Annotated in this window: 51 protein-coding genes and 3 tRNA genes (2 of these 54 cut by a window edge); 25 read left to right on the top strand and 29 right to left on the bottom strand. The window is 65.8% G+C overall.

What is annotated here, in order from left to right:
* Together pal and C8K14_RS05385 are read left to right on the top strand one after the other, a co-directional pair.
* Window positions 1–112 carry the 3' portion of a peptidoglycan-associated lipoprotein Pal gene (pal, locus tag C8K14_RS05390; RefSeq protein WP_054130901.1) on the top strand. The gene continues 410 nt to the left of window position 1, outside the view, so 112 of the gene's 522 nt are visible here — the last part of the coding sequence; the start codon falls outside the window, past its left edge; the stop codon is at window positions 110–112.
* Between the two features lie 121 nt (window positions 113–233).
* Window positions 234–776: a J domain-containing protein gene (locus C8K14_RS05385; RefSeq protein WP_107715944.1), complete on the top strand. Its 543-nt coding sequence runs from the start codon at window positions 234–236 to the stop codon at window positions 774–776.
* A gap of 26 nt (window positions 777–802) precedes the next feature.
* Here C8K14_RS05385 and C8K14_RS23110 read toward each other — a convergent pair whose 3' ends face one another.
* The gene (locus C8K14_RS23110; protein WP_255420050.1) at window positions 803–931 is read right to left on the bottom strand and encodes a hypothetical protein; all 129 of its coding nucleotides are present in this window, start codon (window positions 929–931) and stop codon (window positions 803–805) included.
* A 181-nt stretch (window positions 932–1,112) separates the two neighbouring features.
* Between C8K14_RS23110 and C8K14_RS05380 the strand changes: the two genes are divergently transcribed.
* From C8K14_RS05380 to C8K14_RS05370, 3 genes are all read left to right on the top strand, one after another.
* Window positions 1,113–2,294 carry an acyl-CoA dehydrogenase gene (locus tag C8K14_RS05380; protein WP_107715943.1) on the top strand — a complete coding sequence of 394 codons (1,182 nt, stop codon included), beginning with the start codon at window positions 1,113–1,115 and terminating at the stop codon, window positions 2,292–2,294.
* A complete protein-coding gene (locus C8K14_RS05375; RefSeq protein WP_107715942.1) occupies window positions 2,291–3,484 on the top strand; it encodes a CaiB/BaiF CoA-transferase family protein in 1,194 nt (397 codons plus the stop codon). Before C8K14_RS05380 ends, C8K14_RS05375 begins: the two co-directional genes overlap by 4 nt.
* A 71-nt stretch (window positions 3,485–3,555) precedes the next feature.
* The gene (locus C8K14_RS05370; protein ID WP_133726764.1) at window positions 3,556–3,960 is read left to right on the top strand and encodes a hypothetical protein; all 405 of its coding nucleotides are present in this window, start codon (window positions 3,556–3,558) and stop codon (window positions 3,958–3,960) included.
* Here the strand turns inward: C8K14_RS05370 and C8K14_RS05365 are convergent.
* Window positions 3,952–4,926, bottom strand: a complete 975-nt coding sequence (locus tag C8K14_RS05365) for a glutaminase (RefSeq protein WP_054130659.1) — start codon at window positions 4,924–4,926, stop codon at window positions 3,952–3,954. The genes C8K14_RS05370 and C8K14_RS05365 overlap by 9 nt on opposite strands.
* A gap of 98 nt (window positions 4,927–5,024) precedes the next feature.
* On the opposite strand from C8K14_RS05365, the gene C8K14_RS05360 reads away from it, so the two are divergent.
* From C8K14_RS05360 to C8K14_RS05310, 11 genes are all read left to right on the top strand, one after another.
* Window positions 5,025–5,879, top strand: a complete 855-nt coding sequence (locus tag C8K14_RS05360; RefSeq protein WP_107715940.1) for a rhodanese-related sulfurtransferase — start codon at window positions 5,025–5,027, stop codon at window positions 5,877–5,879.
* Between the two features lie 81 nt (window positions 5,880–5,960).
* Complete coding sequence (locus C8K14_RS05355; RefSeq protein ID WP_107715939.1) at window positions 5,961–6,770, top strand: IclR family transcriptional regulator; 810 nt, start codon at window positions 5,961–5,963, stop codon at window positions 6,768–6,770.
* A gap of 105 nt (window positions 6,771–6,875) precedes the next feature.
* Window positions 6,876–7,880, top strand: a complete 1,005-nt coding sequence (locus C8K14_RS05350) for an aldo/keto reductase (RefSeq protein WP_107715938.1) — start codon at window positions 6,876–6,878, stop codon at window positions 7,878–7,880.
* Window positions 7,877–8,701, top strand: a complete 825-nt coding sequence (locus C8K14_RS05345; RefSeq protein WP_107715937.1) for an amidohydrolase — start codon at window positions 7,877–7,879, stop codon at window positions 8,699–8,701. Before C8K14_RS05350 ends, C8K14_RS05345 begins: the two co-directional genes overlap by 4 nt.
* Complete coding sequence (locus tag C8K14_RS05340) at window positions 8,682–9,008, top strand: UxaA family hydrolase (RefSeq protein ID WP_054130655.1); 327 nt, start codon at window positions 8,682–8,684, stop codon at window positions 9,006–9,008. Before C8K14_RS05345 ends, C8K14_RS05340 begins: the two co-directional genes overlap by 20 nt.
* Window positions 9,008–10,234: a UxaA family hydrolase gene (locus C8K14_RS05335; RefSeq protein WP_107715936.1), complete on the top strand. Its 1,227-nt coding sequence runs from the start codon at window positions 9,008–9,010 to the stop codon at window positions 10,232–10,234. Before C8K14_RS05340 ends, C8K14_RS05335 begins: the two co-directional genes overlap by 1 nt.
* On the top strand, window positions 10,231–10,974 hold the full coding sequence (locus C8K14_RS05330) for an SDR family oxidoreductase (RefSeq protein ID WP_054130653.1): 744 nt from the start codon (window positions 10,231–10,233) through the stop codon (window positions 10,972–10,974). The genes C8K14_RS05335 and C8K14_RS05330 overlap by 4 nt, the downstream gene beginning before the upstream one ends.
* A 60-nt stretch (window positions 10,975–11,034) precedes the next feature.
* Window positions 11,035–12,360 (top strand): L-fucose:H+ symporter permease, encoded by a 1,326-nt coding sequence (fucP, locus tag C8K14_RS05325; RefSeq protein ID WP_107715935.1) that lies wholly within the window; start codon window positions 11,035–11,037, stop codon window positions 12,358–12,360.
* 1 nt (window position 12,361) lies between these two features.
* Window positions 12,362–12,709, top strand: a complete 348-nt coding sequence (locus tag C8K14_RS05320) for an L-rhamnose mutarotase (RefSeq protein ID WP_107715934.1) — start codon at window positions 12,362–12,364, stop codon at window positions 12,707–12,709.
* On the top strand, window positions 12,706–13,551 hold the full coding sequence (locus C8K14_RS05315; protein ID WP_107715933.1) for a fumarylacetoacetate hydrolase family protein: 846 nt from the start codon (window positions 12,706–12,708) through the stop codon (window positions 13,549–13,551). The genes C8K14_RS05320 and C8K14_RS05315 overlap by 4 nt, the downstream gene beginning before the upstream one ends.
* Before the next feature lie 176 nt (window positions 13,552–13,727).
* Window positions 13,728–14,465, top strand: coding sequence for a GntR family transcriptional regulator (locus tag C8K14_RS05310; protein WP_028657496.1), 738 nt, complete (start codon window positions 13,728–13,730; stop codon window positions 14,463–14,465).
* Between the two features lie 88 nt (window positions 14,466–14,553).
* Here the strand turns inward: C8K14_RS05310 and C8K14_RS05305 are convergent, their stop codons facing one another.
* The 6 genes from C8K14_RS05305 to C8K14_RS05280 form a co-directional block, all read right to left on the bottom strand.
* The gene (locus C8K14_RS05305; RefSeq protein WP_107715932.1) at window positions 14,554–17,262 is read right to left on the bottom strand and encodes a TonB-dependent receptor; all 2,709 of its coding nucleotides are present in this window, start codon (window positions 17,260–17,262) and stop codon (window positions 14,554–14,556) included.
* Window positions 17,263–17,722: 460 nt separating this feature from the next.
* A tRNA-Pro gene (locus C8K14_RS05300) sits at window positions 17,723–17,799 on the bottom strand.
* Between the two features lie 61 nt (window positions 17,800–17,860).
* Complete coding sequence (locus tag C8K14_RS05295) at window positions 17,861–18,670, bottom strand: GNAT family N-acetyltransferase (RefSeq protein ID WP_231627522.1); 810 nt, start codon at window positions 18,668–18,670, stop codon at window positions 17,861–17,863.
* Window positions 18,671–18,822: 152 nt separating this feature from the next.
* Window positions 18,823–18,898 (bottom strand) — tRNA-Ile (locus C8K14_RS05290).
* Window positions 18,899–18,974: 76 nt separating this feature from the next.
* Entirely contained in the window at window positions 18,975–19,961 is a 987-nt protein-coding gene (locus C8K14_RS05285) for a polysaccharide deacetylase family protein (RefSeq protein ID WP_107716021.1), read from the bottom strand.
* A gap of 56 nt (window positions 19,962–20,017) precedes the next feature.
* Window positions 20,018–21,877: a histidine kinase dimerization/phospho-acceptor domain-containing protein gene (locus C8K14_RS05280; protein WP_158271868.1), complete on the bottom strand. Its 1,860-nt coding sequence runs from the start codon at window positions 21,875–21,877 to the stop codon at window positions 20,018–20,020.
* Between the two features lie 345 nt (window positions 21,878–22,222).
* Here C8K14_RS05280 and C8K14_RS05275 point away from each other — a divergent pair, with 345 nt between their 5' ends.
* On the top strand, window positions 22,223–22,690 hold the full coding sequence (locus C8K14_RS05275; protein WP_054130649.1) for an Lrp/AsnC family transcriptional regulator: 468 nt from the start codon (window positions 22,223–22,225) through the stop codon (window positions 22,688–22,690).
* 82 nt (window positions 22,691–22,772) lie between these two features.
* Here C8K14_RS05275 and C8K14_RS05270 read toward each other — a convergent pair whose 3' ends face one another.
* Complete coding sequence (locus C8K14_RS05270; RefSeq protein WP_022677957.1) at window positions 22,773–23,075, bottom strand: chorismate mutase; 303 nt, start codon at window positions 23,073–23,075, stop codon at window positions 22,773–22,775.
* A 104-nt stretch (window positions 23,076–23,179) separates the two neighbouring features.
* Here C8K14_RS05270 and C8K14_RS05265 point away from each other — a divergent pair, with 104 nt between their 5' ends.
* The gene (locus tag C8K14_RS05265) at window positions 23,180–24,193 is read left to right on the top strand and encodes a polyprenyl synthetase family protein (protein WP_022677958.1); all 1,014 of its coding nucleotides are present in this window, start codon (window positions 23,180–23,182) and stop codon (window positions 24,191–24,193) included.
* Window positions 24,194–24,226: 33 nt separating this feature from the next.
* Here the strand turns inward: C8K14_RS05265 and C8K14_RS05260 are convergent, their stop codons facing one another.
* Complete coding sequence (locus C8K14_RS05260; RefSeq protein WP_107715930.1) at window positions 24,227–24,415, bottom strand: hypothetical protein; 189 nt, start codon at window positions 24,413–24,415, stop codon at window positions 24,227–24,229.
* Window positions 24,416–24,562: 147 nt separating this feature from the next.
* Here C8K14_RS05260 and C8K14_RS05255 point away from each other — a divergent pair, with 147 nt between their 5' ends.
* A complete protein-coding gene (locus tag C8K14_RS05255) occupies window positions 24,563–24,943 on the top strand; it encodes a glutaredoxin (RefSeq protein ID WP_107715929.1) in 381 nt (126 codons plus the stop codon).
* 71 nt (window positions 24,944–25,014) lie between these two features.
* Window positions 25,015–27,561 (top strand): ATP-dependent helicase HrpB, encoded by a 2,547-nt coding sequence (gene hrpB / locus C8K14_RS05250; protein WP_107715928.1) that lies wholly within the window; start codon window positions 25,015–25,017, stop codon window positions 27,559–27,561.
* 6 nt (window positions 27,562–27,567) lie between these two features.
* Here hrpB and C8K14_RS05245 read toward each other — a convergent pair whose 3' ends face one another.
* The 14 genes from C8K14_RS05245 to C8K14_RS05185 form a co-directional block, all read right to left on the bottom strand.
* On the bottom strand, window positions 27,568–29,319 hold the full coding sequence (locus tag C8K14_RS05245) for a cation:proton antiporter (protein WP_022675475.1): 1,752 nt from the start codon (window positions 29,317–29,319) through the stop codon (window positions 27,568–27,570).
* Between the two features lie 94 nt (window positions 29,320–29,413).
* A complete protein-coding gene (locus tag C8K14_RS05240; protein ID WP_107715927.1) occupies window positions 29,414–30,250 on the bottom strand; it encodes a helix-turn-helix transcriptional regulator in 837 nt (278 codons plus the stop codon).
* 353 nt (window positions 30,251–30,603) lie between these two features.
* The gene (locus C8K14_RS05235) at window positions 30,604–31,182 is read right to left on the bottom strand and encodes a hypothetical protein (protein WP_108338586.1); all 579 of its coding nucleotides are present in this window, start codon (window positions 31,180–31,182) and stop codon (window positions 30,604–30,606) included.
* 320 nt (window positions 31,183–31,502) lie between these two features.
* On the bottom strand, window positions 31,503–32,795 hold the full coding sequence (locus C8K14_RS05230; RefSeq protein ID WP_107715925.1) for a hypothetical protein: 1,293 nt from the start codon (window positions 32,793–32,795) through the stop codon (window positions 31,503–31,505).
* 104 nt (window positions 32,796–32,899) lie between these two features.
* Entirely contained in the window at window positions 32,900–35,371 is a 2,472-nt protein-coding gene (locus tag C8K14_RS05225) for an N-6 DNA methylase (protein WP_107715924.1), read from the bottom strand.
* A 9-nt stretch (window positions 35,372–35,380) separates the two neighbouring features.
* Complete coding sequence (locus C8K14_RS05220; protein WP_133726763.1) at window positions 35,381–35,680, bottom strand: hypothetical protein; 300 nt, start codon at window positions 35,678–35,680, stop codon at window positions 35,381–35,383.
* Between the two features lie 147 nt (window positions 35,681–35,827).
* Window positions 35,828–37,579, bottom strand: a complete 1,752-nt coding sequence (locus C8K14_RS05215; protein WP_158271867.1) for a DUF927 domain-containing protein — start codon at window positions 37,577–37,579, stop codon at window positions 35,828–35,830.
* On the bottom strand, window positions 37,563–38,537 hold the full coding sequence (locus C8K14_RS05210) for a toprim domain-containing protein (protein ID WP_107715921.1): 975 nt from the start codon (window positions 38,535–38,537) through the stop codon (window positions 37,563–37,565). Before C8K14_RS05210 ends, C8K14_RS05215 begins: the two co-directional genes overlap by 17 nt.
* Window positions 38,530–38,667 carry a hypothetical protein gene (locus C8K14_RS22570; protein WP_158271866.1) on the bottom strand — a complete coding sequence of 46 codons (138 nt, stop codon included), beginning with the start codon at window positions 38,665–38,667 and terminating at the stop codon, window positions 38,530–38,532. Before C8K14_RS22570 ends, C8K14_RS05210 begins: the two co-directional genes overlap by 8 nt.
* A gap of 3 nt (window positions 38,668–38,670) precedes the next feature.
* Window positions 38,671–38,874 carry a helix-turn-helix domain-containing protein gene (locus tag C8K14_RS05205; RefSeq protein WP_107715920.1) on the bottom strand — a complete coding sequence of 68 codons (204 nt, stop codon included), beginning with the start codon at window positions 38,872–38,874 and terminating at the stop codon, window positions 38,671–38,673.
* A 731-nt stretch (window positions 38,875–39,605) separates the two neighbouring features.
* Complete coding sequence (locus tag C8K14_RS05200) at window positions 39,606–40,766, bottom strand: site-specific integrase (RefSeq protein WP_369974036.1); 1,161 nt, start codon at window positions 40,764–40,766, stop codon at window positions 39,606–39,608.
* 230 nt (window positions 40,767–40,996) lie between these two features.
* Window positions 40,997–41,072, bottom strand: a tRNA-Thr gene (locus tag C8K14_RS05195).
* Window positions 41,073–41,099: 27 nt separating this feature from the next.
* Entirely contained in the window at window positions 41,100–41,966 is an 867-nt protein-coding gene (locus C8K14_RS05190) for a hypothetical protein (protein ID WP_107715919.1), read from the bottom strand.
* Window positions 41,963–43,303, bottom strand: a complete 1,341-nt coding sequence (locus C8K14_RS05185; protein ID WP_107715918.1) for a replication-associated recombination protein A — start codon at window positions 43,301–43,303, stop codon at window positions 41,963–41,965. The genes C8K14_RS05190 and C8K14_RS05185 overlap by 4 nt, the downstream gene beginning before the upstream one ends.
* A 112-nt stretch (window positions 43,304–43,415) precedes the next feature.
* On the opposite strand from C8K14_RS05185, the gene C8K14_RS05180 reads away from it, so the two are divergent.
* Together C8K14_RS05180 and C8K14_RS05175 are read left to right on the top strand one after the other, a co-directional pair.
* Window positions 43,416–44,135 (top strand): PadR family transcriptional regulator, encoded by a 720-nt coding sequence (locus C8K14_RS05180; protein WP_107715917.1) that lies wholly within the window; start codon window positions 43,416–43,418, stop codon window positions 44,133–44,135.
* Between the two features lie 126 nt (window positions 44,136–44,261).
* Window positions 44,262–45,887: a hypothetical protein gene (locus C8K14_RS05175; RefSeq protein WP_133726761.1), complete on the top strand. Its 1,626-nt coding sequence runs from the start codon at window positions 44,262–44,264 to the stop codon at window positions 45,885–45,887.
* A gap of 16 nt (window positions 45,888–45,903) precedes the next feature.
* Here C8K14_RS05175 and C8K14_RS05170 read toward each other — a convergent pair whose 3' ends face one another.
* The 3 genes from C8K14_RS05170 to typA form a co-directional block, all read right to left on the bottom strand.
* Window positions 45,904–47,070, bottom strand: coding sequence for a glycosyltransferase family 1 protein (locus tag C8K14_RS05170; RefSeq protein WP_107715915.1), 1,167 nt, complete (start codon window positions 47,068–47,070; stop codon window positions 45,904–45,906).
* Between the two features lie 200 nt (window positions 47,071–47,270).
* Window positions 47,271–47,645, bottom strand: coding sequence for a hypothetical protein (locus tag C8K14_RS05165; RefSeq protein WP_022677909.1), 375 nt, complete (start codon window positions 47,643–47,645; stop codon window positions 47,271–47,273).
* A 195-nt stretch (window positions 47,646–47,840) separates the two neighbouring features.
* Entirely contained in the window at window positions 47,841–49,682 is a 1,842-nt protein-coding gene (typA, locus tag C8K14_RS05160; RefSeq protein WP_022677908.1) for a translational GTPase TypA, read from the bottom strand.
* Between the two features lie 349 nt (window positions 49,683–50,031).
* Between typA and C8K14_RS05155 the strand changes: the two genes are divergently transcribed.
* From C8K14_RS05155 to C8K14_RS05145, 3 genes are all read left to right on the top strand, one after another.
* Window positions 50,032–52,704 (top strand): TonB-dependent receptor, encoded by a 2,673-nt coding sequence (locus C8K14_RS05155; RefSeq protein ID WP_107715914.1) that lies wholly within the window; start codon window positions 50,032–50,034, stop codon window positions 52,702–52,704.
* Window positions 52,705–52,822: 118 nt separating this feature from the next.
* Complete coding sequence (locus tag C8K14_RS05150; RefSeq protein ID WP_054130640.1) at window positions 52,823–53,248, top strand: DUF805 domain-containing protein; 426 nt, start codon at window positions 52,823–52,825, stop codon at window positions 53,246–53,248.
* Between the two features lie 20 nt (window positions 53,249–53,268).
* Window positions 53,269–53,685, top strand: a complete 417-nt coding sequence (locus C8K14_RS05145) for a DUF805 domain-containing protein (protein ID WP_022677905.1) — start codon at window positions 53,269–53,271, stop codon at window positions 53,683–53,685.
* On the opposite strand, the gene C8K14_RS05140 is transcribed toward C8K14_RS05145, so the two are convergent.
* Both C8K14_RS05140 and C8K14_RS05135 read right to left on the bottom strand, forming a co-directional pair.
* The gene (locus C8K14_RS05140) at window positions 53,686–56,259 is read right to left on the bottom strand and encodes an ABC transporter permease (protein WP_107715913.1); all 2,574 of its coding nucleotides are present in this window, start codon (window positions 56,257–56,259) and stop codon (window positions 53,686–53,688) included.
* Window positions 56,256–56,929: the 3' portion of an ABC transporter ATP-binding protein gene (locus tag C8K14_RS05135; protein WP_107715912.1), read on the bottom strand. The gene runs 16 nt beyond the window's last position; only the last 674 of its 690 coding nucleotides appear in the window; its start codon lies beyond the right edge, outside the window; its stop codon occupies window positions 56,256–56,258. Before C8K14_RS05135 ends, C8K14_RS05140 begins: the two co-directional genes overlap by 4 nt.

Raw genomic sequence — 56,929 nt, 5'->3', positions numbered from 1 at the left:
TGCCAGCCGCATCAGCACGGTCAGCTATGGCAAGGAACGCCCGATCGCCCTCGGCTCTGACGAAGCCGCCTGGGCACAGAACCGCCGCGCGGTGACTGTCACCGTACAGTAAGGGACAGCTTGCGCCGGGGGGCCGCCGGTGGTTAAGAGCGAATCCGTCTTAGAGGGGGCGCCTTGTGCGGCAATGGCCGTGCATGGCGCCCCATCCGCGTCAGGAGAAAGTGGCAAGGCCGATGGCACGGCAAGGGCGATCAAGCGACTGGGGTTTTCCCCGCTGGCGCGGCTATGGCAGCGCGCGCGAGGCCGTGAACGTGCGCCTGTGCGATCGCGCCGGCTGCAACGAGCCCGGCAATTGCCCCGCGCCCAAATCTCCCAACAGCCCTGATCGCTGGTATTTCTGCGAAAAGCATGCCGCCGAATATAATGCCGGCTGGGACTATTTCGCGGGGCTCGACAAGGAAGAAGCCGCCGCGCGCGAGCAGGCCGAGCGCCGCACCAACGAAGGCTATAGCGATTCGTCGTGGAAGGCCTGGGCCGGCCCTGGCGATGGCAGCCGCAGCCGCGACGAACTGCGCGCGCTGGAAGCCTTGGGCCTTGATCCCGATGCCGCGTTCGAAAACGTGCGCAAGGCCTGGCGCACCCGCGCCAAGGAAGTGCACCCCGACGTGCGCCCTGGCGACGCGAAAGCTGCCGAGGAATTCCAGAAGCTGCAACTGGCCTACGAAGTGCTGCGCGCCGCCGAAGAGCGCCGCACGTGGAAGGGGTCGGGGATCTAGCCTGCCTTGGGGCGCAGGATACGGCCTCAGTTTTCGATTCTGCGGCCTTCGCGTGCCGTGCGCCGGCCCTCGGTAATGCCATAGGCGATGCCGCCAAGGCAGAGACAGGCCAGAAAGCCAAGGGCAAAGAACGTGGCGGGGTTGGGTCCAATCACGCCAGCCTTGGCAAGGGCTACACCAAGTGGCCCCAACGCCGCTGCTAATGCCAACCAGGCCGTCTTATTGTTGCGCATGTTCTGTCTCCAAGGTGGCATCATGCTTGCGCGTCGGGAATAGTGTAAAGTGCTTTGACGCGATCGGCCAGCCCTGCCAATCCTGAGGGCAAGGAGAGCGCGCATGGCCAAGGTTCGTTTCGATTGGGAAGATGCCCTGGGGCTGGACAGCCAGTTGACCACAGATGAGCGGATGGTGCGCGATGCCGCGCGCGCGTTTGCCCAGGACCGGCTGCAGCCGCGCGTGATCGATGCATTCGCCACCGAAACTACCGATCCAGAGATCTTTGCCGAAATGGGCGCGCAGGGCCTGTTGGGCGTGACGCTGCCCGAACGGTTTGGCGGGGCGGGAGCCTCGTATGTCGCCTATGGCCTGGCCGCGCGCGAGGTGGAGCGGGTCGATTCCGGCTATCGTTCGATGATGAGCGTGCAGTCGAGCCTGGTCATCCACCCGATCAATGCCTATGGCTCTGACGCACAAAGGGAAAAATATCTGCCTCGGCTGGCCAGCGGCGCGGCCATCGGCTGTTTTGGCCTGACCGAGCCCGATGCCGGATCAGACCCGGCCGGCATGCGCACCCGTGCGCAGAAGGTCGATGGCGGTTATCTGCTGAGCGGCACCAAGACGTGGATTTCAAACGCGCCGATTGCCGATGTCTTCGTGATCTGGGCCAAGAGCGATGCCCACGGTGGCGCCATTCGCGGTTTCGTGCTGGAAAAGGGCATGCCCGGCCTTTCGGCGCCCAAGATCGGCGGCAAGCTGTCGCTGCGCGCCTCGGTCACCGGGCAAGTGGTGATGGACCAGGTCTTGGTGCCCGAAGAGGCGTTGCTGCCGGGGGTGGAGGGGCTGAAAGGCCCGTTCGGCTGCCTCAACCGCGCGCGCTATGGCATTGCCTGGGGGGCGATGGGCGCGGCCGAGTTCTGCTTTGCCGCCGCGCGGCAATATGGGCTGGACCGGCACCAGTTCGGCCGCCCGCTGGCCGCCACGCAGCTCTATCAGAAAAAGCTGGCCGACATGCTCACCGAAATCACCCTGGGTGTTCAGGCCGTGCTGCGGCTGGGCCGCTTGCTTGATGAAGACGGCGCTGCGCCCGAAGTGATCTCGATCCTCAAGCGTAACAACGTGGGCAAGGCGCTCGATATCGCCCGCATGGCGCGCGACATGCACGGCGGCAATGGCATTTCCGGGGAATATCAGGTGATCCGCCACATGGTGAACCTGGAAACGGTGAACACCTATGAAGGCACGCACGATGTGCATGCGCTGATCCTGGGCCGGGCGATTACCGGGATCGCGGCGTTTTGACCGGCACGGCCGCTGCGGCGCCGCCGCTCGCCGACCTGCGCGTGATCGAATTCGCGCGCGTGCTGGCCGGGCCCTGGGCGGGGCAGATCCTGGCGGACCTGGGGGCAGAGGTGATCAAGGTGGAAAGCGCGGGCGGCGATGATACCCGCGCCTGGGGGCCGCCGTTCATCGCCAATCCCGATGGCAGCCAAGATGCAGCCTATTTCCACGCCACCAACCGCGGCAAGCGTTCGCTGGTGCTGGACCTTGCCACCGCGGCGGGGCAGGCGCAGGCCCGCGCGCTGGTGGCCGATGCCGATGTGGTGATCGAGAATTTCAAGCTGGGCGGCATGGCGCGGTTCGGGCTGGATTATGCCAGCCTGGCCGCGCACAATCCGGGGCTGGTCTATTGCGCGATCACCGGGTTTGGCCAGGACGGGCCCTATGCCGCGCGCGCCGGCTATGATTTCATCGTCCAGGGCATGAGCGGGATCATGGACCTGACCGGCGCGCCCGATGGCCCGCCGCAAAAGATCGGCGTGGCCTTTGCCGATATCATGACCGGCCTTTATGCCGTGATCGCCATCCAGGCCGCGCTGGCAGAGCGCGCGCGATCCGGGCGCGGGCAGATGATCGACATGGCGCTGATGGACGTGATGACTGGGGTTCTGGCCAACCAGGCGATGAATTATCTGGCCTCGGGCGTGGCGCCGGTGCGCATGGGCAATGCCCATCCCAACATCGTGCCCTATGCGGTCTTTCCGGCCGCCGATGGCTGGCTGATCCTGGCGGTGGGCAACGATGGGCAGTTTGCCCGCCTTTGCGCGGTGCTGGGCCTAGCCATGCAGCCGGGCTGGGCCAACAACCCTGGCCGGCTGGCCGATCGGCCTGCGCTCACCGCCGCGATCGAGGCGGCGACAGTCACGTGGGCGCGCGATGATCTGCTGGCCGCCCTGGAGCGCGAAGGCGTGCCGGCCGGGCCGATCAACACCGTGGCGCAGGCCTTTGCCGATCCGCAGGTGCGCCATCGCGGGCTGGAACTGGCCATGCCGCGGGGCGAGGGCGATGTGGTACCCGGCGTTGCCCTGCCGATCCGCTTTTCCCGCTCTGCATTGGCCACCCCGCACCCGTCACCGCAGTTGGGCGAGATGAACCGCAACCATCTGCCGGGCGGTGCGCCCGTGCGGCAAAGCGCCGGGCCAAGTGATTGACAGCCGGTGCTATTACCGCCGATTCTGCGGCGCACAGGGATAGCGCGGGGGCGCAAGAGCATGGGGTTGCGATGACGCGATATGGAATGGGTGCGGCGCTGGCTTTGGCGCTGCTGGCATGCCCGGCACTGGCACAGGCCAAGGGGCTGGGGGTTGAGGCCACTGGCGGCAAGGCCGATGGGCAATGGGGCGCCGAACTGGGCGCCAGCTATAGCATGGGCTTTGGTCCGTTTACCGTGCGGCCGGTGGTGGGGGCATTCATTCCCACCGAAGACGGCGCCAGCACCTCGATCTATGCCAAGGGTGAGGCCACCTTCACCATTCCGGCCGTGGCCGAACTGGGGCTGGGCGCGCGCCTGGCGCATGAAAAGGTGCGGGCCTATGCCTTGGCGGCCTTTCCGATCCTGCCCAAGTTCAAGCTGACCCTGCAGGGTGGCGAGCACTATGGCGCGGCGGGCTTGCGGTTTTCATTCTGAAGCGCTGCCCTGGCTCTGGCTTTGATCCTGGCCAAGGCCGGGTTCGAAGACCGACCAGCCGGTGTGCTGCACCAGCCGCTCCAGCGCCAGGGTGCCGGCCAGCGAATTGCCCCGCGCGTTGAGACCGGGCGACCAGACGGCAATGCTCGCCACCCCCGGCGCGATCGCCAGGATGCCGCCGCCCACGCCGGATTTGCCGGGCAATCCGGTGCGGAATGCGAATTCGCCCGATCCGTCATAGTGCCCGCAGGTAAGCATCAGGGCGTTGATGCGCCGCGCGCGCTGGGGTGACACCACGCTGCGCCCGGTATCGGGATTGCGGCCCCGCGCCATGAGATAGCGCCCGGCCATGGCCAGTTGGCGGCAGTTCATCGCCAGGGCGCACTGGTGGAAATAGAGGCCCAGCACCTTTTCCACCGGGTGGTGGATATTGCCGAACGCGCGCATGTAATTCGCCAGGGCCATGTTGCGATAGCCGGTTTCCTGCTCGCCGCGCGCTACCTCTTCATCCACCACGATGCTGTCATCGCCGGCGAGCGCGCGCACGAAGCGCAGCATCTCGCCGATTGCCTCACGCGGTTCATAGCGGCCGAGCAGGATATCGCTGACGACAATGGCCCCGGCATTGATGAACGGGTTGCGCGGGATGCCGTGCTCGCTTTCGAGCTGGACGATCGAGTTGAACGCGCTGCCCGAAGGCTCGCGCCCCACCCGTTGCCACAGCGCATCGCCCACCGCGCCCAGCGCCATGGTCAGGGCGAAGACCTTGGAAATACTCTGGATCGAAAAGGCTTCCTGCGCGTCGCCGGCCATGTGGCAGGTGCCATCGGCCATGACCACGGCGATGCCAAAGCGATCGGCCGGAACCGTCGCCAGCGCCGGGATATAGTCGGCCACCGTGCCCTTTTCGGGGTGGTTGCGCATTTCGGCGGCAATCTCGTGCACGATGGCGCCCAGGTCGGGCATGGCAATCTCCCTTTGGCAGCCTCCCTTTCACACCAGGCGGGGCCAGGGCAAGTGCGGGATAGCCAGCGCCCTGCTTAAGGGTTTATGGGGGCGTCGCCATGGACCCGATCACTGTTGCCGCGCTCTATCAGTTTGCCCCCTTTGCCGATCCGGCCGCCCTGCGCGCGCCGCTGCTGCAACTGTGCGCGGAACACGGCGTGAAAGGCACGCTGCTGCTGGCGGGCGAGGGGGTCAACGGCACGATCGCCGGCAGCGCGGCGGGGATCGCCGCCGTGGTGGCGCATGTGCGCAGCCTGCCGCACTGCGCCGGGCTCGACGTGAAGTATTCCACCGCCGCGACGATGCCGTTTGCCCGCATGAAAGTGCGCCTCAAGCGCGAGATCGTGACCATGGGCGTCGATGGGATCGATCCTTTGGCCAGCGTTGGCACCTATATCGATCCGCACGACTGGAACGCGCTGATCAGCGATCCCGACACCATCGTGATCGACACACGCAACGATTACGAAGTGGCCGTGGGCACCTTTGCCGGGGCAATCGATCCGCAAACGCGCAGTTTTCGCGAGTTTCCGGCCTGGTTTCGCCGTCAGCGCGACGCCTTGCTGGGTGAAGGGCGCCAGCCGCGCGTGGCGATGTTCTGCACCGGCGGCATCCGCTGCGAGAAATCGACCGCCTTTCTCAAGGGCGAAGGGGTGGATGCGGTCTATCACCTGAAGGGCGGCATCCTCAATTACCTGGAACAGATGCCCGAGACAGAAAGCCTGTGGCAGGGCGAATGCTTCGTGTTCGACGAGCGCGTGGCGATCGGCCATGGCCTCAAGCCGGGCAGCCATGTGCTGTGCGGGCCGTGCGGCCGGCCGGTGGATGCGGCGGGCCAGCAATCGCCACTTTATCGTGCGGGCGTGTCGTGCCCGGCATGCCATGGCGAAGGCAGCGGCGACGCCGACGCCTGAGTGTGGCTGCGCCCCTTGCCGAGCCGTGCCGCCAGGCGATAGCATCGCATGATACCGCAACAGGGCTGAGGATCTTTCCAGTTGAATGACATTCCGGACATGCCGCAGGGCGACGATGAAGGCCGTGGCACCGGCAACCGCTATCGCGCGCCGGCGCTGGAAAAGGGGCTCGACGTGATCGAGTTGCTGGTCAATTCCGGCCGGGCGATGACCATGACCGAAATCTGCCAGCGCCTGGGCCGCTCGCAGGGGGAAATGTTCCGCATGGTGCAGGTGCTGCAGGCGCGCGGCTTTGTCGAACAGGACGGCGCCAACGACGGCTATTACCTGACCGACCTGTTGTTCACCATGGCGATGCGCCAGCCGCCCACGCAGAACCTGGTCGAAGTGGCGCTGCCGCGCATGCGCCAGCTGGCGATGGATATTGGCCAGTCGTGCCATCTGGTGTTCCACACCCGGGGTGAGATCGTGGTGGTGGCGCGCATGGAATCGAACGAGCAGATCGGCTTTTCGGTGCGCATCGGCCATCGCCTGGCGCTGCACCGGTCGGTATCGGGCGTGGTGCTGTTCGGCCACCAGCCGGCCGATATCCAGCAGGCCTGGCTGGCACAGCTTTCCCCCGCGACCGACCGCGGCGAGATTGCCGCCTTCGTCAAGGCCGCCAAGGCTGCGGCCGCCCAAGGGCACGCGCAGGCGCAAAGCACGTTCGTGAACGGCATCAGCGACATTTCCGCCCCGATCATGCGGGGTGATCGCGCGGCGGCGGCGCTGACTGTGCCGTTCATCCACCATGGCAACCTGCAAAAGACCATGGACGAGGCGACTGGCCACCTGGTGGAAACCGCGCGACAGATATCCGAGCTGCTGTCCACGGCCGACAGCCGGGTGTGAACGCAAGGCGGGCGGTGAATATCGTCCTTGCAAATATGAAAGCTATTTTTGTATGTGAGAGGAACGAGCTGGCCACCATGGCGCGGCGGTGGGAGTTTGGGCGGGATGCTGGGATTTGGCGGCGCAGCGCTGGGCAATCTCTATCGCGCCATCCCCGATGACAAGGCGCAGGCGACGCTGGCTACGGCATGGGACGGCGGCATCCGCCTGTTCGACACCGCGCCATATTATGGCCTGGGCCTTTCCGAACAGCGGCTGGGCGCGTTTCTGCGCGGCAAACCACGCGCCGACTATGTGATTTCCACCAAGGTCGGCCGCCTGCTGGAATACGATGCCTCGCTGGAAGGCGCGGCCGAAAGCCATGGCTTTGCCGACCCGCTGCCCTATCGCGTGCGCTTCGATTACTCCTATGACGGGGTGATGCGCGCCTTTGAAAGCAGCCTTGATCGGCTGGGGCTGGAGCGCATCGACATCCTGCTGGTGCACGACATTGGCGAAGTGACTCACGGCAATGACGCAGCCCGCCATTTTCGCGACCTGGCCGAGGGCGGCTATCGCGCGCTGGCGCAGCTGCGCGAGGCAGGCGTGGTGGGTGCGATCGGCTTGGGCGTGAACGAATGGGACGTGTGCCTGGCGGCCATGGCCATCGGGCGTTGGGACCGCTTTCTGCTGGCCGGCCGATATACCCTGCTGGAGCAGGAGGCGCTGCACGCGTTCCTGCCGCAATGCCTGGATCATGGCGCCAAAGTGCTGCTGGGCGGGGTGTTCAACAGCGGCATCCTGGCCAGCGGCACCAGCGGCCCCGGCCCGCACTATTACAACTATGCCCCGGCGCCGCCGGACGTGATTGCCCGCGTGGCGCGGATCGAGGCGGTGTGTGAGGCCCATGGCGTAAGCCTGGCCGCTGCCGCGCTCGCCTTTCCCCAGGCGCATCCGGCGGTGGCCGCCGTGATGCCGGGCCTGGCCAGCGCCGCCGAGGTGCACAGCGCCCTGGCCCTGGCGGCAACGCCGATCCCGCCGGCGCTGTGGGCCGACCTGGTGGCGCAAGGGCTGCTCGATCCCGCAGCACCGGTGCCCGTTGCCGAACGCGGGCAGGGCGCCCTGGCATGATCCTGGATGGCCACCAGCATTTCTGGGCACTGGCCAATCCATTCACGGATTGGCCCACGGCCGATCTCGCGCCGATCCATCGCGATTTTCTGCCGAGCGATTTTCCTGCAGCCGCAGCGGTTTGGGGCACCATACTTGTGCAAGCCGCGCCCGATCGCGCCGAAACCGCGTGGCTCCTGCGCCTGGCGCAGGATCATCCGCTGGTGCGCGGCGTGGTCGGCTGGGCCGATCTGGCCGCGCCCGATGCGCCCGTCCAGATTGCCGCTTTGGCGCAGGAGCCGCTGCTCAAGGGGTTGCGCCCGATGTTGCAGGGGCTCGACGATCCGCGCTGGATCTTGCGCGCCGATGTGGCCGATGGCCTGGATGCCATGGCCCGGCATGGCTTGCGCCTGGATGCATTGGTGCGGGCGCCGCAACTGCCGGTGATCGCCCAGCTGGCCGCGCGCCATCCCACCTTGCGCATCGTGCTCGATCATGCGGGCAAGCCGGATATTGCTGGGAACGGCCACGCCACGTGGGCGCGCGATCTGGCCGCGCTGTCTGGCCATGGCAATGTCTGGTGCAAGCTGTCTGGGCTGTGGACCGAGGCGGGTGGCCAGACCGACGACGCCACGATCGCGCCCTATGTCGATGAGGTTTTGGCCTGCTTTGGCCCGGATCGCGTGATCTGGGGCAGCGACTGGCCGGTGCTGCATCTGGCCGGGGATTATCACGACTGGCTGGCGCAGTGCCGCCGGCTGCTTTCGGGTTTCAATGAAACGGAACAGGCGCAGGTTTTCCTGCACAACGGGGTTGGGTTTTATGGTCTCGCCACAAGCTGATCTGGCGCAGGAAGCGTTCCTGCTGCTGGACCCGGCAGACAATGTGCTGGTGTGTATTCGCGATGCCGCGCTGGGCGAGATCGTGACGATCGATGGCGTGGCGGTGCCGCTGCCCCAGGCCGTGCCGCTGGGCCACAAGATTGCCCGCCATGACCTGGCCGTGGGCGACAAGGTGCTGCGCTATGGCGCGCCGATCGGCAGCATGAAGGCAGCGACCCCGCGCGGCGGCCACGTTCATTCCCACAACCTGGCGAGCGATTACATTCCCGCCCATGGCCGCGATGCCAGCACGAAAGGCAGCAAGTGATGCAGCATCACCCCATCCAGGGTTTCCTGCGTGCCGATGGACGCAAGGGCGTGCGCAATGTGGTGCTGGTCGCCTATCTGGTGGAATGCGCCCACCATGTGGCGCGGCGCATCGTCAGCGCGATCGACGATCCCGATGTGCAACTGGCCGGCTTTCCCGGCTGCTATCCCAACAGCTATGCCGCGCAGATGATGGCGGCGATCGCCACCCATCCCAATGTGGGCGGCGTGCTGGTGATTTCGCTGGGCTGCGAAGGCTTTGACCGCCAGACTCTGGCTGCGCAGGTCGCGGCCAGCGGCCGGCCGGTGGAAACCCTGGTGATCCAGCAGACCGGCGGCACCCGCGCCACGATCGATGCCGGGCGGGAAGCGGTCGCCCGCCTGCGCGCCGCGGCCGAGCAGGCCCCGCGCGTGCCGATGGCCGTGTCGGAACTGGTGGTCGGCACGATCTGCGGCGGATCTGACGGCACCAGCGGCATCACTGCCAATCCGGCCGTGGGGCGCTGTTTCGATATGCTGGTGGCCGAGGGTGCCACCTGCATCTTCGAGGAAACCGGCGAGCTGATCGGGTGCGAGCAGGTCATGGCCGCGCGCGCCGTCACACCCGAACTGGGTGACGAGATCGAGGCCTGCGTGGCCAAGGCCGCCCGCTATTATGCCACGCTGGGCTATGGCAGCTTTGCCCCCGGCAATGCCGATGGCGGGCTGACCACCCAGGAGGAAAAGTCGCTCGGCGCCTATTCCAAGTCGGGCGCCTCGCCCATTTCCGGGCTGATCCGCCCGGGCGAGCGGACCGGCGGGCCGGGGCTTTACCTTATGGACGTTGTGCCCGATGGCGAGGTGCGCTTTGGCTTTCCCAACATTTCCGACAATGCCGAAATCGTCGAGATGATCGCCTCGGGCTGCCACCTGATCCTGTTCACCACCGGGCGCGGTTCGGTGGTGGGATCGGCGGTTTCCCCGGTGATCAAGGTTTGCGCCAATCCCGAAACCTATGCCCGCCTGGCCGAAGACATGGACGTGGACGCCGGGCGCATCCTGCATGGCAAGGCCACGCTGGACGAGGTGGGCACCGAGATCTTTGATCAGGTGGTGGCCGTCGCTGCCGGGGCGCAGACCCGATCGGAAGCGCTGGGCCACCAGGAATTCATTCTCACCTATAAGCAATTCGAGCCGAGCGGTCCGGGATGCCTGCCGCTGGCCCACCGTGCAGGAGCCCTGACATGACGCATCACCCGTTCGACCTTACCGGCAAGCGCGCGATCGTGACCGGCGCTGGCCAGGGGATCGGCCGCGCCAGTGCCGAAGCCTTTCGCGATGCCGGGGCCGATGTGTTGGCACTCGATCGCAATCCTGCCGCGCTCGAAGAGCTGCCCGGCTGTCGCACCGCTGTGCTCGACGTGACCGATGCCGCCGCCATCACCGCGCTTGCCGCGCAAGAGGATGGTTTTGACATCGTGTTCAACTGCGCCGGCGTGGTGCACGGCGGCACGATCCTGGACTGCAGCGACGATGACTGGGCCTTTGCCTTTGATCTCAACGTGACGGCGATGTTCCGCCTGATCCGCGCGCTGCTGCCCGGCATGATCGCGCGCGGCGGCGGGTCGATCATCAACATGGCCTCTGTCGCCGGATCGGTGATCGGCGTGCCCAATCGCTTCGCCTATGGCGCCAGCAAGGCGGCGGTGGTCGGGCTGACCAAGGCGGTGGCGGCCGATTTCGTGCAGCAGGGCATCCGCTGCAACGCGATCTGCCCCGGCACCGTGCACTCTCCTTCGCTGGAACAGCGCCTGGCCGCCACCGGCGATTTCGATGCGGCCATGGCTGCGTTCAAGGCGCGCCAGCCAATGGGCCGTATTGGCGATCCGGCGGAAATCGCGGCGCTGGCGCTCTACCTCGCCAGTGATGCCGCTGCCTTTACCACCGGCCAGTGCCACATCATCGATGGCGGGTGGGCCAACAGCTGATCGCCCGCAGCGACGCTGCCTCCCCCTGCAAACCAGAACATAATCCAACGAGAGGTTACCATGGCCCCGATCACCATCGGCTTGAGCGAGCAGGAAGAAAGCGGCCCTGCCGACCGTGCATCCGCGGACACCCAGCGCGCCTTGCCCCTGGTGGCACGCGGCGCACGGGTGGCTTTTGCCGTGGTCTGCTCGATGTTTTTCCTCTGGGCCCTGGCCAACAATTTCAACGATATCCTGATCAAGCAGTTTCAAAAGGCGCTCGATCTCACGCGGATGCAGTCGGGCCTGGTGCAGACCGCGTTCTATTTCGGCTATTTCACCTTTGCCCTGCCGGCGGGGTGGGTGATGAACCGCGTGGGCTATCGCAACGGGCTGTTGATCGGGCTGGTGCTCTATGCGCTGGGGGCGCTGCTGTTCTGGCCGGCCGCGCATGTCCAGGCGTTCGGCTTTTTCCTGGGGGCGCTCTATATCATTGCGGCGGGCCTGGCTTTCCTGGAAACGGCGGCCAATCCGCTGATCACGGTGATGGGGCCGGCCAGCACGGCGGCACGGCGGCTCAATCTGGCGCAAAGTTTCAACGGGCTGGGCGCGTTTGTGGCGCCGTTCGTGGGCGGGGCGCTGATCTTTTCCGGGGTGGAGCGTACGCCGGCGCAGCTGGCGGCAATGGCCCCGGCGCAAGTGGCGGCCTATCGCACGCAGGAAGCCTTGGCGGTGCAACTGCCCTACCTTGGCCTTGGCCTGCTGGTGCTGTTCCTGGCGCTGGTCGTGCGGCTGACGCGGTTTCCCGCCGTGGACGAGCCGGCGCAGGGGGAGGGCGGCAGCCTTGCCGCCGCGCCCTTGCTGCGCAAGGCGGTGATCGCGCAGTTCTTCTATGTCGGCGCGCAGGTTTCGATCTGGAGCTATTTCATCAACTTTGCCCAGGATGCCACGCGCATCGGCGAAATGCGCGCGGCGCATCTGCTGGGCTATAGCCTGATGGCGTTCATGGCCGGGCGCTTTGCCGGCACCGCGCTGATGAAGCGGGTTCCGCCGGTGCGGCTGCTCACGCTGTTTGCGGTGATCGCGGCCGGGCTCTGTGCCGTTGCCATCATGGCGAGCGGGTGGACGGCGGTGATCGCGCTGGGGCTCTCGAGCTTCTTCATGTCGATCATGTTTCCCACGATCTTTGCCCTGGGGGTCTCTGGCCTGGGCAGCAAGACCAAGCTGGGTTCCTCGCTATTGATCATGGCGATCATTGGCGGGGCGGTGTTCCCGCCGCTGGTCGGGCTGATCGGCGATCATCTCCATTCGCTCAAGACCGGCATGGTCGTGCCGCTGGCCAGCTTCATGGTGGTGGCATGGTTTGGCACGCAGGCGGCCCGCGCCGTGGCACAGGAGCGAGGCTGACATGCGTGAGGTTTTCCTGCTCGACCTGGCAGACGCGGGCGTGGCCGCCGCCTATGATGCCTGGCACCAGCCGGGCCGCGTGCCGGCGGGCGTGATCTCCGACATTGTCGGATCGGGCGTGCGCGTGATGGAAATCTATCGCGTGGCCGATCGCCTGGTGATGATTACCGAAACCACCGGCGATGCCCCCGCCACAGATCGCGTAGCCAGCGCTGACTCACATGCGTGGGAGCGCACCATGGACCCGTTGCAAAAGCCGCTGGACGCCGCCCCGCCAGGGGTGAAATGGTTGGCGGCCCATCGCATTTTCAATCTGGCCGATCATCTAGACACAAAGGACCAAGCATGAAGTTGCTGCGTTTTGGAAACCCGGGGGCAGAACGCCCCGGCCTGCTCGATGCCCAGGGAGTGGTGCGTGACCTGTCCGGCGTAGTCGCCGACATTGCCGGCGATACGCTCTCGCCCGCCGTGCTTGACCAGTTGCGCGCGATCGATCCCGCCACGCTGCCGGCGGTTGAGCAGCCTGGCCGCCTGGGGGCGTGCGTAGCCGGCGTGGGCAAGTTCGTGTGCATCGGCCTCAACTATTCCGACCATGCTGCCGAAACCGGCGCTACCGTGCCGCCCGAGCCGGTCGCGTTCATGAAGGCCACCAGCGCCATCTGCGGGCCGAACGATCCGGTGATCAAGCCGCGGGGCAGCACCAAGCTCGATTGGGAAGTGGAACTGGCGTTCGTGGTGGGCAGCCATGTCAGCTATGCCGACGAGGACACCGCGCGCGCCGCGATCGCCGGCTATTTCGTGTGCCACGACGTGTCGGAGCGGGCATTTCAGATCGAGCGCCACGGCCAGTGGATGAAAGGCAAGGGCTGCGACAGCTTTGGCCCGATCGGCCCCTGGCTGGTGACCGCCGATGAAGTGGGCGATCCTGGCGAACTGGCGATGTGGCTCGAAGTCAACGGCAAGCGCTACCAGGACGGATCGACCCGCACCATGGTGTACAAGCCGGCCTTCCTGCTCAGCTACATGTCGCAGTTCATGAGCTTCCAGCCCGGCGATATCATCACCACCGGCACGCCCGCCGGCGTGGGCCTGGGCCTCAACCCGCAGGTGTTCCTCGACGTGGGCGATGTGGTGGAACTGGGCATCGAAAAGCTTGGCACCCAGCGCCAGGTGGTCGTCGCCGCGCCCTGAACCGGGCTGGCGCTTCAATTATGCGCAGCATGCAAGCCGCGCCGGGCCTTTGCGCCTGGCGCGGCTTTTGCGTGGCGGTACGGCCCAATATGTAACCTATGATGCCAGTTGTCTCGAAAGGGTCGGTACTCTAGTCTGGCCGAATAATACGAGCGCGTGGTTTCGAGGCGAACATGATGTCCTTCGTGCAGAGAGTTGGTCGATTGCGCGAAGACCTGCGCGCGCCACTCTATTTGCAGCTTCAGCAATTGGTGCGCCAGGCGATCGAGACCAAGGTCCTGACCCAGGATGACATGATCCCGGCCGAACGGGATCTGGCTCTCGAATATGGCGTGTCGCGCATTACCGTGCGCAAGGCGATCGATGGCCTGGCGCAGGAAGGCTTGGTGGTGCGTCGGCGTGGTTCGGGCACCTATGTGGCTGCGCGCGTGGAAAAGAGCTTTTCCAAGCTCTCGTCATTTTCCGAAGACATGCTGGCGCGGGGCCGCAAGCCGAGCAGCGAATGGCTGTCGCGCTCGGCTGGGCTGGTCACGCCCGAGGAATCGCTCTCGCTGGGCCTGTCGCCGGGGCGGCAGGTCTATCGCTTTCAGCGCCTGCGCTTTGCCGATGATGTGCCGATGGCGTTCGAAACCTCGACCATCGCCGCCGATTGCCTGGCGGGGATCGATGCCGTCAAGGATTCGCTCTATGCCGCGCTGGAAGCCGAGGGCAACCGCCCGGTGCGCGCGCTGCAACGGCTGCGCGCCATGCCGTTCCCCGGGGAGCAGGCGCGGCGCCTGGGGGTGGAAACCGGCCACGCTGGCCTGCTGATCGAGCGGCGCGGGTTCCTGGGCGATGGACGCGCGGTGGAATATACCCAGTCCTATTACCGGGGCGATGCCTATGACGTGGTCGCGGAATTGAACGCCGGCTGATCGGCGCCCAGCACATCTTGCAGAAAAAAGGCCCGCTTCCCTTTCAGGAAGCGGGCCATACCACGCAAGGGTTGTGGCTTTCAGGGTCTTAGAAGCGCCCGGTCACGCTGGCGGAGAACACGCGGCCGTTCTTGTAGACCGACGTGGGCGCCTTGGGATCGGAGCTGTACTGGTAATAGGTTTCGTCCAGCAGGTTGGAGGCGGTCGCCGTCACCTGCACGTGATCGTTGATGGTATACGAGATCTGCGCATCGAGCTGGCGATAGGCGTCGGTATAGTCCTGCGACTGCTGGCGGCCGAAGCGGTAGAAGTACTTCGAGCGACGGTTGTAGCTGACCCGCGCCTGGAACGGCCCGTTTTCATAGTAGGGCGAGATCTGGATCGTGTTGCGCGACAGGAACGGCAGGCCGGTGGACGCCTGCGTGTCTGCATCGGCAAACGTGTAGGCGGCCTGGATGCCGAAGCCCCAGATCAGGTTGGTATTGCCCGAGAGCGAGAAACCGGTGACGGTTGCCTTGCCGCCGTTGACCGGGCGCGAGATCGCATAGGTGCGGGTCTGGCCGGTGATCGGGTTGGTCAGCGTGGTGTCGAGCGTTTCGTTACCAACGTAGTTGCTGATATCGCGGTAGAACACTTCGCCCGAGAGGAAGCTGGACGGGGCGAAGTACCACTCGGCCGAAAGACCGAAGTTGGTCGCGAGATAGGGCTTGAGGTCGGGGTTGCCGCCGCCGCCGCTCAGCGTGCTGTCATCGAGCGAGAGATAGCCGGCAAGGTCGGAATAGCGCGGACGCGCCATGACCTTGGCGACCGCACCGCGCAGCACCACGCTCTGCCCGGCATCGTAGATCACGTTGAGGGCAGGCAGGAAGCGGTTGTCGGTCTTGTTGTACTGCACCAGGTTCACGGTCGAGCCGCTCTGGGCGTAGAAGTTGGATTCCACGCTGGTGCTGACGAAACGGCCACCGATGTTGCCGCGCAGCTTGCCACTTTCAAAGTTGGCCTGGATATAGGCTGCCTTGATGCGCTCGTTGACCAGCCAGTAATCGCCCTTGGACAGGCCGCGATCGTCGGTGAAGTTGCCATACTTCTTGAGCGTGGCGATGATCCCGTCCTTGTCCATGCCGACATAGGGCGCACCGTTGCCCGAAGTGCCCAGGCCATTGTAAAGGCCCGAGTTCAGCACGTTGTAGTCAAGATCAGCCAGCGTGAAATTCTGGTTGGTGAAGATCGCGTTGCTGTAGGTGGTGTTGCTGTTCTGGTGCGAACTGTAGCGGCCACCGAACAGCAGCTTGTTGAACGGGCCGACGTTGATGTCGCGCACGAAGTTGGCTTCGCCGTACCATTCCTTGTCGACCGTGAAGCCTGACTGGGTGGGAATGCCGCCGATCTGCCGGCCGAAGAACTTGCGGCCATCGGTGGCCGTGACGTTTTCGCCGCCCAGCGCGGTGTAGTTGCTCAGCCACTTGGTGGGATCGGTGGCCGGGCGGTCCCAGTTGACGATCGTGTTGCGGCCATTGGCGCCCGAGGTGAAGCCCTGCTGGGTACGGAAATCGAGCAGGTATTCGGGATCCTTGCCGCCCGAGGCGCGGGTATAGCCGACATTGCCGGTGATCGCCCAGCCTTCCGGCTTCCAGTCATAGGCCAGCGAGTAGGTGTCGTTCTTGATGCGGGTGCGGCGATAGAGCGTGTCGAGCTGGCCGGTGGCGCCGGTCTGGCCAGCCGGAATTCCCGAGAACGTCGCTTCGGTGACCAGGCCGTTGCCATACTTGGCCGAGATCAGGCGCGAGCCTTCATACCCGTAGGTATACATCGAATTCGACACGTTGTCGTAGTTGCCGCGGATGACCAGGCCAGTGGCGGTCAGCACCAGGTTGTCGGCTGGCTTGAGCTGGATCGCGCCATTGAAGCCCAGGCGTTCGCGATCCTGCTTGAAGAACTCGCGCGCCAGGAACGAGGCAAAGCGGGCGTCGGAGAAATCAGCCCGTTCGGTTGCCGACAGGGCCGAGATCGGCTTGCCGTTGACCGTGGCGGTGGCGGGCGCGTTATCGAGCAGGGCCTGACCGGTACGATACCAGTACACGGCCACGCCGGCGCGGCTGAGCTGCTCCTTGTCGTAGTTCACCGCTGCCAGGATGCCGATGGTTTCATCGGCGTTCTTCCAGCTGTAGAGGCCGCCGCCGCGGAAGCTGCCGCGCTTGGCGCGATCGTTGTATTCATAGCCGCCGTTGAAGCGGATGGTGTTGGCAGCCAGATCGAGTGGCTTGCGCGTGACGACATCGACGGTGGCACCGATGGCGCCTTCCTGCAGGCGGGCTTCGGGAGTCTTGTAGACCACGGCCTGGCTGATGATCGCAGGCGAAAGCAGCGAGTAGTTGAAGCTGCGGCTCGAACGGTCGGATGGGTTGCCGCCCCAGTCGGCCGAGGCGACCGAGTGGCCGTCGATCGTCAGGCGGTTTAGCGCGGGCTCCACGCCGGCGATGGACAGTTGCTCGCCTTCGCCAAACTGACGGTCGACGGTGATGCCCGGCAGGCGCGACAGCGACTCCGCCACGTTGCTATCCGGGAATTTGCCCACGTCTTCGGCGCTGATCACGTCGACGATCGAGTTGGCGTTGCGCTTGATCTCGATGGCGTTGCGCAAGCTGGCGCGGATGCCGGTGACAACGATGCCCGAACCATCGCCCGAACTGCTGGAAGCGGTTTCGCCCGGTCCTTCCGCAGCGGTCTGCGCCTGCGCCGCAATCGGCATCGCGACCATCGCGGTTGTGGCGATCAAAAGGAAGCGCCGCACGTTCATTCCCATTCCCCCAGTTTTTCAGCGCACCGCGCTGATCCCTCGCCGAAGCCCGGTTCGGCCACGTAACTTTTCCCGTCTGGGGATGAGGCCCATTTTGTTACCAAACCCCCATTTGGTTATGCATATGTTATATGTCACACTTCGAGAATCCAGGAAAAAATTGGAAATGTCTTCAATATGTTTCATATTCTCTCTATGAGAATGAAATTTATATATAAAAATTGGTGCCCAAAATGATGGACGGCGCTGTCATTCCGGCGGGTGAAACGCGCAAACGCCGATGGCACCGCGAATCAGCGCGGGGCGGCGCTGGCGGTGTGAATAAGAACCAGTTGTTGATTGGTACTGTTTTGCGCGGCGTGGCGCGGGGCGATGGCGCCGGTGCGCCTCACGCAAGAATGCTCGCCGCTACCGCCCCTGGCGTGGGGCGGTATGGCTTGGCGATGTCAGATGATGGAAATGGTCGGGGAGACAGGATTCGAACCTGCGACCCTCTGCTCCCAAAGCAGATGCGCTACCAGGCTGCGCTACTCCCCGACACGAGCATGCCCTTAGGTTTGCAGGGCGTTGCGTGCAAGCGCGAAGTTGCAGCCGGGGATTATGCTGCCACGCTGAAGCGGGTGGCGTAGCGCTGGCTGATCTGTTCCACCGGCAGGACGACGCAGACATCGACGGTGTTGAACGCGTGATCGATGAACGCGCCATCGCCAAAGCGCGCGCCGCAACGCAGATAGCCCTTGATCAGCGGGGGCAGCGCCAGCATCGCGCGGCGCTCGTCATAGCTGCCGCGCGGCAGGCGTTCGAGCGGCACGGCGCAGCGGGCATTGGGCCGCACCTGCGGGCGCTGTTCTGCCGGGGCCAGGCAGGTGTGCGCCAGCAACGAGAGCGCGGCGGCATGGGCATCGGGATCGATGCCGGAAAACGAGGCGCAGCCGAACATCAGGCCGATATCGTGGGCGGCGATGTAATCGGCGATGCCACGCCAGAGCAGGGAAATCGTGGCGCTGGTGCGGAAGGTCGGCAGCACGCAGGACCGGCCCAGTTCCAGCAGTTCGCCGCCGACCCTGCCTTCACCGGCCATCAACGGGGCAAGATCGAATTCGCCGGCGCTGTAAAACCCGTCCGCCGCCCGCGCCACGCTTTCGCGCAGCAGGCGATAGGTGCCCACGACCTGGCCATCGGGCACAGTGGTGCCGGGCTGGTCTTCATCGATCACCAGCAGATGATCGCACAGCGCATCATAGGGATCAGCGTCAAGCTGGCTGAGCAAGCCGTGGGCCTGGGCGCCCATTTCATCGAAAAAGACCTGCCAGCGCAGCTTCTGCACTGCCACGAGATCGGCGCCGTCGCGCGCCAACCGCACGGCCAGACGCCGCTGCCGCTTGTCCATTCCGATCACTTCGCCCATCGAACGCGCCCTCCGTTCGGAACGCGATAGCGCACGGGCATGACGCCGGTTTTGCAGAATGATGATGATCGTGGGTCATTTGTGGCAAGCGTGTCGCGCGCCTGTCGTAATTGCAGCGCCGCAAATGCAGCGCCGCCATGCTCGCGGGGTGGTGGTAGGCCCGGCAGGATTTGAACCCGCGACCTAGCCGTTATGAGCGGCCAGCTCTAACCACTGAGCTACGGGCCCCCGTTGCGCCCCATGCCGTTAAAGCGCTGCCGCGCACTTGGCAAGAAAGCGTATGCGGCGCAGCGCGATGGCGGTTTCAGATCAGGGCGGCCTGCATGATGTCAGACACACTGGCAGGCTTGATGCCGCAGCAGGCCAGGTGCGTGAACACCACGCGCCACCAGTCATAGAGCTGGTCAAGCTGGCGGGCATCGCGCACATAAGGTGTGTGCCCAGGGCGCAGCGACGGGCTGTGGAACGAAAACACCAGGATCGGCAGGCCATCGGCCAGCGTCAGATCGATGCAGCGGATGGCCTCGGCCGCAGTGACGCCTTCGGGCGTGAAGGGCACGCGGTTCATCAAGCCTGCGCGGGCCATCGCCCCGCGCAGGCGTGGCACCCGCCATAGGCGCGGAAACAGCCATGGCCCCTGACGCCGCAACACCCCGGAAAATACCGTGGTCAGCGGCAATTCCATCAGCCCGCCCTGGCGATCGACCCACCAGGGATGCAGCGGCAGCGCGGTGAAATCGGGGCCGCCCTGGCTGGAATAATCGAAATGGCTGCGTACCGAGGTATCGATCGCGATGCCCGATTCCGCCAGGATCTGCGCCGTGGCCGCCCCTACGCCATAGCGCCCGGCGCGATAGATGCGGGGCGCTTGGCCAAACGCGGCCGAGATCGTGTCGCGCAGCTTGACCAGCTTGGCGCGTTCCAGCGCCGGTGGCAAATTGCCGGCAAAGCTGTTGAATACGTTCAGCTGTTCCTGGTGCGGCGGATTGACCCAGGGATGCAGCTGCACCCCGATTTCGGCGCGGCCATGGCGAACGGCATCGCCCAGCGCCATGCCCACGGCCGGATCGCTGGCGATGGGATAGTCGATCAGATAGATCGGGGCGACACCGAACCCCTCGCAAAACTGCTGGAACTTGGCGAGGCGTGGCACATGGCTCAGGCCGTGGCCGGTACGCTCGAACGGCTTGGCCCAGTCGAATTCCTCTTCGGTGTCGACGGTGACGACGAAACGCTGCCCGAATTCAGGGGCAAAGTGCACGCGGGCATCGGGCGGGGGCGGGCGGCTGATCCGCGCCGGTGCGCCCTGGCGCTCGCCTTCGCCCCCAAGCCGCGATGGCACCGTGGTCAGCCCGCCTGCGCCGGGATGGCGCTATCGCCGCCGACAAAATCGTGCGGCGAGACAGCAGCGGGCAACTGTGCGAGCAGCCGCGCACCTTCGCGGCGCAAGCCACCGCCCATGGCCCGCAATTCCGCTGCCGCCAGGCGCAGGGCAAAGCCATTGCCCATCATGCCGCCAGGGCCCAGGCCGCCGGCCTGTTGGCCACCGCCCTGGCTGCGGGCGCCATCGGCGGCAAACAGCGTGGCATCGTCGCGCATGGCGAGCGTTGCCGGCAATGGCAGGTCGAGGCGCACGGCTGCGGGCGCGCTATCGCCGGGAACGGGCGCGGCGAACGTGATGGCCAGGCGCTCCCCCGGCGCCGCCGTGCTGGCGATTACCGCGAGCAGGCGCCACATCGCATGTTCGAGTTCGGCCGCGGGGGCTGCAACCCGTACCGGTTCTGCCGGGGGCTGCCAGCGCAGGCGCACTTCACGTGGGCCGATCACCGGATCGAGCTGGGCCAACTGCCGGCTGACCAGCGCGGCCAGATCGATGCCGCTGTCGGGCGCGGGCATCTCGGCAGCGCCGGTTTCCAGCCGGGCCAGCCGTTCCAGATCTTCAAACCCGGCCAGCATGCGGGCGGCATCGGCCGCGATGCTGGCGGCCAGGCTGCGGTATTGGTGCGGCGTGGCGCCAAATACCTGCTGCTGGATCATTTCGGCAAAGCCCTGGATCGCATTGATCGGGGTGCGCAACTCGTGCAGCGTCTGGCGCAGGCGATCGGCGCCCTGGGCCACTGGAGTCTCGGCCTCTGCCGGGGCGCTGGCCTGGGTTGCGGCCGGGCGGCGCAGGCAGGCGCGATAGCCGGCAAAGGCGCCGCCAGCGCGGGTGAACACCGGCACGGCATCGCATTGCCAGGCGCCCGCCACGGCCGGCGCACCATCGAGCATGAGCAGCCCGGCGGTGATCGGCAGCCGCGCGGCAAAGGCGCGGGTGCTGCGCGCATCGAGCCGCGCGGGCGCATGCGGCTGCGCGGTGAAGGGGCGATGGCCGACCAGCATCGGCGCCCAATCGGCATCGGCGGCAACCACCGTGCCGAGCGCATCGATCGCGATGGCGATGCTTTCCGGGCGCAGTGCGGTGGCCGGTGGCTCGTCGGCAAAAGGCAGGCGCGGGTGCGGATCAGCCGCAGTGGCCAGGGCAGGAGCGCCGGGGCTGGCGGCACCGGTGGGGCGCGCCTCACGGTCGCGGCGGAACGCCTCGATCCGCCGCACGATCGCGCCGATGCCCTCGCTCGCGCTGGCAGAAAGCAACGGGGCGGGCGATTCGGGCAGAACGGCCTCTATCGGCTCTGCTGGCGGCGCCTGCGCCACGATCGGATCGACCTTAGCCATCTGATCAACCGGCGCGGACAGCGCAAAGTCATCAATACCCAGCCGCGCGAGCAAGGCATCGACCGCAGGGCTCAGGTCGCGGCGGTGGCGCAGGAAGCCGCGCGCGTGGATCGGCAGGCGCGGCACGAGCGCGAGCCAGTCTGCCTCGGCAAGCCGGGCGGCGCGGATCGCGGCCAGCGCCAGGCGCGGCGCCTGCGCGGCAAAATGGCTGACCAGGCGGGGATGGCCGAGCGGCGTGCCGGCGAGCAGTGCGGCGGCGCCCTCATGGCCGCCGGGCGCCGTGGCGATTTCGTGGAACAGCGCATCGAGCCGGGCAAGGGCGGCATCGTGCGGCGCGGCCCAGGCATCGGGCGCCACGCGGCCAAGCAGATCGGCCAGCTGCCGGAACTGCACCCGCATGCCCGCCGGCCCGGCGGCGCGGGTGCGCAGCACGGTTTCCAGCCGATCGTCCACCACCAGGGCGGCGCCAGCCGTTGCGGCATGCGCAGGCATCAGGGAAGGATCAAGATCGGCAGGCATCGCTCTGGCGCCAAGGCATCCTGTTGTGCGGTCTTCTGCCATGGGGCAATGCCTGGCGAGAGGCAAGCCGGTTACGGACCGTTTCGGAACTCATCCTTGTGCCTTTATCGGTCAGGTTTTTAAGAAAGTGTGGCGAACCCGCCCACCATGCGGTGAATGGTGATCCGTTCATCGTGGAGCGGGTTTTTCCACACTATGCACCGGCTTTGGTGATGGTGCGTTGCATTGCAGGACAATTGCGATATGAGCTAATAATATTAGCTTCACTGCCAGCGGTGACGCACAATCTTGCGGGTCGAGCGGCTAAAGAACACGAACATGGCGACATTGGACGGAATTGACAGGCGGCTGCTGGCCGAGCTTCAGGATGAGGGCCGCGTAACCAACGTGGAACTGGCCCAGCGCGTGGGCCTTACGGCGCCGCCCTGCCTGCGCCGCGTGCGCGCGCTGGAAGAGGCCGGCGTGATCCGCGGCTATCATGCCGATCTCGATCCGGCCAAGCTGGGTTTCGCGATCACGGTCTTTGCGCTCGTCAGCCTGAAAAGCCAGGCCGAGGAATCGCTGCGCCAGTTCGAAGAGCACATGCGCACGCTGCCCGAAGTGCGCGAATGCCACATGCTCAATGGCGAGATCGACTTCATCCTCAAGATCGTCAGCCGCGATCTGCAAAGCTTCCAGGAATTCCTGACCAGCAAGCTGACGCCCGCGCCCAATGTGGCCAGCGTCAAGACCTCGCTTACCATTCGCACCGCCAAGCAGGTGCCGGGCGTTCCATTCACCGAGTGAAGCGGGCCTTAACTCCCCATCCTCTTTAGAGGAGGGGAGAGTGGTGGCGGGCGCCCTTTAGGGCAGGGAGCCGCCGCGCGGGTTACTGCGCGGCCTTGGCCTGCTTGTGGTGGCGGATCACTTCCTCGATTACGAAGCGCAGGAATTTTTCGGAAAATTCCGGATCGAGCCGGGCATCCTCGGCCAGCTTGCGCAGGCGCGCGATCTGGCGCTCCTCTCGGCCGGGATCGCTGGCGGGCAAGGCTTTTTCGGCCTTGTAGGCACCCACGGCCTGGGTGATGCGAAAGCGTTCGGCCAGGATGTGGATCATCGCGGCATCGATGTTGTCGATGCTCTGGCGATAGCCGGCCAGAACCGGATCGGTGCCTTCGGCGGATGCGCTCATGTGCTTTCGGGCCTTTGTCAGTGGGGTATGCAAAAGTGTCGCTCTGCCGCTACCGTGCAACTTGCGACTTGCCAAGCCGTGCACCACGCGCCAAGCGGGCAGCAATGACTGCTACCCTCCATACGCTCCCCCGCAAGGCCGAACCCTCGCTGGCGCCGCTGATGGCGCTGGTGGCCGACGGCATGAACAGCGTCAACGCCGTGATTCTCGATCGCATGCAATCGCGTATCCCGTTGATCCCGGCGCTGGCCGGCCACCTCATCGCCGGCGGTGGCAAGCGCATGCGCCCCATGCTCACGCTCGCCGGGGCGGCGCTGCTGGGTTATGGCGGCAGCCGCCATTTCAAGCTGGCCGCAGCGGTGGAGTTCATCCACACTGCCACCCTGCTGCACGACGACGTGGTCGATGGATCGGACATGCGGCGCGGCAAGAAGGCCGCCAACATCATCTATGGCAATCCGGCCACCGTGCTGGTGGGCGATTTCCTGTTCTCGCGCAGCTTTGAACTGATGGTCGAGGACGGCTCGATCAAGGTGCTGCGCATCCTGTCGGGCGCATCGGCCGTGATTGCCGAGGGCGAGGTTGACCAGCTGGTGGCGCAGCGGCAGGTGGAAACCAGCGAAGAACGCTATCTCTCGATCATCAACGCCAAGACCGCAGCCCTGTTCGCCGCTGCCTGCCGCATTGCCGCCGTGGTGGCCGAGCGGGACGAAGCAGACGAACTGGCGCTCGACGCCTACGGCCGCAACCTGGGCATTGCGTTCCAGCTGGCGGACGATGCGATCGACTATGATTCCGACGCGTCGGAAATGGGCAAGGACCAGGGCGACGATTTCCGCGAGGGCAAGATGACCCTGCCGGTGATCCTGGCCTATGCCCGCGGCAACGAGGAAGAGCGCGGGTTCTGGCGCGATGCCATCGCCGGCAATCGCAACAGCGACGCTGATCTGGCCCATGCCATCACCTTGATTCGCAAGCATGATGCGGTGAATGCCACGCGCGAGCGGGCGCGCCATTATGCCCAGCGCGCGATTGACGCCATTGCCGGCTTCCCCGCCAGCGCGGCCAAGGCGGCGATGGGCGAGGCCGCCGAATTCGCCGTCGCGCGGCGGTATTGATCAGGGCGTGACGAAGCCTGGTGCTGCGCCGTTTCAGCGGAACACGTGCACCAGTCCTTCGATCACCGATGAGCCGGCCAGCGGGCCGATCAGCATCATCACCAGGTTGATCGCCACGAGCACCACCACGATGCGCTGCCGGCGCGGGGTGAGCCTGGGCGCCGGTTCGGGCTGGCGATTGGGTGGGGCTGGCGGCCACGGATCTTTCAGGTCAAGAAACATGGGTCCTCTCGGGGCAGGCCGTGCCGCGATCGGGCACCGTTGCCCATTGTGGTATCATGGTTCTGACCGCGTCGCATCGGTCCTCATGGGAAGTTTGGCCCGATTCGGCGCTACTGGCTTGTTTCCCAACGCATAAAGGCATGGCTCATGACTGCGACCCCGTTCCGTCCCGTCCTCTATCTCAAGCGTTCGTGCCCGTTCTGCCTCAAGGCGGTCGCCTTCCTGGCCGAGGCCGGGCAGCTCGACAGCGTGGACCTGCGGGCCTTCTGGCCCGGTGACGAGGACGAAGCGCCGATCCGTGCGGCTCTGGCGCCGCATCTCGACAAGGTGACCTTTCCCACGCTGGAAGTGGAGCCGGGCCGCTTCATCGCCGATTCCGATGCCATCGTCGCGCTCTATGCGCAAAAGGTCGGGCTCGATCCCGCGACGGCGCCGTTCTATCAATATGTCATGGCCGGGCCATTCCGCCGCCTGCGCGAGGCTTTTGCCGAGCAGCAGGAACTGGAAAAGCTGCGCGCGCAAGGCTGATGTAGCGGGGCCTTGGCGCGCCGCTGTGCCGGCCCTCGCCAAGGCCGGGCCAAGGCGATAAGGGCAGGCGGGTGACCGATCTGCCCATCCACGCCGTCTTGCCGGATCTGCTGGCTGCCCTGGCCGCCAGCCCCAATGCCGTGCTCATCGCGCCGCCGGGCGCGGGCAAGACGACCACGGTGGCCACGGCCTTGCTGGGCGAGGCATGGTGCACCGGCACGGTGATCCTGTTGTCGCCCCGCCGCGTGGCGGCGCGCGCTGCGGCCGAGCGCATGGCCGACCTGCTGGGCGAGGCGCCGGGCGAGACGGTCGGCTATCTCACCCGGCTCGACAGCAAGCGATCGGCACGCACCCGCGTGCTGGTGATGACCGAGGCGATCTTTGTCGCCACGATCCTGGCCGATCCCGAACTGACCGGCGTTTCGGCCGTGCTGTTTGACGAAGCGCACGAACGGCATCTCGATTCCGACCTTGGCCTGGCGCTCGCGCTGGAAGCGCAAGGCGTGCTGCGCGAGGATCTGCGCGTGGTGGTGATGTCGGCCACGCTCGACGGCACGCGCTTTGCCGGGCTGATGGGCGCGGATGCGAACTGCCAGGCGGCGGTGATCGAAAGCGCCGGCAAGGCCCATCCCTTGCGCATTCGCTGGCTGGGCAGCAGTCCGCAGTTACGCACCGAGCAGGCCGTGGCCAATGCCATTGCCCTGGCCTGGGGCGAAGAGACAGGCGATATCCTGGCGTTCCTGCCCGGCGTGCGCGACATCGATCGCACGGCCGAAATCCTCGCGCAGCGTCTGCCCCACGCGCTGGTGCTGCCGCTGCACGGGCAGGTCGATCCGGCAGGTCAGCGTGCCGCGATCCGCCGCGATCGCGAGGGCCGGCGCCGGATCGTGCTGGCGACGGCGATTGCCGAAACCTCGTTGACGCTTGATGGCGTGGCAGTGGTGGTCGATGCGGGACTTTCGCGCCGGGCAGAGTTTGACAAGGTGGCAGGGGTGACCCGCCTGGTCACCACCCGCGCCAGCCAGGCCGCCGCCGCGCAGCGCGCCGGGCGTGCCGCGCGCCAGGGGCCGGGCGTGGCCTATCGCCTGTGGGAAGAAGCCGCCCACGCCGGGCGTGCGCCGTTCGATCCGCCCGAAATCCTCAATGCCGATCTGGCCCCCCTGGCGCTGACTCTGGCGCAATGGGGCGCGGGCGATCCGGCGGCGATGGCCTGGATCGATCCACCACCGCCTGCCGCCATGGCCGCAGCGCAAGCGGCGTTGGCGGCCTTGGGCGCGCTGGACGGGGAAGGGCGCATCACTGCCCACGGCCGCGCCATGGCCAGCCTGCCGATGGAGCCGGCGCTGGCGCACATGCTGCTGTTTGCCGCCCGCCATGGCGCGGCGCAGGATGCGGCACGGCTGGCGCTGCTGTTGCAGGAACGCGGCCTTGGCGGCAGCGGCGATGATCTCGCCCGCCGGTTCGATCGCTGGCAGGGCGATCGCGGGGCGCGGGCCGATGCTTCGCGCAAGCTGGCCGCGCGCTGGGCCAATATGGCGGAACGGGCAGCGCGGGGGGCCTTCGACAAGCGCAGCCCGAACGGGGTGGAGGGCGTGTCCCAAGGTTCCGTTCGCCCTGAGCCTGTCGAAGGGCGCCAGCGCAACGCAGCAAGGCCGCCGCTAGCCGTGCTTCTGGCCGAAGGCTTTCCCGATCGCATCGCCCGCGCACGCGGTGCCAGCGGAGAGGAATGGCTTTCGGCCGGTGGGCGCGGCTATCGCCTCGATCCCGCCTCTCCGCTGGCCACGGCGCGCTGGCTGGTGATCGGCGATGCGCAGGGAGAGGCCAAGGGCGCCCGGATCATGAGCGCGCTGGCGCTTGACGAGGACGATGTCACCACCTGGCTGGCCCACCGCATGGACCAGCGCCACACCCTGACGTGGAACGCTGGCGAGGGCCGGGTGGAAGCGCGGCTGGAGCGGCGGCTGGGCGCGATCGTGCTGGCGCGGGTGCCCGATCCATCGCCACAGCCGTCTGCGGTCACGGCCCTGCTGCTCGATGTGGTGCGACGCGAAGGGCTGGCGGCGCTGCCGCTGGGCGGTGCGGCGCAAGCGCTGCTGACCCGCGCCCGCTATGCCGGGCTGGCCGCGCTCGACGAAGCGACCCTGCTCGCCGATCTGGAGGAATGGCTGGCCCCCTTGCTGGCCGGGCGGCGCGATCTGGCCATCGCGGCAGGCAAGCTGCACGAGGCGCTGGAAAACCGGCTGGACTGGAACGAGCGGCAGACGCTCGATCGGCTGGCGCCGCCGCACTATCGCTCGCCCGCCGGGACCGGCCATGCCATCGACTATGCCCACGAAGGCGGTCCGGCGGTGGAACTGCGGGTGCAGGCACTGTTCGGCCTCGATCGCCATCCCACCATCGGCCAGCCGCCGCGCCCGCTGCTGCTGTCGCTCACCTCGCCGGCCGGCCGGCCGATCCAGACCACGGCCGATCTGCCCGCGTTCTGGCGCGGATCGTGGCGCGATGTGGTGAAGGACATGAAGGGCCGCTATCCCCGCCATCGCTGGCCCGAACAGCCGTGGACCGAAGATCCCAGCCTCAAGACCCGCAACGCGTTCGAGGCGACGCGCAAGGGCTGAGCAAAATCAGCTTTCCTGCGCCTGTGGCTCGGTAATGATCCGTTCGCGTGCGGCGCGCAGGTCGCCGCCTTCGATCTGGATCTTGAGCCGCTCCTTGTCGCGCGCGCGGTACATGTCTTCGGCGCGGGTGATGATTTCCTCGCTCACCCCGGTTTCGGCCAGCGCCAGGCGCGCCATCTTCACCGCCGATTCCATCACTTCGCGGATCACCCACTTGGCCGGGGAGCCGCGCAGCCGCACCACCGCGCGCCGATCGAACGCGCGCACGAAGATGGCCGCCTGGGGAAAGGCCTGCTGCACCGCTTCCAGCGCGGCGGCGTCCATCTGGTCGCCATCCATGCAGAACAGGATCAGCGCGGCCTCGTCCGCGCCGGCCTGGCGCAGCAGGTCGAGCCGGGTGCCATCACCGAAATAGACCTTGGCCCCGAAATTGCTGGCCACGTCGATCATTTCCACGTCGGTATCGATCAGCGTAACCGTCAGGCCGCTGGCATTGAGCATCTGCGCCACGGTCTGGCCAAAGCGGCCATAGCCCACGATCAGCGCATTCGCCGCGTCGCCGGTGGGCCCTTGGCGTTCGCCCTTCACCGCGCGCGGATCGTTGCGCAAGGGCTTGGTCAACGCCATCAGGAACGGCGTGGTGGCCATCGACAGGGTCACGATCGCGCCAAACAGGCTGGCCGCCTCGGGCGCGATCAACTGCGCGTGCTGCGCCTGGGCAAACAGCACAAAGCCGAATTCGCCGCCCTGGCTCAGCAGCAGGCCCAGCGCCAGCGCGCCGCGCCACGGCATGCGGAAGGCAAGGCCGATGCCCATGATCACCACTGCCTTCACCGCCACCAGCGACAGCGCCATGGCAATCACGAACAGCGGCCGCTCGGCAATGGCATGAAGATCGAGCATCATGCCCACGGCCAGGAAGAACAGCCCGAGCAGGATGGAGCGGAACGGCTCGACATCGGCTTCCAGTTCGTGGCGATAGGGGCTGTCGGCCAGCATGACCCCGGCGATGAACGCGCCGAGCGCGGTCGACAGGCCCAGCGCCTCCATCACCGCGGCTGAGGCCATGACCGTGAACAGCGCGGCGACCACGAACATCTCGCGCTCGCCCAGGTTGCCGATCAGGCGGAACAGCGGCCGGATCAGATAGCGCCCGGCCAGGATCAGCCCGGCGATCGCCAGCACGGTATAAAGCCCCAGTTGCCAGCCCGGCGGGCCATTGGCATCGGCCGGATTGCGGCTGAGCGCAGAGATCAGCGTGATCATGGGGATGATCGAAAGGTCCTGGAACAGCAGGATGGCAAAGGTCCGCTCGCCAAACGGCGTGCGCAACCGGCCCGAGGCCTGGAGCATCGGCAGGACCTGCGCGGTGGACGAGAGCGCCAGCGGCAGGCCCAGCGCGATGGCGGCCGTCAGGCTGAAATCGGTGCCGAAGTTGATCACTGCCGTGATCGCCGCGCCGCACAGGACCACCTGCAACAGCCCCAGGCCGAGGATATCGCGCTTCATCCGCCACAGCCGCGACGGGTTCAGCTCCAGCCCGACCAGGAACAGCAGCAGCGTGATGCCGAGTTCGGCAATGCCCAGCTTCTGCTCGGCCTCGCCCACCAGGCCCAGCACCTGCGGCCCGACCACGGCACCCGCCAGCAGGTAGCCCAGCGTGGCCCCCAGGCCCAGCCGGCGGAACACCAGCACGAAGACCATGGCAAAGCCAAGCAGCAGAAAACCATCGTGAAGCATCGAGGGGGGCTGGTTCATGCCTCTTGCCTCGCCTTCCCTGCCGCCCGCGTCAACCCATCGTGGGCAAGCCGCGGCAACAAGGCGGCCGGGAACGGCGGCGCGTTGCGGGCGATCACTCCACGCGGTGGAACGTGGTGGTTTCAAGGCCGGGAATGGCATTGCCGGGCCAGATGATCGTTTCAGTCATCGATCGCTGGTCTTTGGCGACCGCATAGACGCGCGTAGAAACCGGGGCGCCGTTCTTGCCCAGGGTCATCACCAGGGTATTGGGCGCAGGCTGGCGCAGCGATACCGTGTCGATGAAATCCATCGTTCCCGTCACCGGCGCCGGCACGCCATCGAGCGCCGCCGTCGATTCCGCCTTGTGGGCGGTGCCATCAGGACCGATCATGTCGACCATGGTTGTCCAGCGGCCGTCGGCGGCCTTGGCAAAGGCAATGGTGACCTTCTGCGGCCGCTCCTCAGCGGGAATTCGCGCGACATCGAGCGACCAGCGGCCGAGCAGAGGCATGGCCTTGGCGGGCGTCGCCTGCGCCGTTGGAGCGGGTAGGGCGGCCCCGGTGCGGGGCGGCAGCACCTGTCCGGTGGAAACCAGCAGGCCTGCGGCGGCAAGTGAAAGCGCGGTAAGCATGGCAAGCAATCCTTTCGACCATCGGCGCCCGATGATGCGGGGCGCCTCTGCCGTTTCGGGCGGATTGCTTGGCGCGGTAAGCTCAGGATTTCTGTCCCAACTTTTTTGAGCCGCCAGCATGCGCGCCAACTCGCGGCTACTGCCCACCCCGGTCTTGCGCCGCGCATCGCGCAGCCGCTCGTTGATCGAGGCTTCCGACCGGCCCAGTTGCAGCGCGATGGATTTGACCGTGTGCCCCGCCGTCAACAGGCGCAGGACCTCGCGTTCCTTGTCATTCAATGCCGCCAGCGAGACGGGTGCAGGTTCCGGGGCTGCCATGCCCCTTGCTCACCACAGGTGCCCCACAGCGTCCATCCCAAATTTCTTGGGTGGCGATGGCATGCGGGACACGGTGGATGTCGTGGGTGCAAAAATGGTGCGGCTAGAGGCACCGCAAAAACCGATCTATGAGTTTGATTATAATAGGAAAAATTAAACAGTATTTCGCAAAAGGCCCCCGATAAAGCCCCCAATTCGCGGGGTGGGGGCCTCTTGGCTGGCGCTGCATTCGGCAGGTTCTGGCGTTCCTCGTTTTTCCGGTGTTCCCGGTGTTCCGGGTGTTCTCTGGTTTTAAATCAATGCTTTGCGTCGGTGTTCCGGGTGTTCCGCCGGTGTTCTGCGGTGTTCCCGGCCTATCCCATGGCTTTCAGCCGGTTGATCAGGCCCCACATATAGGCGTTGCTCTGTTCTTCCAGATCAAGATAGCGGTCCAAATGGCGCTGGAATGTCGCGTGGTGCATCCCCTTCGGGCGGGTCAGCACACCGCCCCAGCCTTCATCGCAGCCCAGCTTGCGCTGGATGCGGCGGGCCGATTCAAACGGGCGATCGTGATGGGCCAGGCGCTGGCTGGCATAGCCCAGCCGCCAGGCCTTTCGCCCGGCAAAGCGATCGCCGCCCGGCGGCTTATACAGCTTGCCCACGCGCAGGCCGGAATAGGGGCAGATCATCCACCAGCGCTTGCCGCCCAGGCGCGGGCGGGTGAAGGTGAGGCGCACGGTCTGCCGCACATGCTCCCGCTCTTTGCCTTCGCCGCGCCAATAGGACAGTTCCAGCCGCTCTTGCCCCGGTTCGTCCATCCGCGCGGCATAGCTGATGGAACCGGACGGCTCCACGCCGCAAGACCAATGCAGCGTGCTGCGGATATGCTGTCCCTCCACCGCGCGCCCGGTGCGCAGCATCCACGCCAGATCGATGCGCAACGATGCATCCACCGTGGGCCGCCCGCCATGCCTGCCTGAACCGAAACCGCCCATAGTTCTGCCCCCGATTTTCCAACGCCAATTTAGGGAACCGGGGCGGCGCCGGCAAATACCAGTGCGCCACGCGGCTTATGGCTTTTCCAGCTTTTCCAGCTTTTTCAGATTGGCAAGCAACACATGCTCGGCATGGGCGGATGTGGTTGCCGGCAAGAATGAAAGGCTGATGCGGCGTTTGACGCGAATTCCCAAGCTCAACTTTCAGTGCGTATAACACCGAAGGTTGTTTCACCTACACCGGAAATTTCTTGACAGGCGAGCTTTTATTAAAGGCTCTACAGTCCAAATTCACTCTCATCGCTATCCTCTGAGAGGGGCGCCCCCGATGGCTCTGACGCCTCACCATAAATCGCAGTCTCGAATACACGCCATGCGTCGTGGCGCGTGATCAATGCCCTGCCACGCCGCGCGGCGGCGGCGGCGTGCGCTGCATTGAGATCGGCCACCAACGCGGTTTGAACGGCAAGGTCAGACGGCATCGGGAAGGTCAAACCAAGGAGAACGGGTTTGGTCACGTTCTTCATCATTCCGGATTCTGTCGAGAACTCGCCCAAAATCTGTCGGCGGACCAAATCCGTTCGCAGGACTTGCGCGAGAAAACGCAGGTTCACCGGGCTGGAAGCAAACGGAATGACGCGAAAAATCTTATCGCAGACCATCAGTCGCGGCGGCGGGGCCTCAACATAGCAGCACTGTCCCACAAGCGAAGCAGCTCCGCTGGCGCGGGCGATCAAAACGTCACCAGCACGGACCTCTAAGCCGGGCCTTGCGGCAAGTTGAGGAGGTAACGCCTTGTTCTCGTTCGCCTTGAATGTGCCGGAGGAAACGGCGCTGACCTTCAACACGCCCCATTCCTCGCCATCGGCGGGGCGCGTCAAGCATTGTGGGCTCCAGCCGTTTTCCAGATCGGCGATTACGTCCTCAAGCGCGACGATGGGATAAGGGCTTGGCGGCGGTTCGGTGCCGGTGACGTGGCGCAGCACGGCTTCATGGCTCCACCGGCCAAGATCGGAAAAACGCGCCACGAATACCGGGCGATCCGGGAGCGGGGGCGGGGCCACGATGCCCAACGCCTTCTCAAATGCCCGCAACCCATCGGCTTCCAGTTGCCCGGCCTCCACCTCAAGCGCCTCTGCCTGTGCAAGCGCAGCCTGATAGGCAGCAACCAGCGCACGCTGATCGTCAATGCCGGGGCACGGCACGCGCATTGAGCGAAACGCCTCCGGGGTGACACGCTTGCGACCGCTGGTGCCGCTGGCTTTCTGGCGAAGGTCAGCGATGAAATGTCCCGTGCGAAGGACCATCTTCAGATAATCGGCGTCGAGCGCGTCGGGGGCCGGGGTATGGATCGGATATTCTGCCGTAACGACAGCGGTGCCGATGCTTTCGGGAATGACGCCAATCGCACCAAGGCGCGCGTCGATTTTGGAAAACACAATGTCGCCGGGGTGCCCGACGAACATCGCACCTTGAAACGGCTCCGATCGATCACGGACAGAGATTTCCCCGGTCAGATGGACGGTGATCGGCTTGTGGTCGCCGAACTTATCCGCCGTCGTTGTTTCCAAACGCGGAGTGACTAAATCGTCGATCGGCGACAGCGGATAGATGCTCGCCTGTGCTGTCAGTGCCTCATGCGCGGCCCAACTGTCTAACTCCCCCCACCACCGGATCAGGCAGCGAGGGGCACCTGAAAATCCGGCAGTTCCTCCGCGTTAGCGCCCGCTTCAAGCCATGCATGGAACGCGCGCCACGCATCCAGCACCTGCGGCAGTTCGTTGGGGACGTTTTCGCCGGTGTCGCCGGTCGAACTGATCCCGACAGCTTGCGGCGCTGCAAGGAACACTGGATAATCGAAGGCGGCGCGCACATGTGTCCACAGTGCGGCGGTGTGGTCGGCGTCGATTTTCTTGAGCTTTCGAGAAAGCCCACGCGCCGCCTCGGCAGCAGCCGCTTTCGCCGCTTCCTTGTCTTCCCAAGTATTCTTGAGCGCTGCCCGCGCCGCCTTGAGCTTCTTGGCGTCCTTGCCCTCTTTGCGCCAGCGGGCCGGTTCGACGCGCGAAGGCGTCGCCATGCGAGGATAGGCCGGTGCCACCCCGGCACGCCAGCCTGGCCCCACCTGTTCCTCGCCCAGCGCAGCGAGATTCGCCAGCGCCTGCGCCACGTCGGCATCGCCGCCCGTCAGGATCGCGTCGCGCGCGGCGGCGCAAGCGGCATCGCGCTCCGCATCATAGGTGGCGTCCAGCGCGGCATGTGCGGCTTCCCAAGCAGCCTCCCATGCCGCTTCTTCCTCAGCGGTGAACCGCCGGAGCGTGACGACCGAACACTTCACGGTCGCCTTGCTGGACCGGAAGGTTTCTTCGGGCAGGCTGACCACGGCGAGCAGCTTTGCCCGGCCCTCGCACCAGCGCCGCAGCCAGTTGAGCGAGGGGTTGTTGAGGTTGCCATCAGGCAGAACGATGTTGAGCAAGCCGCCCGGCTTGAGCAGGCCAAGGCACCGCTCGACAAAGATCACCTCGGTATCACGGCTGGTCTTGTCGCGCCCGATCTCAAACAGGTCGAGCACCGGGGTTCGCCCTTCCTGCGCCTTGATCAGCCGCGCGTGGTTTTCCTTCCACACGTCGCCGTAGCGGTCGCCATGCTTTTTGATAAGGTCATCGTCGGTGGTGATCTGCGTTTCGTCGCTGTCGCCAAGCCGCTGATCGCGCCCGACTGTGGAGCCGAACGGCGGGTTGGTGACGATCAGGTCGAACCGCTCCGGGAAGATGCCGTTCACATCGACAAGGCCGTCGTGGTGATGAATGCCGCCGTGACCGTCGCCGTGCATAATCATGTTCATCTTGGCAGTGCGCGCCGCGCGCGGCTCCGCGTCGGTGCCGAAGATGCAGCCCCATGCCAGCCGCCCCAGCCGCGTATCGACCGGCTTGTTGTCGTCGGTGGACGGCAGCAGCTCCTTGTTGATCTCGATGAACGCGGCTTCGATGGCGTCGGCCTCCGCATCGGGATCAAGCCCCATGGCTTCGATCTCGGCGCGCTTCACGTCCTTCCGCGCCTGAAGGTCTGTTTCAATGTCTTTGCGGACGTGCTCGAACGCGCGGATCAAGAAGCCTCCAGAGCCAGCAGCCGGATCGCAGATAAGCTGGCCTTCGCGCGGATTGAGCATCTCGACCATGAAATCCACGACGGGGCGCGGCGTGAAGAACTGGCCCAATTCGCCGCGAAAGGTCGCACCAAGGAACTTCTCGAACGCGATGCCCTTGATGTCATCGCCGGTCTTGGCGAGGTCGAAAGTTTGCAGCGTCTCGACAATGCGCCGAAAGGTCGCTTCCGAAATGTCTAGCGTATCCTTCTCGGTGAAAAGGCTGTCGGCTTTGTAGAAGTTTTTGGTCTGATCAAAAAGCTGCTGATGAACCGGTGGATCACCGGGCAGGGCGAGCTTCTTGCGGTTGTCGAGATATTCAGTGGTGAACGTGCCGTGGAGGCCGGATCTTTCCACGAACATCTTGATGAAAAGCACCTTGGAAATGGCATCGAACGCGGCGGTGGGGTCTTTCTTGTGTACGTCGCGGATAATGTCGTGGCTGGTTTGCAGCAGGCGCGTGAATTCGGTGCGATTGAAGGCGCGCTGAGCGTCCTTGATCGCCTTGATCTTTTTCGCGTCGCCCCAATCGGCGGCGGCGGGGATTCGGGCAACTGACTTGAACTTACCCGGCGCGGCAGGGACGACCTCATACGGCTCGGTGAAGCGCCGGTTGTGGGCAATGAAGAACTCTGCACCCGTGGAGCGCGCATAGCTTTCGCCCTGGTAGTAGTCCTTGAGGTTCAGGCTGACGCTTTCTGCCTTGCACTCGACCACGATCTTGGCGGAAGCCCCGTTGGCCTTGTCGCCTGCCGATCCCCAAACCACAATATCGGCGCGGACGGATTTGGTGCCTGCCTGCATTCGCAGTTCCTGCCCCATCTGTTCAAGCCGATAGCCCAGTACCAAATGCAGATGCCGGATGAATTCCTGCCGAACCTCTTCCTCCGGCTTGCCCGTCAAATCACGCCATTCATGCTTCAGCGGCACCCAAACGAATGTCCCCTTGCGGTGGAGCCCTTCGGCGGGGAACGGTGAGGAAGGTGCTGCCAGTTTTTTAGCCATGATTGCGCCCTAGTTTATGGCAATTGAATCGTCAGCCATAAATGTGATTTTTTGCATGGATGCTGGTCGTGTCCCACGGGTGGGGATCAGACCGGTAATGGTGATGAAATCCGCCACATCGCCGCGCTGAAACACGAAATCGGACGCGCCCACTTTGGTCATGTGCTGGGGTTCGTTGATCACGATCAGCGCCGGATCGATCGATTCAAACAGGCGGGCCAATGCCGGGCGAAAGCTGTGTTCGGTGGTCTGGCCGCTGGCGTAAAGCCGGCGCACTTCATCGAGATAACCCTGAACGTCCATTGCCAAGCCGGCCCCCATTCCCGTGATGCCAAAGGCTTAGCCGCGCCATCCGCGCTCGCCAAGATTTTCCTAAATCATATGGCAAATCATGCTTTTTGAACGGCCCCGGATGCGGGCGAACGGCGGAAATCATGCCGCATCCGGGGCAGGGGATCAGGCGGCTTCGTCCTGGCAGATGCGGCTGGAAACGGCGTAGACGCGGGCCTTACCAAGGCCGGGCAAGGATACCGATTGCGCGTTCTTGCCATTGATGCCGGAGCGCAGATAGCCGCGTTGCGCCAGCAGGTTGGCTACCGTGGTGGGGTTCATGCCCTGGCACACCTCACCAGACCAGGTTTGCGGGTGGATCAGATATTCGCGCCCGCCTTGCTCATCTTGCCGCCAGAAACCGGCGCGGTTGTTGATCACGGTGGGGGCTTCGCCCGTGATCGGCTGGAACCGGCCCGCGCCATGGGTGGCGATGAAGCCCGCCACCTGTTGCACCGCTGCGCGATCTTCCGCCGCGCCCACCCCGCCGCGTGCGGCCAGCCAGGCGGCAAAGATGGTGCGGGCGGCGCGGGTTGCCTCGCCATCGGGCCAGGGCAGGATGCCGTTGCGGCTGGCCAGTTCCCCCGCCATGGCCAGCAGGCCCAGCCGCTGGCAGGCGCGGATTTCCTGCCCCGTGGCGCCAGGGGGCAGCGCCTTGCGGGCAAAGGCATCCACCCCGGCGCGGATCAGGGCGGGCAAGCTTTCCAGTTGACCCAGCAGGCTTTGCACGAAGGCCGGGCCAGCGTGGCCGTGGTGTTCATCGGCCCCGCGCTTGATCGTCCGCGCCAGGGCATCGCCCGATGCCGCATCGTGCAGCGTGTCGAACAGGCCCAGCCCTTGGCCGGCATCGGCATCGATATCGAGAATGCGCACTTCCTGCCCCGCCGGGTTGCGCTTGCCCCGGCCATCGCTGCGCGCGTGATCGGCCAGGCTTACTTCGCCCGATGACAGGAAGAACGTCAGCCAGCGTTTGGCCGCGCGGGCGTCCCCGGTCTGGCTGGCGCGCGATTTGCCGCAGCCGTTGGCCAGCATATAGGCCACGTTGCCCGCTTCGGCGGGGGCAAGCTGGGCCAGCTCGTCCAGCACCAGCAGGGTTTCGTTGGCCAGTTCTGCGGCGCCTTCCAGTCCGTTAGCCGTCGCGCGCCATTGCCGCACGAATGCCTTTGGCCCCCAGATGCTGGCCGCCGCTTCCAGCGCGGTGGATTTGCCGATGGACGATGGCCCGCGCAGATGCAGCCCGCCGCCTTCGGCGCCCACCAGGCCCAGCAGCGGCCCCACGAATCCGGCGCACAGGGCAATGGCCAGCCGGCTGTTGCCAATGGCGTGCCTTGCCACTTCGCCTTGCCAGCCTTCTAGCGTGCCGGCGGCGCGGTAATCATGTTCGGCCAAGCCCTGGCCCTGATAAACCACAAGATCGGCGCCATCGGGGGCAATGGTGCGATCGGGCAGGGCAAAGCAACCATCCCGCCAACCCACGCGCGAAACGGCACGGGCGCGGGCGGTTGTGGTCACTTGGGTAAGGAAGGCCAGCAGGGCGTTGCGATCGCGCGTTGCAGCGCTGATATGCAAACCCCGGTCCAGCAGCGCCTGGCGCACTTCGCGGCCATCGCCGGCCAGGGCCGCGCGGGCCACGGCCATGCGATGCACCTGGCCATCGTGATCGTGCCATTGCAGCAGCACGCCCCAGGATTGGTTGTGGCGATCGCGGGTAAGCGCCAGCACGGCAAACGACCCGGCCACAAGGCGCCAGTTTTCGCCATCTTCCCAGAACAAACCCTTGTCGTTCAGGCGATAGCCGTTGGGGATGGCAAGGGGCACAGGCGGGCGGGTGATTTCGGCCAGGGCCAGCCGGGCCACGGGTTCAGGCAGCGACGCCATGGCGCACCCCCTGCCATTCGGCGTTGAAATCCTTGTATCCCGCTTGGGGGTAGAGGATGCGCACGGCAAGGCCGCGTGCGGCATGGGTAGCGGCGGCCCTGTCAGCCTCGCGCCGCCCGGTGGCGTCATTATCCGCGCCAATCACAAGGGAGCGGATGCCGGAGGGAAATTCCAGCGCGGCCAGATTGCCCGCGCCCGCCGCGACCCATACCGGCAAGCCCAGCATGGCCAGCAGGGAAAGGCCATCTTCCGGCCCTTCGCACACCACAAGGCAATCGGATGCCCCCGGCTCCCGCAAATGGATCGATGCGCCCTTGATCGGGCCAAGCGACATTTTCGGCTGGGCCACGGCGGCCTTGCCCCGGCCATCGCTCGCCAGAAAAACGCGCTGGATCGCCACAATCTGCCCGGCCACATCGCGCGCGCCGGCCACCAGGCACGGCAGCGTTCCGGCATCGGGATGGCGCAAATGGGCAAAGCGCAGATCGTCGGGCCAGGGCGGCGCCAGGCCGCGCCCGCGCAAATAGGTTTCGGCCAAAGTGCCCGCGATCGGCTGGGCCTTGGCAAAGATCGAACGGGCCGCCCCGGCGTTGGAACGGTTGATTTCCGTTGATTGTTTTCGGATGGTTTGCAGGGCCATCGGCACTTCACCTGCGCCCAGCATCATGGCGGCATCCCGCAGGGACAGGCCATAGGCTTGCCGCACCAGGTCCAGCACATCGCCTTGCCAGCCACAGCCGAAACAATGCCCGCGCCAATCCTGCCCGCCTGCGCGCCACAGGGTAAAGCTGGGCGTGCGATCGTGGTGGAACGGGCAACAGCCGATCCATTCGCCCCCGCGCGGTTTCAACGAGACAAGGCGCGCGGCCACATCGGGCATGGGATGCGCGGCGCGGATCGCGGCCAGGTCCAGCCGGGGGCGCGGTGCGCGCGGGTTGCGGGGCTTGCGCCTAACCATGGGCGCCTCCCCGCCAGGGCAGCGCGGCCAGCGTGGCCAGCCATTCCAGGCGCAGCAGGACAAGAGCGGGCACAAGCGGGGGCTTCACCCCGGCGCAGGCCGGGGCGCGAGAACGCCAGCGATGGGGCATGGCTTATTCCCCCTGCTCGATCAGGCGGCGCAGGCTTTCCGCCGTCACCAGCGTGCGATTGCCGATCTTGCGCGCGGTCAGCTTGCCTTCCTTGATCAGCTTGTAAACGTAGGTTTTACCCAGCGATGAAAGCTGGCAGGCATCCGCGATGGAGTAGGCAAGCGGCTGCAAATGGCCCGGCTGGGCGGGGTTTTCGTTGTAATTCATACGACAATCCTTGTCCGCGCACGTTCGCAGGGCGCCGGATCAAACCGCGCCACTATGCATCTGTGCATAAATTTGGGGGTGACGTGGCCCACAGTTCGGGTTTAGGACTGTCGCGCGTTCGACCTGCAAGTTAACGCGCGATGCCCCGGCCCCTGTGGTCGGGGCTTCGTCTAACTGCTATCGGTCATGCGGGCACTTCCTTCCTGATATTGCGCAATGCTGCGCCGGGTCGCGTCTGGTGCGCTTGGAAGCCGCGTGCTGCATATCGGCCCCAAGCCCCCGTAGGGTGGGACGTGCGATTCGCCAGCGGTGTTCTGTTGCGCCCGTGCGTTTTCATGCGGAGGCCAAGGCATAAGCTGGAAATTCGGCTCCGCAAGGGTTCGATTCGCGCCGCGCATGGAAACTGTGAATAAAGGACCGGAAATTCGGTCACTTTGCGAATGTCGCAAGCGTGCTGGTGCAAAATGCATGTGCTGCTTTTGTTTCTTGGTTGATGCTTGGTCACCTCCCAATGGCTGGACGATAGTAATTTCCCCAAGACTTGAATCTCGGCATCCGTAAAAGCAAGTTAACCTCGATGTTCGGGAACACCTTGGAACACCGCTCGCAAAAGCCGGTGTTCCGGCAAAAACCCCAGAAATCCGCCATTGGAACACCGGAACACCGGGAACACCGATAAAGTAAGAGGCCCGCGAAATTTCGCCCTTTGGCTGGCTGGCGCGAATCATGGTTCAGCCAGCTTGCCGGGGTGAAAACGGCACGATTTCCGCGCCATCGCGCAGGCGATCGAGATAGTCGCTCCACCATTGGGCCATCGCTACCCGCTCTTCCCAATGCTTGCCGCGATGATAGGCGCCGCGCACCTTGTCGATATCGCCATGGGCAAGCGCGCGTTCGATGGTGTCGGGATTCCATTTCCCGCTTTCGTTCAGCAGCGTTGACGCCATCGCGCGAAAGCCGTGGGCCGTCATTTCATCGGCACCAAAGCCCAGGCGGCGCAGGCCTGCGTTCATGGTGTTTTCCGACATGGGCCGAAGCCTAGTGCGCACCGATGGAAAGACATGGCCGGTTGGCCCGGTCAGCGTGCGCAGGTCTTGCAGAATGGCCAGCATTTGGCGCGACAAGGGAACGTGGTGTTCCTTGCGCATCTTGGTCTTTTCGGCGGGAATCGTCCAAACAGCATTGTCGAAGTCGAATTCTTCCCATTGCGCGTGGCGCAGTTCGCCCGGCCGCACGAACGCATGGGGCGCGAATTGCAGGGCGAAGCGCACGATACCCATGCTTTCATAGGCATCGATCGCGCGCAGCAGTTCGCCCACGCGCACAGGTTCCAGAATGGCACTGAAATGCGTGACCTTGGGGGCCGAAATCGCCCCGCGCAGATCGCGTGTGGGATCGGATGCCAGCCGCGCGGTGGCCACGGCGTAGCGGAATATCCGGCTAGCCAGTTGCAGCAGCCGATTGGCGGTTTCGTGCTTTCCCTGCTTTTCGAACACGCGCAGCACGGCCAGCACATCGGTGGGGCCTATAGTGGCTATAGGCAGCCGCCCCAGCGCCGGCACCAGGCAGGTAAGGTGATACTCGTTCTTGATCGTGGTGGCTTTCGCCATGCCTTCGCGAATGCGCTTGTCGAGATATTCGCGCCCGATTTCGGCAAAGGTATCGCCAGCGGCCACTTGGGCGCGGTATTTGGCCTGTCGCTTTTCGCGCGCGGGGTCTTTGCCCAGCGCGATTTGTTCGCGGGCTTCATCGCGGCGGCGGCGGGCCTCGGCCAGACTGATTTCGGGGTAGGGGCCAATCGAAAGTTTCTTTTCGCGGCCATCGATGCGGAATTTCAGCCGCCACAGTTTGCCGCCGGCCGGGGTGATCAGCAGATAGAAGGCCGCCGCCATCGGCCATCTTGTATTCGCGCGCTTCGGGTTTGGCTTTGCGGATCGCGGTATCGGTCAGCGCCATGCGTGGGGGCCTTTGATTCAGGCGAAGCGGCAAGGCCCCTCAAAAGGCCCCCGATTCGTGGTGGCTTTCCACGCACGCGGGTGAACGCCCATGGATTGCATGGGGCGAAATATGGCTGATTTCCGGGGTTTTTCAAGGCTTGGGCGAACGTCTGTGGTTCGCAAAATGGTGCCGGCTAGAGGAATCGAACCCCTGACCCCCTGGTTACAAAGCAGGTGCTCTACCAACTGAGCTAAGCCGGCATTGGTGCGTGGTTTTCGCGCATAGCCTCAAGTGGCCCCGAACGTCCAGCCCTCGGTGCGGGCAATTTCGGGGGTGAGGGCTGCGGGGTGCCACAGGGCGGGCGTGTGCGCCACGGTGCGCAGCCACGCGGCGGTGATCAGGGCGTCGCTCTGGTGATCGTCGATCGCGCCGGCGTGCCCAAAGGGGGTACTGCCCAGCGTGGCGAGGGCGTGGTCAAGGCTGGCGCCGTCGCGGATCTTGGAACGGCTGGCAGGGCGGCCGGCCGCCATGGCGGCGATGGTGGTATAGATTTCGCAGACCACGCTGCCGCGCGCGGGCAGGGGATCGATCGGCCAGACGCTGATCTGCCCATCCAGCCGATGCAGCACGCGCATGCCTGAGAGGCTGGACTTGCCGACTTGCGCCGCGCCCACGAGGTTGAAATTGCTGTATGGCTTGCAGCCCATCGCCTCTTGCGCGCGCTCGGTCACACGCAGGCGGCCGCGTCCGGCCGGAAAGCGATCGCCGCAGCGGCCGCCGTGGCGGCGGAAATGGCGCGAAGGCTCGGTGGCATCGACAAAGCCGTTGACGCCCAGATGCGGCTCGTCCGCGCACAGCGTATCGACCATGGCCCACAGTGCGCGCGCGTCGGCCGGGCTGGCGTCCCAGCCGGGAAAGAACGCGCCGCAATCGGCAAAGGGCAGCGACTGGCCCAGGTCCATGCCCACCAGGCTATCGGACGGCAGGTGGTGCAGTAACCAGTCGAGCACCTCTTGCCGCGACCAGCGGTGGCCGGGCCGCACCAACGCGGGGGCAGCGTTGCCCACGGCGCATTGGGCGAGCGCGATGCCCTTTTGCCGCTCTCCCGCCGCGCCTGACCAGTCGATCGCCACGAAATGGGCAAAGCGGCTCATTCGTCCTCGATCGGCGTTTCGCCCCGCCGCTCGCGCCGCTTGCGGTCCCACCAGTCCAGCCGCTTGACGATCTCGCGCTCGAACCCGCGCTCGACCGGGCGATAGAATGCCTGGGGGGGCATCTCTTCGGGCCAATAATCGGCGCCGGAAAAGCCATCGGCAGCGTCGTGGTCATAGGCATAGCCCTTGCCATAGCCGATGTCCTTCATCAGCTTGGTCGGGGCGTTGAGGATATGCGCCGGCGGGCTTAGCGATCCGGTGTCGCGCGCGGCCTTCCATGCCGCCTTCATCGCGCCATAGGCGGCGTTGGATTTGGGCGCGGTGGCGCAATAGAGGCAGGCCTGGACGATCGCCAGTTCCCCCTCGGGCGAGCCGAGGAAAGTGTAGGCGTCCTTGGCGGCCAGGCACTGAGTGAGCGCCTGAGGGTCGGCCAGGCCAATGTCTTCGCTGGCAAAGCGCACCAGGCGGCGCAGCACGTACATCGGGTCTTCGCCCGCCACCAGCATGCGCGCCATCCAATAGAGTGCAGCCTGCGGATCGGACCCGCGCAACGATTTGTGCAGGGCGGAAATGAGGTTGTAGTGCCCGTCGCGGTCCTTGTCGTACACCGCCATGCGCCGCATCAGGAAGGCAGACAGGCCTTCGGGATCGAGCGGCGCGGGCAGATCGACATCGAGCAGCGTTTCGACCTGGTTGAGCAGGAAGCGCCCATCGCCATCGGCCGAGGCGACCAGCGCCTCGCGCGCCGGGGGCGTCAGCGGCAGGGCAAGGCCGGTTTCCTCTTCCGCGCGGCGCAGCAGTTCTTCCAGCGCGGCGGCGTCGAGGCGGTGCAGGATCAGCACCTGCGCGCGGCTGAGCAGCGCGGCGTTGAGCGCAAAGCTGGGGTTCTCGGTGGTGGCACCGACCAGGGTGATTGTGCCGTTTTCCACCACTGGCAGGAAGCCATCCTGCTGGGCGCGGTTGAAGCGGTGGATCTCGTCCACGAACAGCAGCGTGCGCCGCCCGGCCAGCGCCATGGCTTCGGCCTCGGCAAACAGCTTCTTCAGATCGGCCACGCCCGAAAAGATCGCGCTGATCGCAATGAAGCGCATGCCCACGGCATCGGCCAGCAGGCGCGCGATCGAGGTCTTGCCAGTGCCCGGCGGCCCCCACAGGATCATCGACGAGAGCTTGCCGGCGGCGACCATGCGGCCGATCGCCCCTTCCGCGCCGGTGAGGTGGCCCTGGCCGATCACCTGGTCAAGCGCACGCGGGCGCAGCCTGTCGGCCAGCGGGCCGTGGTCAAGCGGCTGGGATCGCGGGGTTTCCTGGGGTGGCGGGGCAAACAGATCGGCCATGCGGCACCGAGATAGGGCCTGCGCGCGAAAATTTCTCGAAAAATTTTAGCCAGGGTCTTGCGTAGATGCTATTAAGATATATCTTAGCTGCATCGTGATGAAAGGAATAACGATGCGATTTGATAGTGAACGCCCCGCACGGGGCAAGTTCGGTGGCTGGCGCGGAAGCGCTGGCGAAGGCCATGGTGGCCACTGCGGCGGCGGCCGGTTCGCCGAGCGCATGGTGCGCAAGTTTGCCGGCCGTTTTGACGATGAAGGTGGTCCTTTCGGTGGAGGCCCCTTTGATGGTGGTCCCTTCGGCGGCGGCCCGTTTGGTGGCGGCCGGGGCGGCCGCGGCGGCGGTGGGCCGTTCGGCCGTGGCCGGGGTGGCCGTGGGCGCATGTTCGCCGCGGGCGAATTGCGCCTCTTGCTGCTGAGCCTGGTCGCCGAGCAGGACCGCCACGGCTATGAACTGATCAAGGCCGTGGAAGACCTGACCGGCGGGCAATATGCCCCGAGCCCGGGCGTGGTCTATCCCACCCTGGCCTTGCTGGTGGACGAAGGCCTGATTGCCGAGGCAGCGGGCGAAGGCACGCGCAAGGCGTTTACCGCGACCGACGCGGGCCGCGCCGAACTGGCCGGCAAGACCGAGGAACTCAAGGTCATCGTCGATCGGCTGACCAGCCTGGCGCAAGCCGGCGCCCGCGAAGCCAGCCCGCCAGTCCGGCGCGCCTTTGCCAACCTGGCCCTGGCCTTGCGCCAGCGCGTGGCGGGCGGTTCGTTCGACAACGACACGGCGCTCGCGGTAGCCGACATTCTGGACGAGGCCGCGCGCAAGATCGAGCGGCTGTGATGACACCACGCCGGAGTGGCCAACAGGCCGCTCCGGCGCCTTGGTGGGGGACACGATTGGAATTGCCAGACAGTTTGCGTCGCTTTAAGTCCGGGGCAGACTTGAAAGTACGTGATCCTGCCAGTGATGCCTGTAACCGATGAACCCATTGCCCGGTTGCACGCGGCCGAGATCGCGGCGTTTCCTTCCAATGAACTGATCACCACGCAATGGCTCCAGGCCAAGTGGCTCTGGCTGGTCGCGATGCTGCTGGCCGCATTGCCGCTGGCCCTGCCGCCCGTGGTGCCGCTGACCGACCTGGCGGGCCATCTCGGGCACTATGCGGTGCAGGTCGATCACGGTCGCTCGGCCGACCTCAGCCGATGGTACAGCTTTCACTGGAACCTTATCCCCAATCTTGGGGTCGATCTCGTCATGGAAGTGCTGGCGCCGTGGCTGGGCCTTGAGCCCGCCTTGCGGGCGGTGGCCGTCGCCATTCCGGTGTTGCAGGTTCTGGGGATTTTCTGCCTGGCGCGCAGCCTGCATGGCAGGATCACGCCGCTCGTGCTGTTTGCGCTGCCTTTGGCCTATAGCTATCCATTGCAGTTCGGCTTCCTCAACTTTGCCTTGGGCCAGGCGCTTGCAACCCTTGCCCTGGCGCTGTGGATTGCCATGGGGCGGCGCGGCTGGATTGCGGCGCGCTGGGCGCTATTCATCCCGGTTTCCGCATTGCTGTGGACGTGCCACTTGGTGGCCTGGGTTCTGCTGTGTGTGTTTGCCGGCATGGATGAATTTGCCCGGCGCTGGCAGCCCGATGCATCGCGCAAGGGCAGGGGGCGCGTGCTGTGCCGGGCTGGCTGGGATGCCGGCCTGGCGGCCAGTTGCCTGGCTGCGCCGCTGATCTTGCGGATCGTCTGGCCGCTGCCACCCAGCGGACATGGGCCGACCGAGGATTTCTTCAACCCCGCGCTAAAGCTCACGTACCCGTTGATGCCGCTGCGCGATCGCTGGCTCGTGTGGGACGTGGCGGGCGCCGTGTTGCTGTTGGGGCTGGTGTGGTGGGGGCTGCGCCGCACAGGGGTGGACCGCGCAAGGCGTGTGGGCACCATGGGTTTGTGGTGGGGGTGCGCGGTTCTGGCCCTGGCCTATGTCCTGCTGCCCGCCACGTTGATCGGTGCCAGCCTGGTCGACATGCGGCTTGTACCCATCATGCTGATGGTGGCGCTGGTTGCGGCTTCGCCACGCTACCCGGATTCCGGCTGGCTGCGCTGGGCAAGTCTGGCATGGCTGGGGGTGGGATTTGCCGTTGCGCGCCTGCTGGGCAATGTCCTTAGTCTATGGCTGGCCGGGCAAACCATGGCGTCAGACCTGGTGGCGCTTGATGCGGTGCCGCGCGGCAGCCGCGTTGCGTCGCTGGTGCTCGAAAGCTGCAATGTATCGATCCTGCCATGGCAGCGAGAGCGGCGCACGCATCTGGGTGGCTATGCCATCGCGCGGCGCCATGCCTTTTCCAACGAGCAATGGATGGTGCCCGGCGGCCATCTGCTCCAGGTAAAGGCGCCATTGGCTGGGGCATTTGCCACCGACGATTCCGAATTCGCCAAACCCGATGACTGCGCCAAGCCCAACACGATCAGCCGGCGCCTGGCGCAGCTGCCGCGCGCGGCGTTCGATTACATCTGGATCATCGATACGGCTGCCATGCGCCCGGTGGCCGGCGCGGTGCCGGTGCGGCGCACGCCCGGCAGCGTGCTCTATCGCATCGTGCGCTGAACGCCCGCTCAGCTGGCTATTTGCGCATGCGCTTCTGCCGCACCAGGCGAACATAGGTATCGGCCACAGCCTGGTTGATGCGGTCCCAGCTGAATTCCTGGGCGCGCAGTTCGCCTGCCGCGCCATGCTGCGCACGCAGCTGCGGATTTTCCACGTAGGCGCGCAGCGCTTCGGCAAACTGGTGCACCGCGCCCGGCGTGATCAGGCGGCCGGAGACATGATCGTCGACCAGGCTCTGGCTGCCGGTGGCGGCCGACGCCACCACGGGCAGGGCGCAGGCCATCGCCTCGAGCGTGACATTGCCGAACGTCTCGGTGACGGAAGGGAAAAACAGCACGTCCATGCTGGCCACGCCCCGGCCCAGATCCGCGCCAGACAGGAAGCCGGCGAATACCGCGTCGGGCAGGCGGGTTTCCAGCCATTCGCGCGCCGGACCTTCGCCGATCACCAGCACGCGGAACTTGGCGCCGCGTCGCTTCAATTCGTCGATCGCGTCGGAAAAGACGTCGAGCCCCTTTTCCATCACCAGGCGGCTGAAAATGCCGATCACCACATCGTCATCGGCCAGGCCCAGCGATCGGCGCCATTCCATGCTGCGCCTCTCGGGCGTGAAGATGTCGCGATCGACCCCGCGTGACCAGATGCCGATGTCATAGTTCATGCGCTGCTCGCGCAGCACCTGGGCCATGGATTCCGACGGGGCAACCAGCGCGTCGCAGCGGCGATAGAACCGGCGCAGCATGGCCTCGATCACCGGTTCCAGCCAGGCCATGTTGTAATAGCGGAAATAGGTTTCGAACCGGGTGTGCACCGAGGCCAGCACCGGCAGGCTGCGCCGGCGCGCCCAGGTGACCACGCGGTGGGCGGCAACATCGGGCGACGAGACATGGACGACATGCGGATCGAACGCCGCCAGATCGCGCCGCACCCGGCCCGACAGCGCGATTGGCACGCGATATTCGGCGCGGCCCGGCACGGCCAGGGCAGGAATGCCGATCAGCGTGCCGGTGGGCTCGAACGCCGGATTTTCCACCTTGGGCGAATAGACCCGCACTTGTGCACCCTGGCGCATAAGATGCCCGACCAGGCGATTGAGTGCCTGGTTGGCGCCATCGCGCACATAGTTGTAGTTGCCGCTGAACAGCGCGATGCGCAGCCCGTCGAGCCGGCCAGTGGCCGTCATGGTACGAAGATCAAGTGCCTGAGGATCAGGTGTGGTCTGGTTCACGGGGTGGGAACTCGTCATGGCGGCGCCATAGCGGGCGCGGGCCGGGATGGCGAGAGGCCGGCACGACAAATGCCAAGGCGCCAAATGGCAACGCGCCCGCCGGACTGGTCCGACGGGCGCGCCTGTCAGGGTTTCACGCTATGCTGGCGGCGGGTTTACCAGCCGCGATGCCAGCGCGGATAACCGCCATAACCGTAATAGGCCGGGCCGCTGCGATAGACTTCGCGATAGACATAGGTCCGCGGGGGCGGGGGCGGCGGGGCATAATAGCCGCCATAATAGGCCGGGCCTTCATAGTAATAGCTCGGCGGCGGGGGCGGCGGGGCATAGCCTTCTTCCACCACATAGCCGCGGTGCGGATGGTCCGACGCGATCGCAGCACCCACGGCCAGGCCCAGGATGCCGGCGCCAATCGCCAGACCGGCGCCGCCGCCACCACGATGCCAGCCATGGGCCTCTGCCGGGGCGGCAGTGGCCATCACGGTGGCGCCCAGGGCGCCGGCCAGCAGAACCTTGCTCAAAAGCTTCATGGCTCGTCTCCAACCCGCTGCCTTGTCCAAAAGAGCCTCATGCTCGCAGCGGGGTTCGTTGCAGCAACCTTATGCAACACGCGCTGAACCGGCGATGAAACCTTTGTTCAGGCAATGACAGACATGAAAAAAGGCGCCCCGTTGCCGGAGCGCCCCTTTTCGCTGATCATGCCTGGCCCGCAAAGGGCCGCAAAATCAGGCGTTTTCCTTCTTGCGGCTGGCCTTCTTGCGCTCGTTGGGGTCAAGGATCGCCTTGCGCAGACGCACCGTTTGCGGGGTCACTTCGACCATTTCATCGTCGTCGATATAGGCGATGGCCTGTTCCAGCGTCATGATGCGCGGGGGGGTGAGGCGAATCGCGTCGTCCTTGCCGGTCGAACGGAAGTTCGTCAGCTGCTTGGACTTCATCGGGTTGACTTCGAGATCGTCGGGCTTGGCGTTTTCGCCAATGATCATGCCTTCATAGACCTTGTCCTGCGGGCGCACGAACAGCACGCCGCGGTCTTCCAGGCTGTTGAGGGCATAGGCCACCGCTTCGCCGGTCGCGTTCGAGATCAGCACGCCGTTCTGGCGGCCTTCGATCGCGCCCTTGTGCGGGCCATACTTTTCGAACAGGCGGTTCATGATCCCGGTGCCGCGCGTGTCGGACAGGAATTCGCCGTGGTAGCCGATCAGGCCGCGCGACGGAGCCGAGAAAGTGATGCGCGTCTTGCCCGCGCCCGAGGGACGCATGTCGGTCAGCTCGGCCTTGCGGCGCTGCATCTTTTCGACGACCGTGCCCGAGAATTCGTCGTCCACGTCGATCAGCACGGTTTCATACGGCTCGGTGCGGCCGTTCTCGTCGGTGCCGAACAGCACGCGCGGGCGGCTGATGCCCAGTTCAAAGCCTTCGCGACGCATCGTTTCGATCAGCACGCCCAACTGCAGTTCGCCGCGGCCGGCCACTTCGAAGCTGTCCTTGTCGGCGCTTTCGGTGACGCGGATGGCGACATTGGTTTCCGCTTCGCGCATCAGGCGGTCGCGGATCATGCGGCTCGTCACCTTGTCGCCTTCGCGGCCGGCAAACGGGCTGTCGTTCACCGAAAAGCGCATCGCCAGCGTCGGCGGATCGATCGGCTGGGCGGCAATCGGGGTCGAGACCGAAGGATCGGCCACGGTGTTGGCCACGGTCGCCTTTTCGAGGCCGGCGAGCGCGATGATGTCGCCAGCGCGGGCTTCTTCCACCGGCACGCGTTCCAGGCCGCGGAACGAGAGGATCTTAGAGGCGCGGCCGACTTCCAGCACCTTGCCATCCCGATCGATCGCGTGGATCGGCTGGTTGAGCTTGATCGTGCCCGACTGCACGCGGCCGGTCAGCACGCGGCCCATGAAGTTGTCGCGATCGAGCAGCGTCGCCAGGAAGCTGAACGGACCATCGACATCGAGCGACGGGGCCGGCACGTGGCTGACGATCTTTTCGAACAGCGGCAGCAGGTTGCCTTCGCGCACGGTTTCGTCGTTGCCGGCATAGCCGTTGCGGCCCGAAGCATAGAGCACGGGGAATTCAAGCTGTTCGTCGTTGGCATCGAGGCTGACGAACAGGTCGAACACTTCGTCGAGCACTTCCTGCGGGCGGCCATCGGGACGGTCGATCTTGTTGACCACCACGATCGGCTTGAGGCCGAGGGCCAGCGCCTTGCCGGTGACGAACTTGGTCTGCGGCATCGCGCCTTCCGAGCTGTCGACCAGCAGGATCACGCCATCGACCATCGAGAGGATGCGTTCCACTTCGCCGCCGAAGTCGGCGTGGCCCGGGGTGTCGACGATGTTGATTCGCGTCGTCTCGTTGGTGGCCGGATTGGTCCATTCCACCGAGGTGCACTTGGCCAGAATGGTGATCCCACGTTCCTTTTCCAGGTCGTTGGAATCCATCGCGCGTTCTTCCACGCGCTGGTTGTCGCGGAACGTGCCGGATTGGCGGAACAGCTGGTCAACCAGCGTGGTCTTGCCGTGGTCGACGTGGGCGATGATCGCAATATTGCGCAAGGGCAGTGACATGAAAGGCTTTCTTCGACAGACCGTAACGTGCGGCCGGGATACTGGAGCTTGCAGCAGGCGCTGTGTCGGGAAGATCCCGTCATCTCGGTTCTGGCCGCACTTGGGCGCGCGCTTACTCGTTATTGTGCGTTGCCACAAGGGCGAGCGGCAAAAGAGCTTGCCGCGATGATGTGGCGCAGGCGCAACAGTACCGCCAAAACGCCGCCAAATCCGGCCGAAATGCCCGGAAATGACACGGATTGCGGTTTATGGCCGAATGTAACCGCGCTAGCAAAAGGACGCGGTGGGGCTGCGCGACACGGGGGGTGTTGCCAGCCGCGCCGTCAACAGGGCGCGCATACCACAAGACATGCAGGGTCGGGGCGAACACAACGAGGATGCACGGCGGCGCCGGCTTGCGGTAAACCGCAAGCTGCTGATTACGGCCGCTTCGCTGCCGCTTGGCCTAGCCATCGCGCCCACCGCCCATGCTGCCGGCGATGGCCCGGCCGAGGTGGCCGCAAGCGGCGAGGAGGCAGATGGCACTATCGTCGTCACCGCGACCAAGCGTGCGGCCAGCCTGGAAGACGTGCCGGTGGCGGTCAGCGTGGCCAGCGGCGAGGCCATCGCGCGGGCACAGATCCGCGATCTGAAAGACCTGACCAGCCTGGTGCCCTCGCTGTCGATGCAGCAGTTGCAGAGCCCGGCCAACGTCAACATCTACATCCGTGGCTTTGGCAACGGCGCCAACAACAGCGGAATCGAACCCTCGGTCGGGGTATTCGTCGATGGCGTCTATCGCTCGCGCACGGCAGCGCAGATTGCCGATCTGCCCGATGTGGACCAGGTAGAGGTCTTGCGCGGCCCGCAATCCACGCTGTTCGGCAAAAACGCGTCGGCCGGGGTCATCTCGATCATTACGCGCCTGCCGCAGTTCACGCCCGGCGCGGATTTCGAGGCGAGCTATGGCAACTATAACGCCCAGGTGTTCAAGGGTTTGGTCACTGGTCCCTTGACCGATACCCTGGCGGTGAGCGTGGCGGCCGGGCGCAACCGGCGCGACGGCTTTATCGTCGATCCCGATAGCGGCCAGCGCAGCAACGGCCGCAACCGCTGGTTCGTGCGCGGCCAGGCGCTGTGGCAGCCCGGCGATGATCTGTCGCTGCGGGTGATCGGCGATTACGGCCTGATCGACGAGGTGTGCTGCGCGCCGGTCAATGTCCAGTCCTCTGCCGCGACCCAGGCGGTCTTGGCGATCGGCGGCAAGGTCAATGCGCCCGATGCGATCTATGCCGATCAGGCCTGGTGGAATTTCGATTCGACCAACCGCATCGCCAACTACGGCTTTTCCGGTCAGCTCGACTATAAGGCCAGCCGGTTCAAGCTGACGGCGATTTCGGCGTGGCGGCGGCTGACCTCGGCCACCAACCAGGATTCCGATTTCACCAGCGGTCAGATGCTGGCGCGCAATGCCCAAGACCTGACGCTGTCGACCTTTACCGAGGAACTGCGCCTGGCGACCGACCTGCCCGGGCCGTTCAACGCGCTCGCCGGGGTCTATTACTTCAACGAGGCGCTGGACCAGCGCAATGCCATCGCCTTTGGCCGGGACATGCGCGCCTATGCCAACCTGCTGGTGCAGGGGGCGAGTGCCGGAGCATTGAGCGTGCCGTTGCTGGAGCAGGTGCTGGGCGGCCTGGACGGCGATCCCGCCCGCTATGCCGGCCGCTTCTTTGCCAGCGGGCAGGGTTCCAACGAACGCTATCGCCTGCGTAACGAGGCGTTCTCGGCATTTTTCCAAGGCGATCTCAAGCTCGGTGGCGCGCTCACGCTGACGGCGGGTGCTGCCTTTACCAGCGATACCAAGCGCTATGCGATCGTCGGCGAAACCACCGACGCTTTTGCCGGCGTGGACCTTGACGGTCGCGCCTATGCCCCGTTCCGGCAGCAACTGCTGGCCGCGGCCGGTTTTCGCGCGCGTGGCGTCAACCCGCAGAGCCCGGCGGCGATCGCGGCCTTTGCCCAGGCCGATCCCCAGGGCTATGCCGCCGTGCTGGGGCGCGCTGCGGCCAATGCCAACAACCCGGCGGCCAATCCGCTTGGCGCCCTGCGCCGCCTGCAGCTGTTCCCGCCCTATGTGAACGTGCCCAATGCGGTGGAGCCGGGCCGCACGCATGACCAGCGACTGACCTGGACAGCGCGTGCCACGGTCATGCTCAACCGGCATGTGCACGCCTATGCCAGCGTCGCTACCGGGTTCAAGGCCAGCTCGATCAACCTTTCGCGCGACAGCCGCCCGTTTCCGGCCGATCAGGCCGCGTTGGAGGCCGCCGGCCTGGCCCAGGTCAACCAGACCTATGCCACCCGCTTTGCCGGGCCGGAACGCACCACCGTTTATGAGCTGGGCCTCAAGGCGCAATGGGGGCTGGCCACGGCCAATATCGCCGTGTTCGACCAGACCATCAGCGGCTTTCAGTCCAACGTCTTTACCGGCACCGGTTTTGCGCTGGTCAACGCCGGCAAGGAGCGCGTGCGCGGGGTGGAGGTGGAAACCGTGCTGCGCCCGACGCCGGGCCTGACGCTTTCGGGCAGCGCGACCTGGCTCGATCCGCTGTACCAGGATTTCACGATGTCGGCCGTAGGCGATCTGTCTGGCCGGCGGCCGGCCGGCATTCCGGCGCTGTCGTTCACCATTGCTGGGCAATACGAGCACCGTCTGGGCCACAACGCGCGCCTGTTCGTGCGCGGTGATTTCCATCATGAAAGCCCGGTGATCACGGAAGAGGGGCTGCCCGGTTTCCTTGATCTGGGCACGGCCGCCGCGATCGCCGCGTCGGCGCAATACAAGCGGCGCATCGACGAAGTGAATGCCGCGCTGGGCCTGACCCCCGGCGCCCGCACCGAATTTACGCTGTGGGCGCGCAACCTGACCAACAACCGCACACTGACCAAGGTTTTCGATTCGGTGGCCCAGCCTCTGGCTATTTCGGGTTACACCAACCAGCCGCGCACCTATGGTGCATCGGTGCGTTATCGCTTCTAACCCGGACGCGAAGCGCAAGACTTGCAAGGGGGCTGCCTGGCGGCCCCCTTTTTCTTGTCATGTCGATATTTTTCTGGCTGTTTGCCCATGGCGACCAACCGGCATCGGCCGGTGAGCGATGGGGGTATTCGTGTACTGGCTGATCCTGCCCTACAGGCGCATGTTCGAGTTTCGCGGGCGCTCGCGACGGCGGGAGTTCTTCTCGCTGGTGCTGTCGGGGATCGCAGTGTTCCTGCTTTTCTTCAGCGTGTTCATGCCGGTGCATCTTTGGGACAAAGCCGCTGCACCGGAAACAAACCGCTGGGATATCGTTGCCATCTCCGGGATGGCGATCCTGGTGCTGGTCTGGGCGTGGGCGCATATGGCGGTGTGTATTCGCCGCTTTCATGACCAGGACCGCACGGGGTGGCTCTACCTGATCAGCTTCGTGCCTTACGTTGGCGGGCTGATCGTTTTCGTGATGATGTTCCTGCCCGGCACGCCCGGGCCCAACCGCTATGGTGCCGATCCCAAGAACCGCGATCTGACCGACGTGTTTGGCTGAAACCGCCAGGAGAACTGCGCATGAATTGGATGCTGTTGCCCTATCGCCGCTATTTCCAGTTCGCTGGCCGATCGCGCCGCAAGGAATACTGGATGTTCACGCTGTTTGGCCTGCTGGTGAACCTGGCGCTGACCATCGTGTTCGGCCGCACCACCTATACCACAATGGGCTGGTATACCGGGGTCAGCACCCAGCTCAACGGCGTGGGTGATGCCTTGTCTGGGCTGTTCGCGCTGTTCAACTTCATCCCCAGCCTGGCGGTGTCGGTGCGGCGCCTGCACGATATCGATCGTTCGGGCTGGTGGTTTCTGTTGATCTTCCTGCCGATCCTGGGCTGGTTCGCGCTGTTGGTGTTCATGTGCCTGGACGGCACGCGCGGCTCCAACCGCTATGGCTCTGACCCCAAGAACCCCTACGAAGCCGACGTTTTCCAGTAATCACAATTCCCTGAGCGCCTGGGCGGGCCGCGTGCGCAACACGCCGAGCGACCCGCCCAGCGCCATGGCCATGACCACGGCCAGCGCGCCACCCAGCACGGCCAGGATCGTGCCCCAGCCGGGCAGCCAGGCAAAATCGAACAGCTGCGTCACCACGGCCCAGGCGCCTGCGGTGCCGAGCCCCAGCGCTACCCCGGCCAGCAGCACGGCCAGCAAGGCCTGTTCGGCCAGCACCAGCACCAGCAACTGGCCCGATCCGGCGCCCAGCACGCGCAGCACCACCGCGTCATAGTGCCGTTGCGCCCGCGCGGCAGCGATGGCGCCGGCCAGCACCGCCATCCCAGCCAGGATCGCCACGCTGGCGGCGGCAAAGATCGCCACGGCCATCTGCCCCAACAGGCTGCGCGCCTGCGCCAGCACCGGGCCCACCTCTATCACCGAGCTGGACGGCAGGGCGCGCACCAGGCCTGACAGGATCGCGCGCGACACGGCCGGATTGCCCTGCGCCTTGCCCAGTTCGATCGTGGCGGCAAGATTATAGGGGGCATCGGCCAAGGCATTGGGGCTGAACACCAGGACATAGTTGAAGCCATAGCTGTCCCAGTCGATCCGCCGGAACGAGGCGACGCGCGCGCTGCGTTCCACCCCCAGCAGCGACACCGTGATGATGTCGCCCAGCTTGAGGTGGATGGCCTGCGCCAGCTTTTCATCCACTGATACCAGCGGTTCGCCGCGATAGCCGGCCGGCCACCAACGCCCGGCGGTCAGGACGTTGCCCTCGGGCAGGGCATCGGCAAAGGTCAGCCCGCGATCACCGCGCAGCGCCCAGGCATCATCGGGAATGCGCACCAGATCGGCAACGCGGATCATGTGATCGGCCGGGCCGAACGCCACGATCGTGCCGCGCATCGCCGGCACGGTGCGGATGCGCGCAGCAGGCGCCGCGCCGCGCACCACGCGTTCAAAAGCGGGCAGGCCGGCGGGCGGCACGTCGAGCACGAAATAGTCGGGCGCCTGTTGCGGCACGCGGGCGGCGATGTTGGCGTCAAGGCTGGTCTGCACCCCGGCGAGCAGCACGAACGCCGCCATGCCAAAGCCCAGCGCGGTGACCAGTGCCCCGGTCTGCGCGCCGGGGCGGTGCAGGTTGGCCAGAGCCATCCGCGCGATCGGGTGGCGCGGACGCGGCAGGCGGGCGGCGAGCCACACCAATGCCCAGCCCAGCGCCGCCAGCAGGGCCAACACGCCGCCCGCCGCCGCCAGGAAACCGGCGGCCAGCCAGGGCTGCTCTGCCCCAGCCACCGCAATGGCGGCAATCGTGGCGAGGCCAATGCCCATGGCGAGCGCGCGGCTACGCCAGCCGTCGCGCGGGGGCACCAGGCGGCCGCGCATCAGCGCCATGGCCGGCACGGCACGGGCGCGCAGCAGCGGCGGGGCGGCAAAGGTGGCGGCAATCAGCGCGCCCTGCAGCGCGGCCAGGGCGAGCGCACCGGGCGCCAGTACCAGGCCGGCGGGGATCGGCAAAAGATCTTTCAGTGCCAAGCCGATCAGCGGGGTGGCCGCCACCCCCAGCGCCAGGCCAAGGCCGATTGCCAGCAGCGTGGCCAGGCCCAGTTGCAGAAGATAGATCCGCGCAATGTCAGCCCCGGTAGCGCCGAGGATCTTGAGCGTGGCGATCGCCCCGCGCCGCGCCTCGAGGTAGGAGGCCACGCCATTGCCGATGCCGATGCCGGCAATCAGCAAGGCGGCCAGCGCCACCAGCGCCAGGAATTGCCCCATGCGCGAAACAAAGCGATCGAGCCCGGGCGAGGCCTTGTCACGCGTGCGCAGTTCCAGCCCGGCATTGGGGAACTGGCGCGTCAGCGCGTCGGCTACGGCCTGCGGCTGGGCGGTGGGCTGCAGGCGCAGGCGGTATTTCCAGCGCACCATGGCGCCGGGCTGAACCAGATCGGTGGCATCCAGCCCGGCGCGGCTGATGATCACCGTGGGGCCCAGGCCAAAACCCTCGCCCAGGCGATCGGGCTCGTCCGCGATCACCCCGCCGATGCGGAATGTGGCCTGGCCGATGTTCAAGGGCTGGCCAGTGGACACGTTCAGCCGCTGCGCCACGCCCGGCGCGATCCAAGCGGTTGTGGCGTCGGGCGCGCCCACCGCGCGGCCATCGGCCAGGGTGAAACGGCCATAGAGCGGCCAGGCGCCGTCCACTGCCTTGAGTTCGATCGGCACGGCAGTGCCATCGCTGTCGGGCACGGTGGCCATGGCCCGCATGCGCGCCCCGATCGAGAGCGTGCCGGCGCGGGCAAAGGCCGCCTGTTCCGGGGCAAAGGCCTGGCGCCCGGCCAGTTCCACTTCCACATCGCCGCCCAGCATCGCCTGGCCGCGTTGATCGAGTTCGCCGCGCACCGCATCGGTCAGTGTGCCGATCGCGGCCAGTGCCGCCACGCCCAGCACCAGGCAGACGACCAGCAGGCGCAAGCCCCGGAATTTCCAGTCCAGCCCACGCCGGGCCAGTGTCCAGGCCGTGCCCCAGCCCAGGCCTCGCTTTTGGGTGTCGCCGGCCAGCGCCGTGGCGGTCATCGGGTTTCATCCGCCACGATGCGGCCATCGGCCAGGCGCAGGATGCGGCCACAGCGCTGGGCCAGCGCTTCATCGTGCGTGACCATCAGCAAGGTTGCCCCGGCCTGGCGCGCGCGATCGAACAGCAGATCGGCCACGGCGGTGCCGGTCGCGGTATCGAGGTTGCCGGTCGGCTCATCGGCAAACAGCAGCACCGGGCGCGGGGCCAGCGCGCGGGCAATCGCCACGCGCTGCTGCTCTCCGCCCGAAAGCTGGCCGGGATAGTGATCGAGCCGGTGGGCCAGGCCCACGGCGGCCAGTTCCGCTTCGGCCCGCTGCATGGCATCGGCCATGCCGGCCAGTTCCATCGGCGTGGCGACATTCTCGCGCGCGGTCATCGTTGGCAGCAGGTGAAACGCCTGGAGCACGATGCCGATGCGCCCACGCCGCGCGGTGGCAAGGCCATCTTCATCGAGCGTGGAAAAATCCGCGCCGGCCACAGACAGTACGCCGCCGCTGGCGCGTTCCAACCCCGCAAGCACGGCCAGCAGGGATGACTTGCCCGAGCCCGATGGCCCCAGCAGGGCCACGGTTTCCCCGGCCATCACAGCAAGGTCCAAACCCTTGAGAATATCGACACGGGCGGCGTCACGGCCAAGGGAAAGGGTGAGTGCGCGGGCGGAAATGAGCG

Origin of the sequence: Novosphingobium sp. GV079, assembly GCF_003058045.1 — a bacterium.
GTDB lineage: Bacteria > Pseudomonadota > Alphaproteobacteria > Sphingomonadales > Sphingomonadaceae > Novosphingobium > Novosphingobium capsulatum.
Note: the sequence above shows the minus strand (reverse complement) of the source record. Positions and strands in the feature narration are given on the sequence as shown.

Coding starts and splice junctions, on each gene's coding strand:
- C8K14_RS05385 (WP_107715944.1), top strand. CDS start 234: ATGGCACGGCAAGGGCGATCAAGCGACTGGGGTTTTCCCCGCTGGCGC.
- C8K14_RS05380 (WP_107715943.1), top strand. CDS start 1,113: ATGGCCAAGGTTCGTTTCGATTGGGAAGATGCCCTGGGGCTGGACAGC.
- C8K14_RS05370 (WP_133726764.1), top strand. CDS start 3,556: ATGACGCGATATGGAATGGGTGCGGCGCTGGCTTTGGCGCTGCTGGCA.
- C8K14_RS05365 (WP_054130659.1), bottom strand. CDS start 4,926: ATGCCCGACCTGGGCGCCATCGTGCACGAGATTGCCGCCGAAATGCGC.
- C8K14_RS05360 (WP_107715940.1), top strand. CDS start 5,025: ATGGACCCGATCACTGTTGCCGCGCTCTATCAGTTTGCCCCCTTTGCC.
- C8K14_RS05350 (WP_107715938.1), top strand. CDS start 6,876: ATGCTGGGATTTGGCGGCGCAGCGCTGGGCAATCTCTATCGCGCCATC.
- C8K14_RS05345 (WP_107715937.1), top strand. CDS start 7,877: ATGATCCTGGATGGCCACCAGCATTTCTGGGCACTGGCCAATCCATTC.
- C8K14_RS05340 (WP_054130655.1), top strand. CDS start 8,682: ATGGTCTCGCCACAAGCTGATCTGGCGCAGGAAGCGTTCCTGCTGCTG.
- C8K14_RS05335 (WP_107715936.1), top strand. CDS start 9,008: ATGCAGCATCACCCCATCCAGGGTTTCCTGCGTGCCGATGGACGCAAG.
- C8K14_RS05330 (WP_054130653.1), top strand. CDS start 10,231: ATGACGCATCACCCGTTCGACCTTACCGGCAAGCGCGCGATCGTGACC.
- fucP (WP_107715935.1), top strand. CDS start 11,035: ATGGCCCCGATCACCATCGGCTTGAGCGAGCAGGAAGAAAGCGGCCCT.
- C8K14_RS05320 (WP_107715934.1), top strand. CDS start 12,362: ATGCGTGAGGTTTTCCTGCTCGACCTGGCAGACGCGGGCGTGGCCGCC.
- C8K14_RS05315 (WP_107715933.1), top strand. CDS start 12,706: ATGAAGTTGCTGCGTTTTGGAAACCCGGGGGCAGAACGCCCCGGCCTG.
- C8K14_RS05310 (WP_028657496.1), top strand. CDS start 13,728: ATGTCCTTCGTGCAGAGAGTTGGTCGATTGCGCGAAGACCTGCGCGCG.
- C8K14_RS05305 (WP_107715932.1), bottom strand. CDS start 17,262: ATGAACGTGCGGCGCTTCCTTTTGATCGCCACAACCGCGATGGTCGCG.
- C8K14_RS05295 (WP_231627522.1), bottom strand. CDS start 18,670: ATGGGCGAAGTGATCGGAATGGACAAGCGGCAGCGGCGTCTGGCCGTG.
- C8K14_RS05280 (WP_158271868.1), bottom strand. CDS start 21,877: ATGCCTGCGCATGCCGCAACGGCTGGCGCCGCCCTGGTGGTGGACGAT.
- C8K14_RS05275 (WP_054130649.1), top strand. CDS start 22,223: ATGGCGACATTGGACGGAATTGACAGGCGGCTGCTGGCCGAGCTTCAG.
- C8K14_RS05270 (WP_022677957.1), bottom strand. CDS start 23,075: ATGAGCGCATCCGCCGAAGGCACCGATCCGGTTCTGGCCGGCTATCGC.
- C8K14_RS05265 (WP_022677958.1), top strand. CDS start 23,180: ATGACTGCTACCCTCCATACGCTCCCCCGCAAGGCCGAACCCTCGCTG.
- C8K14_RS05260 (WP_107715930.1), bottom strand. CDS start 24,415: ATGTTTCTTGACCTGAAAGATCCGTGGCCGCCAGCCCCACCCAATCGC.
- C8K14_RS05255 (WP_107715929.1), top strand. CDS start 24,563: ATGACTGCGACCCCGTTCCGTCCCGTCCTCTATCTCAAGCGTTCGTGC.
- C8K14_RS05245 (WP_022675475.1), bottom strand. CDS start 29,319: ATGAACCAGCCCCCCTCGATGCTTCACGATGGTTTTCTGCTGCTTGGC.
- C8K14_RS05240 (WP_107715927.1), bottom strand. CDS start 30,250: ATGGCAGCCCCGGAACCTGCACCCGTCTCGCTGGCGGCATTGAATGAC.
- C8K14_RS05225 (WP_107715924.1), bottom strand. CDS start 35,371: ATGGCTAAAAAACTGGCAGCACCTTCCTCACCGTTCCCCGCCGAAGGG.
- C8K14_RS05215 (WP_158271867.1), bottom strand. CDS start 37,579: ATGGCGTCGCTGCCTGAACCCGTGGCCCGGCTGGCCCTGGCCGAAATC.
- C8K14_RS05210 (WP_107715921.1), bottom strand. CDS start 38,537: ATGGTTAGGCGCAAGCCCCGCAACCCGCGCGCACCGCGCCCCCGGCTG.
- C8K14_RS22570 (WP_158271866.1), bottom strand. CDS start 38,667: ATGCCCCATCGCTGGCGTTCTCGCGCCCCGGCCTGCGCCGGGGTGAAG.
- C8K14_RS05205 (WP_107715920.1), bottom strand. CDS start 38,874: ATGAATTACAACGAAAACCCCGCCCAGCCGGGCCATTTGCAGCCGCTT.
- C8K14_RS05200 (WP_369974036.1), bottom strand. CDS start 40,766: ATGGCGGCGGCCTTCTATCTGCTGATCACCCCGGCCGGCGGCAAACTG.
- C8K14_RS05190 (WP_107715919.1), bottom strand. CDS start 41,966: ATGAGCCGCTTTGCCCATTTCGTGGCGATCGACTGGTCAGGCGCGGCG.
- C8K14_RS05185 (WP_107715918.1), bottom strand. CDS start 43,303: ATGGCCGATCTGTTTGCCCCGCCACCCCAGGAAACCCCGCGATCCCAG.
- C8K14_RS05180 (WP_107715917.1), top strand. CDS start 43,416: ATGCGATTTGATAGTGAACGCCCCGCACGGGGCAAGTTCGGTGGCTGG.
- C8K14_RS05175 (WP_133726761.1), top strand. CDS start 44,262: ATGCCTGTAACCGATGAACCCATTGCCCGGTTGCACGCGGCCGAGATC.
- C8K14_RS05170 (WP_107715915.1), bottom strand. CDS start 47,070: ATGACGGCCACTGGCCGGCTCGACGGGCTGCGCATCGCGCTGTTCAGC.
- C8K14_RS05165 (WP_022677909.1), bottom strand. CDS start 47,645: ATGAAGCTTTTGAGCAAGGTTCTGCTGGCCGGCGCCCTGGGCGCCACC.
- typA (WP_022677908.1), bottom strand. CDS start 49,682: ATGTCACTGCCCTTGCGCAATATTGCGATCATCGCCCACGTCGACCAC.
- C8K14_RS05155 (WP_107715914.1), top strand. CDS start 50,032: ATGCAGGGTCGGGGCGAACACAACGAGGATGCACGGCGGCGCCGGCTT.
- C8K14_RS05150 (WP_054130640.1), top strand. CDS start 52,823: ATGGGGGTATTCGTGTACTGGCTGATCCTGCCCTACAGGCGCATGTTC.
- C8K14_RS05145 (WP_022677905.1), top strand. CDS start 53,269: ATGAATTGGATGCTGTTGCCCTATCGCCGCTATTTCCAGTTCGCTGGC.
- C8K14_RS05140 (WP_107715913.1), bottom strand. CDS start 56,259: ATGACCGCCACGGCGCTGGCCGGCGACACCCAAAAGCGAGGCCTGGGC.